General features: G+C 43.0%; 34 protein-coding genes, 9 rRNA genes and 1 riboswitch (2 of these 44 only partly in view). Of the genes, 32 read left to right on the forward strand and 11 right to left on the reverse strand.

The window, feature by feature from the left end; genetic code table 11:
* Positions 1-143 carry the 3' end of a DHA2 family efflux MFS transporter permease subunit gene (locus ACJ9PY_RS01240; RefSeq protein ID WP_098866094.1) on the forward strand. It extends 1,312 nt beyond the left edge of the window, so 143 of the gene's 1,455 nt are visible here — the last part of the coding sequence; its start codon lies beyond the left edge, outside the window; its stop codon occupies positions 141-143.
* Positions 144-296: 153 nt separating this feature from the next.
* On the opposite strand, the gene ACJ9PY_RS01245 is transcribed toward ACJ9PY_RS01240, so the two are convergent.
* A complete protein-coding gene (locus tag ACJ9PY_RS01245; RefSeq protein ID WP_411739361.1) occupies positions 297-2,030 on the reverse strand; it encodes an AAA family ATPase in 1,734 nt (577 codons plus the stop codon).
* A gap of 250 nt (positions 2,031-2,280) precedes the next feature.
* On the opposite strand from ACJ9PY_RS01245, the gene def reads away from it, so the two are divergent.
* Entirely contained in the window at positions 2,281-2,859 is a 579-nt protein-coding gene (def, locus tag ACJ9PY_RS01250; protein WP_048688779.1) for a peptide deformylase, read from the forward strand.
* Positions 2,860-2,893: 34 nt separating this feature from the next.
* On the opposite strand, the gene ACJ9PY_RS01255 is transcribed toward def, so the two are convergent.
* The gene (locus tag ACJ9PY_RS01255) at positions 2,894-3,604 is read right to left on the reverse strand and encodes an SGNH/GDSL hydrolase family protein (RefSeq protein WP_411739362.1); all 711 of its coding nucleotides are present in this window, start codon (positions 3,602-3,604) and stop codon (positions 2,894-2,896) included.
* Positions 3,605-3,730: 126 nt separating this feature from the next.
* Positions 3,731-5,245, reverse strand: coding sequence for an MDR family MFS transporter (locus ACJ9PY_RS01260; protein WP_411739363.1), 1,515 nt, complete (start codon positions 5,243-5,245; stop codon positions 3,731-3,733).
* Between the two features lie 129 nt (positions 5,246-5,374).
* On the opposite strand from ACJ9PY_RS01260, the gene ACJ9PY_RS01265 reads away from it, so the two are divergent.
* The 4 genes from ACJ9PY_RS01265 (at position 5,375) to ACJ9PY_RS01280 (ending at position 10,017) form a co-directional block, all read left to right on the forward strand.
* Positions 5,375-5,854 carry a MarR family winged helix-turn-helix transcriptional regulator gene (locus ACJ9PY_RS01265; RefSeq protein ID WP_411739364.1) on the forward strand — a complete coding sequence of 160 codons (480 nt, stop codon included), beginning with the start codon at positions 5,375-5,377 and terminating at the stop codon, positions 5,852-5,854.
* Between the two features lie 189 nt (positions 5,855-6,043).
* Positions 6,044-6,889 carry an iron uptake system protein EfeO gene (gene efeO, locus ACJ9PY_RS01270; RefSeq protein WP_411739365.1) on the forward strand — a complete coding sequence of 282 codons (846 nt, stop codon included), beginning with the start codon at positions 6,044-6,046 and terminating at the stop codon, positions 6,887-6,889.
* The gene (efeB, locus tag ACJ9PY_RS01275) at positions 6,890-8,176 is read left to right on the forward strand and encodes an iron uptake transporter deferrochelatase/peroxidase subunit (protein ID WP_258249946.1); all 1,287 of its coding nucleotides are present in this window, start codon (positions 6,890-6,892) and stop codon (positions 8,174-8,176) included. It abuts the gene before it with no gap.
* An 86-nt stretch (positions 8,177-8,262) separates the two neighbouring features.
* Positions 8,263-10,017 (forward strand): FTR1 family protein, encoded by a 1,755-nt coding sequence (locus ACJ9PY_RS01280; protein ID WP_411739366.1) that lies wholly within the window; start codon positions 8,263-8,265, stop codon positions 10,015-10,017.
* A 42-nt stretch (positions 10,018-10,059) separates the two neighbouring features.
* Here ACJ9PY_RS01280 and ACJ9PY_RS01285 read toward each other — a convergent pair whose 3' ends face one another.
* The gene (locus tag ACJ9PY_RS01285) at positions 10,060-10,485 is read right to left on the reverse strand and encodes a DUF4395 domain-containing protein (protein ID WP_095679765.1); all 426 of its coding nucleotides are present in this window, start codon (positions 10,483-10,485) and stop codon (positions 10,060-10,062) included.
* A 591-nt stretch (positions 10,486-11,076) separates the two neighbouring features.
* Here ACJ9PY_RS01285 and ACJ9PY_RS01290 point away from each other — a divergent pair.
* The 5 genes from ACJ9PY_RS01290 to ACJ9PY_RS01310 all read left to right on the forward strand — a co-directional run bounded on the left by ACJ9PY_RS01290 (position 11,077) and on the right by ACJ9PY_RS01310 (position 18,369).
* Positions 11,077-11,532, forward strand: coding sequence for a MerR family transcriptional regulator (locus tag ACJ9PY_RS01290; protein WP_223256011.1), 456 nt, complete (start codon positions 11,077-11,079; stop codon positions 11,530-11,532).
* A 196-nt stretch (positions 11,533-11,728) separates the two neighbouring features.
* Positions 11,729-13,027, forward strand: coding sequence for a hemolysin family protein (locus ACJ9PY_RS01295; RefSeq protein WP_053537444.1), 1,299 nt, complete (start codon positions 11,729-11,731; stop codon positions 13,025-13,027).
* Between the two features lie 267 nt (positions 13,028-13,294).
* Positions 13,295-16,093 (forward strand): response regulator, encoded by a 2,799-nt coding sequence (locus ACJ9PY_RS01300; protein WP_411739367.1) that lies wholly within the window; start codon positions 13,295-13,297, stop codon positions 16,091-16,093.
* 28 nt (positions 16,094-16,121) lie between these two features.
* A complete protein-coding gene (locus ACJ9PY_RS01305) occupies positions 16,122-16,955 on the forward strand; it encodes a CheR family methyltransferase (RefSeq protein WP_098866099.1) in 834 nt (277 codons plus the stop codon).
* Between the two features lie 271 nt (positions 16,956-17,226).
* The gene (locus ACJ9PY_RS01310) at positions 17,227-18,369 is read left to right on the forward strand and encodes a PP2C family protein-serine/threonine phosphatase (RefSeq protein WP_098866100.1); all 1,143 of its coding nucleotides are present in this window, start codon (positions 17,227-17,229) and stop codon (positions 18,367-18,369) included.
* Between the two features lie 112 nt (positions 18,370-18,481).
* On the opposite strand, the gene ACJ9PY_RS01315 is transcribed toward ACJ9PY_RS01310, so the two are convergent.
* Entirely contained in the window at positions 18,482-18,652 is a 171-nt protein-coding gene (locus ACJ9PY_RS01315; RefSeq protein WP_098866101.1) for a CsbD family protein, read from the reverse strand.
* An 80-nt stretch (positions 18,653-18,732) separates the two neighbouring features.
* A complete protein-coding gene (locus ACJ9PY_RS01320; RefSeq protein ID WP_098866102.1) occupies positions 18,733-19,491 on the reverse strand; it encodes an alpha/beta hydrolase in 759 nt (252 codons plus the stop codon).
* Between the two features lie 624 nt (positions 19,492-20,115).
* On the opposite strand from ACJ9PY_RS01320, the gene ACJ9PY_RS01325 reads away from it, so the two are divergent.
* From ACJ9PY_RS01325 to rrf (ACJ9PY_RS01335), 3 genes are all read left to right on the forward strand, one after another.
* A 16S ribosomal RNA gene (locus ACJ9PY_RS01325) occupies positions 20,116-21,666 on the forward strand.
* Positions 21,667-21,842: 176 nt separating this feature from the next.
* Positions 21,843-24,775 (forward strand): 23S ribosomal RNA (locus ACJ9PY_RS01330).
* A 64-nt stretch (positions 24,776-24,839) separates the two neighbouring features.
* A 5S ribosomal RNA gene (gene rrf, locus ACJ9PY_RS01335) occupies positions 24,840-24,955 on the forward strand.
* A gap of 184 nt (positions 24,956-25,139) precedes the next feature.
* Here the strand turns inward: rrf (ACJ9PY_RS01335) and ACJ9PY_RS01340 are convergent.
* The gene (locus ACJ9PY_RS01340) at positions 25,140-25,277 is read right to left on the reverse strand and encodes a DUF3951 domain-containing protein (protein WP_134402069.1); all 138 of its coding nucleotides are present in this window, start codon (positions 25,275-25,277) and stop codon (positions 25,140-25,142) included.
* A gap of 530 nt (positions 25,278-25,807) precedes the next feature.
* Here ACJ9PY_RS01340 and ACJ9PY_RS01345 point away from each other — a divergent pair.
* The 3 genes from ACJ9PY_RS01345 to rrf (ACJ9PY_RS01355) all read left to right on the forward strand — a co-directional run bounded on the left by ACJ9PY_RS01345 (position 25,808) and on the right by rrf (ACJ9PY_RS01355) (position 30,647).
* Positions 25,808-27,358: ribosomal RNA gene (locus ACJ9PY_RS01345) — 16S ribosomal RNA — on the forward strand.
* 176 nt (positions 27,359-27,534) lie between these two features.
* Positions 27,535-30,467 (forward strand): 23S ribosomal RNA (locus ACJ9PY_RS01350).
* 64 nt (positions 30,468-30,531) lie between these two features.
* A 5S ribosomal RNA gene (gene rrf / locus ACJ9PY_RS01355) occupies positions 30,532-30,647 on the forward strand.
* Positions 30,648-30,831: 184 nt separating this feature from the next.
* On the opposite strand, the gene ACJ9PY_RS01360 is transcribed toward rrf (ACJ9PY_RS01355), so the two are convergent.
* Entirely contained in the window at positions 30,832-30,969 is a 138-nt protein-coding gene (locus tag ACJ9PY_RS01360) for a DUF3951 domain-containing protein (protein WP_134402069.1), read from the reverse strand.
* A gap of 530 nt (positions 30,970-31,499) precedes the next feature.
* On the opposite strand from ACJ9PY_RS01360, the gene ACJ9PY_RS01365 reads away from it, so the two are divergent.
* The 4 genes from ACJ9PY_RS01365 (at position 31,500) to ACJ9PY_RS01380 (ending at position 37,435) form a co-directional block, all read left to right on the forward strand.
* Positions 31,500-33,050 (forward strand): 16S ribosomal RNA (locus tag ACJ9PY_RS01365).
* Positions 33,051-33,226: 176 nt separating this feature from the next.
* Positions 33,227-36,159 (forward strand): 23S ribosomal RNA (locus tag ACJ9PY_RS01370).
* 64 nt (positions 36,160-36,223) lie between these two features.
* Positions 36,224-36,339 (forward strand): 5S ribosomal RNA (gene rrf / locus ACJ9PY_RS01375).
* The 16S, 23S and 5S rRNA genes sit together here, the layout of an rRNA operon.
* Before the next feature lie 256 nt (positions 36,340-36,595).
* Positions 36,596-37,435, forward strand: coding sequence for a tyrosine-type recombinase/integrase (locus ACJ9PY_RS01380; RefSeq protein ID WP_411739368.1), 840 nt, complete (start codon positions 36,596-36,598; stop codon positions 37,433-37,435).
* 214 nt (positions 37,436-37,649) lie between these two features.
* Here ACJ9PY_RS01380 and ACJ9PY_RS01385 read toward each other — a convergent pair whose 3' ends face one another.
* Positions 37,650-40,781 carry an efflux RND transporter permease subunit gene (locus ACJ9PY_RS01385; protein ID WP_411739369.1) on the reverse strand — a complete coding sequence of 1,044 codons (3,132 nt, stop codon included), beginning with the start codon at positions 40,779-40,781 and terminating at the stop codon, positions 37,650-37,652.
* A gap of 189 nt (positions 40,782-40,970) precedes the next feature.
* On the opposite strand from ACJ9PY_RS01385, the gene ACJ9PY_RS01390 reads away from it, so the two are divergent.
* The 8 genes from ACJ9PY_RS01390 to ACJ9PY_RS01425 all read left to right on the forward strand — a co-directional run bounded on the left by ACJ9PY_RS01390 (position 40,971) and on the right by ACJ9PY_RS01425 (position 51,314).
* The gene (locus tag ACJ9PY_RS01390) at positions 40,971-41,849 is read left to right on the forward strand and encodes a TetR/AcrR family transcriptional regulator (RefSeq protein ID WP_063574494.1); all 879 of its coding nucleotides are present in this window, start codon (positions 40,971-40,973) and stop codon (positions 41,847-41,849) included.
* A 131-nt stretch (positions 41,850-41,980) separates the two neighbouring features.
* A complete protein-coding gene (locus tag ACJ9PY_RS01395) occupies positions 41,981-42,874 on the forward strand; it encodes a YegS/Rv2252/BmrU family lipid kinase (RefSeq protein WP_278089968.1) in 894 nt (297 codons plus the stop codon).
* A 128-nt stretch (positions 42,875-43,002) separates the two neighbouring features.
* The gene (locus ACJ9PY_RS01400; protein ID WP_191930802.1) at positions 43,003-43,665 is read left to right on the forward strand and encodes a hypothetical protein; all 663 of its coding nucleotides are present in this window, start codon (positions 43,003-43,005) and stop codon (positions 43,663-43,665) included.
* 14 nt (positions 43,666-43,679) lie between these two features.
* Positions 43,680-44,939, forward strand: a complete 1,260-nt coding sequence (locus ACJ9PY_RS01405) for an efflux RND transporter periplasmic adaptor subunit (protein ID WP_411739370.1) — start codon at positions 43,680-43,682, stop codon at positions 44,937-44,939.
* A 199-nt stretch (positions 44,940-45,138) separates the two neighbouring features.
* A riboswitch (cyclic di-AMP (ydaO/yuaA leader) is annotated at positions 45,139-45,286 on the forward strand.
* 171 nt (positions 45,287-45,457) lie between these two features.
* Positions 45,458-46,717, forward strand: coding sequence for a cation:dicarboxylate symporter family transporter (locus tag ACJ9PY_RS01410; protein ID WP_057277202.1), 1,260 nt, complete (start codon positions 45,458-45,460; stop codon positions 46,715-46,717).
* Between the two features lie 570 nt (positions 46,718-47,287).
* Entirely contained in the window at positions 47,288-48,070 is a 783-nt protein-coding gene (locus ACJ9PY_RS01415; RefSeq protein WP_411739371.1) for a hypothetical protein, read from the forward strand.
* Between the two features lie 626 nt (positions 48,071-48,696).
* The gene (locus ACJ9PY_RS01420) at positions 48,697-49,779 is read left to right on the forward strand and encodes a D-alanine--D-alanine ligase (protein WP_063574489.1); all 1,083 of its coding nucleotides are present in this window, start codon (positions 48,697-48,699) and stop codon (positions 49,777-49,779) included.
* 152 nt (positions 49,780-49,931) lie between these two features.
* On the forward strand, positions 49,932-51,314 hold the full coding sequence (locus tag ACJ9PY_RS01425) for a UDP-N-acetylmuramoyl-tripeptide--D-alanyl-D-alanine ligase (RefSeq protein WP_145504241.1): 1,383 nt from the start codon (positions 49,932-49,934) through the stop codon (positions 51,312-51,314).
* A gap of 50 nt (positions 51,315-51,364) precedes the next feature.
* Here ACJ9PY_RS01425 and ACJ9PY_RS01430 read toward each other — a convergent pair whose 3' ends face one another.
* Positions 51,365-52,516: a PP2C family protein-serine/threonine phosphatase gene (locus ACJ9PY_RS01430; RefSeq protein WP_411739372.1), complete on the reverse strand. Its 1,152-nt coding sequence runs from the start codon at positions 52,514-52,516 to the stop codon at positions 51,365-51,367.
* 1,321 nt (positions 52,517-53,837) lie between these two features.
* Here ACJ9PY_RS01430 and ACJ9PY_RS01435 point away from each other — a divergent pair.
* The 3 genes from ACJ9PY_RS01435 to ACJ9PY_RS01445 all read left to right on the forward strand — a co-directional run bounded on the left by ACJ9PY_RS01435 (position 53,838) and on the right by ACJ9PY_RS01445 (position 57,477).
* The gene (locus tag ACJ9PY_RS01435; RefSeq protein ID WP_034306393.1) at positions 53,838-55,337 is read left to right on the forward strand and encodes a DEAD/DEAH box helicase; all 1,500 of its coding nucleotides are present in this window, start codon (positions 53,838-53,840) and stop codon (positions 55,335-55,337) included.
* A 210-nt stretch (positions 55,338-55,547) separates the two neighbouring features.
* Complete coding sequence (locus tag ACJ9PY_RS01440) at positions 55,548-56,021, forward strand: PH domain-containing protein (RefSeq protein WP_034306614.1); 474 nt, start codon at positions 55,548-55,550, stop codon at positions 56,019-56,021.
* Positions 56,014-57,477 carry a PH domain-containing protein gene (locus tag ACJ9PY_RS01445; RefSeq protein WP_369316826.1) on the forward strand — a complete coding sequence of 488 codons (1,464 nt, stop codon included), beginning with the start codon at positions 56,014-56,016 and terminating at the stop codon, positions 57,475-57,477. The genes ACJ9PY_RS01440 and ACJ9PY_RS01445 overlap by 8 nt, the downstream gene beginning before the upstream one ends.
* Before the next feature lie 26 nt (positions 57,478-57,503).
* Here the strand turns inward: ACJ9PY_RS01445 and ACJ9PY_RS01450 are convergent, their stop codons facing one another.
* On the reverse strand, positions 57,504-57,671 hold the 3' portion of the coding sequence (locus ACJ9PY_RS01450; protein WP_063574485.1) for a rhomboid family intramembrane serine protease. It continues 423 nt past the right edge of the window; 168 of the gene's 591 nt are visible here — the last part of the coding sequence; its start codon lies off the right edge, out of view — the gene reads right to left on this strand; it ends in the stop codon at positions 57,504-57,506.

Here is a 57,671-nt window from a genome sequence, read left to right on the forward strand (position 1 = left end):
AATTTGCTCTCCTAGGTTCTGTGGCTTTGCTCGTCATAGCCCTATTATTTGCGATGCGTTTGAAAAAGGATGATTTTAAGGCCAAGATACCGAAACAACATATGTCTAAATCCCTTGATGTAAAACAGGTCAGAAGCGGATAAGTAACAGGAAGGCCACTGTGATTTTGCCAGTGACCTCCCTTTCATTTTGCTAGCTGCACAGGGACTGCCTACATTTTGCGGCTGAAAAAAAGAGCCTGTTTTATTGCAAACAGGCTCTGGAAATCAGTTCTTAAGACTTAGTGGAGAAGAGTATTATGCATTCGAGCATATACCGGTTATTTCCGAAGCGTCAACGATACGCTGAACTTCAGATCCCTCAAGTGTCTCTTTTTTCAATAACTCTTCAACGAGTTCTTCATACTGTAGGCGATTCGAGTCAATCAACATTTCCGTTTCCTGAATCGCTTTCGTGAATAATTCCTGCATCTTTTGCTCCTTCTCACCTTTATTGAAGGTGAGGGTGAATCCATCTTGAAGCATTCCGGTATCGACCATTTGTTCCAGCAGATGTTTCGCCTGCTGTACATCTCCGCCTACACCTATGCTATGTTCCCCTAGATACATTCTTTCCGCCACGCCGCCTGCCAAAATCATTTTGACTTGATCAAGCAATTCACTGGCTGTTGCCAGATGGAGCTCTTTTGGTATCGGCGCTACATATCCAAGGGCTTCCCCACGCGGAATGATGGTCGCCTTTCTAACGGAGCCAGGCTTTGTCAAAGCAGCAATCAGGGCATGTCCACTTTCATGAATGGCCACACGCCGCTTCGTATCCGCATCATTCAAAGTACGTGATGTCGCTCCAAGTATCGTACGGTCAATCGCGTAATCAAGATCCTGTTTACGAATCATATCCTGTTCATTCCTCAGGGCATGACGTGAGGCAGTATCGAACAGGGAGCTTAAGTCAGCGCCGGAGAAACCGGATGTACTTTCAGCCAACTCATCCAGGGAAGCCAGGACATCTGTCGCTAGACGCTTTCCCTTCGTATGGATATCGATGATTTCCTTTCTTCCTTGTGTATCCGGAAGTGGGACTTGGAAAGAGAAATCGATCCTGCCCGGACGTAGAAATGCCTCATCGAGCATATCTTTCCGGTTGGTCGCTGCAATGAATAAAATGCCTTCATTTGGATGGCCCCCATCCAATTGGACAAGCAGTTCGGTCAACGTTTTTTCGCCTTCTTCCCCGCCGTGGGGTTTCCTTTTACCAGCCAATGCGTCCACTTCATCGATGAAAATGACAGCTGGCGATTGTTTACGTGCATTTTGGAAAAGGCTGCGGACACGGGCTGCACCGACTCCAACAAACATTTCGTTGAAGGCTGAACCGCTCGTTGTGAAGAAGTTTGCACCAAGCTCTTTTGCAATTGCCTGTGCAAGCAGCGTTTTCCCCGTTCCAGGAGGGCCGTATAATAAAATGCCTTGAGGCGGCTTAATTCCAATTTTAGCTGAACGTTCAGGTTCCTTTAGTGTAGTAAGTGTCTGAAGGATCTCCTGTTTGATTTCGGATTGCAAACCGCCTACATCATCCAAAGTTATCTCTGGCAGGGGTTTTGGGGTGGAAAGGCTTTGTTTTTTGCTGCCAATCCGCAATCCGCCCTTTGATTTTTTCTGTATAATGACACCGGTTGTGACGAGAGCCGCCATTAAACCGCCTAAAATCCATAATGCTGATTTATTAGTTGATGAAAAAGAATATTGAACGTTATAAGTTTCGACAAGTTTATTGATCATTTGACTGTTGGGAGGAATACTTGAAACGTATTCTCCATCTGGTGTGGAGATGTGAAGAGTGCCATTTCTTTTTTCTTCAATGGTGACAGGAGCTCCATTTTGGGCTTTAATCGTTTTTTCCACCGATGAAAAAGGAATGACCATATCCTTTGACTGAGTAACAGCATACCAACTGATTCCAGCAATTATCACAATGAGAGCCGTAAGGAACGGCAGCAATTTCGAAACTAATTTAGAGTTCGAGTTCAATTTTTCATCTCCTTTAAGAATATATATTCAGTATAAAATTTTTAAACATGTAATCTATAGGTCTTTATACCTTAAATTAAAGGTAAATAATGTTAAATGCAAGAAATAACACTTATGTATGAGAGTTTAAAGAGTCCGGAATTCAGAAATATTTAATCTATCCGGGATATTAGACTTTTTAAATGCGAAATGCTAAAGTGAAATGGTCTAAGTCATGAAAAAATAAAATGGTAGAAGAGTGTGAAGTTCTATGAGTAAATTTATAAAAGACTATATGATTACGATGAAGGATATCGTTAGAGAAGGGGATCCCATTCTGCGTCAGGTAACGGATGAAGTTAGCCTGCCGATTTCGGATGAAGATCGTGAAACGCTCGAATGCATGATGCAATACCTGAAAAACAGTCAGGATCCAAAACTCCAAAAGAAGTTCAACTTGCGTGAAGGAGTTGGGTTGTCTGCCAATCAGATAGGCTTGAATAAACGCATGTTCGTCATGTATTTTCCCGACGAAAAGGGGAAGCTGTTTGAATATGCCCTTGTGAATCCGAAAATCATCAGCCATTCCGCCACAATGATCTATTTACCGCAAAGTGAAGGCTGCCTTTCTGTCGACCGTGATATTAAAGGATATGTACCGCGTTATGAACGGGTTAAAATCAAAGCTTTAGACGGTAATGGTGAGGAAATAGAGATGCGGCTGAAGGGCTTTGCTGCAATCGTGTTTCAACATGAGCTAGATCATTTGAACGGGATGATGTTTTATGACCGGATCAATACCGAAAACCCTTTCAAGCTTCCGGAAAACGTGGAAGTGAAAAGTCTGTAAAACCCAAAAAGGCAAAGCGCCATGCTTTGCCTTTTTACCGTTTTATGGCTTTAGGAATCATATCTTCTTCCATATGCTTCAGCAAATCACTGAAAATGGCCAGGCTCATTTGCTGGTATCCTTCTGAAGTGAGGTGGATGCCATCATCGCTAATCAAGGGACCCAAGTCACCGGAGGATTTAATATGGGAACGGACGTCGATCAAAGGCACCTTTAGTTCCTCTGCAAGGCTTTTCAATTGGCGATTATACATCCCATGCCAATGTTCAATACCGCCGACATGGGAAACGAAATGCCCGATTGAATGACCGAACTTATCGGCGATGGATCTGTAATATCTGGCAGGATCCAGTGGCGGAAGAGTTAAAAGGAAAGGGGTTATATGCTTGTCCTGAACCTGCTTGACAAGTTGTGTGACATTTTCCAGGTAGCGTTCGATTGGAACGATGGGCTCATGGTCACCTTCTGGATTCTTGGCTACTTCGTCCCAATGGAAGTTACAGTCATTTCCACCGACCTCTATTAATACGATATCGGGATTTTCCGACATGACGTCTTTCTCGATCCGGCTAACCAACAGGTCGGAGTTATCATTGAAAACCCCTTTATTCAAAACTTCGACGAATGGCAAAGATTCTGTTAGCTTAGCTAAAGAGTTTGGATAATTTTCTTTAATGATGCGAAGGCGCCCCCTAACATAAGAGATGCCTCTGGTTAAACTGTCTCCAAAACATACGATCTTCAAACTTCTCACCTCGGTATGTGAATGTGTTACTTATATTTTAGTAGTGGAATGATATTTCGGCAATCTTCACCTCCTTTATAGAGGAGATGAAAATACAAAAAGCGCTGGGAGTGCAGCGCTTTTTGTTTATTGTAAGGATTCCTTTTTTGAAGGTGTTTCCACCCTTGTTTTTCCCATGAAGAACACAGTAATGGCTGCAAGACCGATCGGAATGAGGGCCAAGGTGAAGATGAATGAAATCGAATCGGACATCGCATGAACGATTTTATCCAGGATAAAATCCGGAATCTCCGCACGTGCTTCCGATTGGAAGAGCTGACGTGGGTCCTCCATCAATCTTGCTGTATCCGGACTTCCTTGCATTCCTTTAAACGCATCCGTCATTTTACTTGTGAATACATTGTTCTGAATCGCTCCATAAATCGTTACACCGAGTGTCATCCCAAAAGAACGAAGGAAGGAGTTTGTTGAGTTGGCCGACCCCCGGAATCTAGGTTCCAAGTTGTGGATGGATGCTATAGGCAAAAGGGAGAAGGAAAAGCCCATGCCAAATCCAGTCAAAATCATGTACAAAGTTAATAAAGTCCTGCTGGTATCAGGGGTGATGGTTCCTAATAAAAGCATTCCTGCAAAATAACAGATGACGGAAACCGTCATTAAGTTACGAAAGCTTGTCTTTGTATTGAATATCCCGCCAATTGCACTGCCGAATACAGAACCAAGCATCATGGGAGTTAGGATCAGTCCGGCATTTGTTGCGGAACCACCGTAAACTGCCTGCACGAAAATCGGGATATAGACGGTTAAGATAATGAATGTACCGCCATAAAGAATGGCTAAAATTTGAGAAGTGGCAAATAATCGCCTTTTAAACAGCCATAATGAAATGATTGGATCACTTGCTCTTTTTTCGAAAAAGAAAAATGAAACGAAGAAAACCACAAAACTGGCAAACAGGCCTATGATGGGAGAGGAACTCCAACCATACTCCCCGCCTAGTTCAAGAGCGAACATTAAGCTGATAACTGCTATGACGAGAGTTGCTGCGCCACCCCAATCAATTTTTTGCTCCTGGGGGTTGGGTGACTCCTTGTAATAATTCCAGATGAAAAATAAAGAAATGATTCCAATCGGAACATTGACGTAGAAAATCCAGTGCCAGCTGGAGTATTCAGTAATATAAGCACCTAAAAGTGGTCCCAATACGCTTGATGCCCCAAATACAGCACCGAAAAGGCCAGTTAATTTTCCCCGTTTTTCAGGTGGGAAAATATCAAAAATGATTGTAAAGGCAATAGGCATCAAGGCGCCTCCGCCGATCCCTTGGATTGCACGGAAGATACTTAACTGTACTATGCTCTGGGCCATGCCACATAATGCGGAGCCGATTAAAAAGACTATAAGTCCAAAAATAAAAAACCTCTTTCTTCCGTACATATCGGAAAGCTTACCGAATATCGGCATACTTGCCATCGTGGCGACCATATAGGCAGATGTCACCCATACAAACTTATCAAATCCGCCTAAATCAGAAACGATCGTTCCCATCGCAGTCGCAACAATCGTATTATCCATTGCTGACATCAGGATACCCAGTAGTAAACCGGCAACAATGAATTTTTGTTTTTTTTGAGCGTTCATTTATTTTCCTCCTTCGTATCAACCAGCTCATGAATTTGCTTTACATGGTTGAAGGGTAAACGTTAAGATGAAACAAAACATTTATCTTGATAATCAAGATAAATTTAAGTGTAAAAGGGGTGGCATTTTATGTCAAGCGATAATAGGGTGAATGCAGCTCTGTTAGAGAGTTTAACGCACAGGTTGCAGCGGTATGGAATGAGGTCCGTTTTATTTCAACAAAACATGGCCCAGAAAATAGGGGTGTCCCATACGGACTTAAAGAGTGCTGAAATATTGAATGAAACAGGGCCGATAACCGCAGGTGAATTATCCAAAATTACAGGATTGAGCACGGGTTCGGTCACGGCACTGATCAATCGCCTTGAGAAATCGGGTTATGTTAAAAGGGAACGAGATCAATTGGACGGAAGAAAGGTCATGATTATGCCGATACCGGAAAGGCAGGAACAGATTAAATCGCACTATCAATCGCTCTCCATGGCCACAAAAGAATTATGCTCAGCTTATAATGAGCAAGAGCTAATATTGATCAATCAATTTGTTGAGGAAATCACAAAAATCATGGATAAAGAAAATGACAAGTTAATGAGTGAGCGTGAAAGGTAGCTGATATGTAGGCTGCCTTTTTTATTTTTAGCCAGCTGGGAGCTACTTATCCTGCGTAAGGAAAAGGGATAGAGTTGAATATTTTGGAAGAGAATGAATAATGTCTATTTCCATTAAAATATATATTGATAATGAATTTCATTATCTGCTAATATGAATCTACAAATCATTTCAAAGGGAGAATACAATATGAAGAAAGCAAAGGCGTCATTAGCGGTCTTACTATCAACCAGTCTATTATTTGGCTGTGCGCAGGAAAAGGAAGAAACTAAACCGGCAGATGATAAGGCCAAAGAAGTGAGTGAGAGTAAGCTTGATGGTGTATCTAGCGAGTACCGGGAATATGCCATTGGTGAAATAGAAGAGTTCGTAAACGCAACGGAAGAATTCACCACGGCCGTATCTGCCGGTGATATTGAAAAAGCGAAGGAATTATACGCACCAGCACGGATGCATTATGAGAGAGCAGAACCCATCGCTGAAGTTTTTGGCGATCTTGATCCCAAAATCGATGCGCGTAAAGGGGATGTCAAAGATGAAGAATGGGGCGGTTACCATAGGATTGAAATGGGGTTATGGCAAGAAAATACAACGAAAGGATACGAAAAGTATGCAGATCAATTAATGAGTGATGTCAATTTGCTTCGTGCCAAAGTTGAAACGGTTGAGGTAACACCCGATTTGTTGATCACGGGTGCGGTGGATTTATTGAATGAAGTTTCAACAAGTAAAGTGACAGGAGAAGAGGACCGATACTCCCATACCGATTTATATGATTTCGTGGCTAATGTTGAAGGTGCAGAGAAGATCTATGAACTGCTTACTCCAGCGCTGAAAGAAAAGGATGCGAAGCTTGCTGCGGAAATCCAACAACGTTTTGACGATGTATATGACTTGCTTGAAAAGCATAAAGAAGGGGATGGATACATCTCATATACGGATTTAAAGGAATCTGAAGTCAAAGAGTTAAGTCAAGCAATTGATGCATTGGCTGAACCACTTTCGCAAATAGGGATTGTAACGGAGGAATCTTAATTGAAAGAACATACGCCGAAAAATGAAACCGGATTTTTTACAAAAAAGGTGAGTCGTCGTAACATGCTTAAAACGGCAGGAGTGGGTGGAATCGGAGTCGTGATGGGAGCATCCGGATTTGGCGGGCTGCTGACACTTTCTGAACAAAAGGCGAAGGGACAAACTAAGGATATTGTACCTTTTTATGGAGCGCATCAAGCTGGTATCACCACTGAAGCGCAAGATAACCTTTACTTCGCGTCATTGGAAGTAACCACGGATAAAAGATCAGACTTAATCCAGTTATTTAAGGATTGGACAGAGGCTGCGGCTCAGATGACAGCGGGGAATTTGATTGGTGATACATCACTTAATACGAATATGCCCCCAAAGGATACGGGGGAAGCGAAAGAATTATCACCTTCCAATTTAACGATCACTTTTGGAGTGGGTCCGACCCTGTTTTCGAAGGATGGCAAAGATCGATTTGGTTTGAAATCAAAAAGGCCTGCTGAATTAAAGGACCTGCCCCAATTCCCTTTAGATGCTTTAGAAGAAGAATGGAGCGGTGGGGATATTTGTATTCAAGCATGTGCAGATGATCTTCAAGTGGCTTTCCATGCCGTCCGGAACTTAGTGAGGATCGGCAGAGGGAAAGCGATCATTCATTGGGCACAAACAGGTTTTCAACGGACTAAGCAAGCCGATTCACAAAAAACGACACCGCGGAACTTATTCGGGTTTAAGGATGGGACCGTCAATCCGGATACGAATGATAATAATGAAATGAATGAGCATGTTTGGGTGAAGGGCGAGGACGGTCCTGACTGGCTTGTTGGAGGCAGTTATATGGTGGTGCGGCGAATCCAGATGTACATTGAAGTTTGGGACCGGACTATATTGAAAGAACAGGAAAATACGTTTGGCCGTCATCGCGACAGTGGAGCTCCACTAGGAATGAAAAATGAGTTCGATACCGTGGATCTCGAAGCTAAAGACCCAAATGGAAATCGGATCATTCCAGAAGATTCACATGTAAGTCTCTCCAGAGGGGACGGAAAAGCAAAGATATTGCGGCGTCCATATTCATATGCAGATGGAATGGATCCCAAAACAGGGAGCTTCAATGCAGGCTTGCTATTCATTTGTTTTCAGCGAAACCCAAGTAAACAATTCATACCGATACAAGAGCGACTGGCAAAAAATGATAAGCTCAACGAATATATCGTTCACAGGGGCAGTGCCATGTTCGCTTGTTTACCAGGTGTGAAAAAGGGTGGCTATATCGGGGATTCCCTTTTTGGATAAATATCATTTCAAATGAGGATGTGAAAATCGCCAGCATGGATATTATCCAGTTGGCGATTTTAGTTCATGAATAAGGAGGGACCACTATGACCGTTTCTAGATGGAAGAGTGGAATATTTGTTTTAGTCGTCAGTCTTTTATTTCTTTCGACTGATATTAAGATGGTTTCGGCGGGTGAAAACCATGATCAGCTCTTTGTTTATATTGGCGATAGTTTAATGAAGGTGAAATCAGGCGACCTTGAGGAAGTATCGAAAAATATCGAGCGATTCGAGCAAGATTGGAAAACGATAAAAACGGACAGCGAAAGTGCGAGGAAAGTCGACGAGAAGCTATCCGCAGTAAAACGTGCTGTGAGCGACCAAGCCTCCACAGATGAAATCAAAAAACGATTATCGGCATTATCAAGTACGCTTGTTATTTATGATACAAACGAAAACCCTGTTGACAAGACTGACTATAAAGAACGGTTACAAGCGATACTTCCATTAATAGATAAGTTGGAGGCTTTGATAACTGAAGGTGACTTTGATCAAGCTAAAGTTCAATATACCAATCTCCTGAATCAATGGACCGATGCAGAGGTCATTGTCAGGGAGAAAAGTGTTGCTACATATGGTGAGTTTGAAACGAAAATGGCCTTTGTGCGGATAGCGATTACCCAAGACCCTCCTGATCCGAAAAAAGCCCAAAAAAATCTAACTGAATTGAAGGGTTTAATCGAGGATTTCCTTGCTGGTAAAGTTGAAGTAGGAAGCCAGAAGAACACCTATTCACTTGGGGATGTAACACAACTTTTACAAGGAAGTGCAACGGATATTGAAAAGGATGAAATCGATTCTGCCGTTGATAAGCTAAATGAAATCTTAACAATTTGGCCTAATGTAGAAGGGGAGGTTTCCACAAGGGACAGCAAACTTTACAGCGATATGGAAACGAAGGTCCCGACCGCAATCAGCCTATTGCAATCGAAAAAGGTAAAGGCGGATGAAGCAAAGGGAATCGTAACCGATTTAAACACAAGGTTACTCCCTTTAATTGAGGATACGGGCTATACAACATGGGATGCAGCTCTGATCCTTTTACGGGAAGGATTGGAAGCACTCTTGATTGTAGCTACATTGCTGTCTTTTCTAAAGAAAATCGGGCAAGCGGACAAACAAAAATGGATTTGGACAGGAGTTGGTGCGGGGTTAGTTGCCAGTTCCATATTGGCGGTCATAATCAATATCGTTTTCTCTCAGATCACGGCTGCTTCAAGCCGGGAATATATTGAGGGAATCACTGGGATAATAGCCGTATTGATGATGTTGACAATTGGTCTTTGGCTTCATAGTAAATCGAACGTCCATGCATGGAACCGATATATCAGCAAGCAAATGAACCAAGCCATTGCGACGGGGAGCATCATCTCTTTCGCTTTAATCAGTTTTCTATCCATCTTCCGTGAAGGTGCCGAGACGATTATCTTTTATGCTGGAATGGCTCCTTATATGGAATTAAAGCAGCTGCTGAGCGGGATTTTCCTTGCCTTCCTCATTTTAGTGGTAATTGGTTTCATCATGCTGCGGTACAGTGTGAAATTACCGATGACCCTATTCTTTAAAGTGGCAACGATACTCATATATGCCTTGGCTTTCAAGATTCTTGGAGTCTCCATCCACTCACTTCAGGTTTCTCAAGTGATACAGACAAATACGCTCAGCTCCTTCCCATTTGCAGAAACGATAGGTCTTTATCCAACAATGGAAACGCTGGTGCCGCAAGCTGTATTATTATTGCTGATTGCATTGGCCGCCATTTGGGTCAAAAAGAGTAATTCCTTACGTGCAACCGAATAATAAAATGGGACTGACGAATGTCAGTCCCATTTATGTGTGCTATTAGCGTAGTGATCGGCGATAGGAATATTGCTTCCATTGATAAAGGATGAAGCAGCCGATGCAGAATCCAAGAATGGCTATGAGTGAAGCCACTCCGACCATCAAGGTAAATATATAACCGGTAACATTCCAACCAAGCAAAAAAGAAGTGAATCCAAGTCCTAAGCAAACGACTGCTATTGCCTGGTTGAATTGTTGCTGTGAATGATCTTCAGGAATATAATCGGACGGTTTCTTTTTAAGAAAGAGCTTTGCCAGACGCATCACTGGATTGAAATTAAAGAGAAGACCCAAAAGCCCCGCTGTTAAAGGAATGGCTAATATCCATATTTGTCCCGTCAATAAGGCGGTAGCTACGCTTAACAAAATGACCCATTGATTCGTACGTACTAAGGGACGGGGAATGGAACGAATTTCACTCGTCATATAATACCAACCTTCCTTATGTGTTTTATTATATTTTATCCTTATTTTAATCACTTGTGAAGAGAAAGGTTAACAAAAGGTGTCCTTATTTATAATTATTTTAATTTAGTATTGATTATCATTATAAAAGTAGTATAATATATTTATCATAAACAAAAGTTAGGAGGACAGTATAAATGGTAGCAAAAGTTTGTGAAACATGTGGAACACCAATAAAAAAGCTAAAGCATTCTTCCCTATGCCAGTGCGGTCCTAAGATACTGAGCAATCAACTCTCAGATAAAACAAAAAAATAAACTCCACTGGAATAGATCATAAACTAAACCATTAATCGGTTTGAGTTTGTAGATAAAAAGGGTTCCATCTTAATTTTTAAACAAAGTTGATTGGAGCGGTTGTTCGAGGCTCCCGGACCGACCGCGGAAAACGAGTGCCTTATTCCAATCAGCGTTCATATTTTATACACACTCAAAAAATGAACCGATTATTCAATTAATCGGTTTTTATTTTTCCAATAAGGGGTAAAGTGCATAATAAATATTTTTCATTTCAATTAAAATAATGTACGATTATAGAATAGAATAAAACGTCATGAAGATTTGTCTAAACCATAACGTGACGGTTAGGAGGGGCTATGTTGGGAACGAGACTTTAAAAATTGGCGAGTTGGCGGAAATGGCGAATGTTACGAAACGAACCGTAGATTATTATACGAATCTTGGCTTGCTTAAAGCAGAACGTTCCGCCTCTAATTACCGTTATTATTCAGTCGGTGAACTTGAAAGGCTCCGCCGTATCGAAGGATACAAAAGAGAAAACCTTTCATTGGAAGATATTAAAGAAATACTTAAAAAGGATAAGGAAGCCGCATCAGCAATTGAGGCAAAAGGTCTTCAGCTCAAGAATAAAATGGATGGCCTGAACGAAGAACTTCAGGAATTCATCAGCTTGATTGAAAAGGACGGAAAAAGTGAGCTTCTTCTAAAAAAACAGATATCCCGTGAAAGCATGGCCTTGATCCAATCATTACTAGTGTTGCTCGTATGATTAAAATTTATCTCTATAGTTTTATGCACAAAGGTGCATAGTAACGATATAGGCTAAATGGTTTTGGTTCATGTTATAAGGCAAAAATGCTTATTAAACGAAAATAACCATTTATACAGGAGGTGCTTGGGATTAAGCCATATATGTCTATTCCGAAGAACAGTAGGATTGGAACCTTATGGCGAACCCGCACATATTGGAGATTTTTATAAAATTATTGGCAGTAGCTGCATTAATAGCATTAACCGCATTTTTCGTTGCATCGGAATTTGCAATCGTGAAAGTCAGAAGTTCCCGTATCAATCAATTAATTGAAGAAGGGCATAGAAATGCCCTCGCAGCCAAGAAAGTGACATCGCATATCGATGAGTACTTATCTGCCTGTCAATTGGGGATTACAGTAACCGCCTTAGGTTTAGGGGTGTTGGGTGAACCGACGGTCGAGGCGATCTTAAAACCATTGTTCACTAAATGGGGATTAGAGGAATCTGTAAGTCACATCATCTCGTTCCTGATCGCGTTCGGTTCCGTGACATTCCTTCATGTTGTAGTCGGCGAACTCGCACCGAAAACAGTTGCGATTCAAAAGGCAGAAGAGGTAACCTTGCTATTTGCAAAGCCATTAATTCTCTTTTACCGCATTTTGTACCCATTCATTTGGTTACTGAATGGTTCTGCACGTCTCCTGACGGGCATGTTCGGATTAAAGCCTGCTTCCGAGTCTGAAATGGCCCATTCCGAAGAAGAGCTGCGCATCATTTTATCGGAAAGCTATAAAAGCGGTGAGATCAACCAATCGGAATACAAATATGTCAATCAGATATTTGAATTTGATGAGCGTATTGCCAATGAAATCATGGTTCCGCGGACGGAAATGACCGTTATCGAAAAAGGCATGCCATTATTGGAAGTTGTTGAACTGATTCAGGAAGAACAGTACACAAGGTATCCGGTCATAGACGGTGATAAAGACAATGTCGTGGGAATGGTCAATATCAAACGCCTTTATACAGCGACGATTACAGAAGATAATGTAACGGCTTTAACGGTGGATTCCTTTGTAACACCCATCATCCGTGTTCTTGAAACGATCGCTATTCATGATCTGCTGCTAAAAATGCAGAAGGAAAGGATCCATATGGCAGTTTTGACCGATGAATATGGCGGAACAGCTGGTCTTGTAACGGTTGAAGACATCCTTGAAGAAATCGTCGGGGAAATCCGTGATGAATTTGATCAGGATGAACGTCCGCTCATTCAAAAAATTGATGAAGGGCATTATGTATTCGATGCTAAAACATTGGTTGAAGATGTCAATGATACCCTTGCGATCGATTTGCCGGAGGAAGATATCGATACATTGGGTGGATGGTTCCTGACAGGCAGATTTGAAATTGCTGTCGGAGATAGAATTGAATACGCCGGATATGAATTTACTGTAAAGGAAATGGACGGCCACCATGTTTTATATGTTGAAGTGAAGAAGATTAAGTAAACAGGATCACACCAAAAGCCGAAAGTGAAAACTTTCGGCTTTTATTTTGTACGAACCATTCATTTGGGTGTTTATGACAATGGTAAGGCAGACTGTTACTTAATTGGAAAAGGAATTCATGTAAAATGATAGTGTAGGTAACCATTTTAGCTTGGAAAATGTTAAAATTGATTTTGAACAATGAAACTATCTATATATCATTTGATTTATTTTGCAATGCCGTTTATTTATGGCTGGTATAAATAAGTATTGAAGGTGGGCGGGAGAATGGGTTTTAGGAAGAAGCAAATGTTGGGATTCGGTTTGATCTTGCTTTTCTTGGCTATATTACTTTCTTTCATGATATTTACGCTTAACAATTTAAAGAGCAGCATGACTGAAATAGTTGAAAACCGCTATGAAAAAGTATCAGCTTCGATGGAAATCCGTCAGCTGTTTTCAAGGTCGGACCGTGAGATTTTATTTGCAGCAAATGATGCAAACAAGGAAGAAAGAGCAGAGAGCCTTAAAATCTTAAATGAGAATCATAGTTTGATCGAATCAAAAATTGCTGGGTTATCAGGTACGTTAAATAAGCCGAAAGCAAAGCAATTATTGAAAGAGTTCGAGACTCAATTTGCCTCTTATTCCATAACAGAAGCTGAAATCATCCAAAAGATAAAATCGGGAAATTCTTCGGATATTTCTAACTTAATGGACGATCAAAGGGAAAAGCGAACGAAAGTCATCAGTACGATGGATGAGTTTAAAGATTACCAAGAAGGTGTCATGAATGATACCTTAAATAATTCGAAACAAACCTATGAAGATATGATTAGTTTTATAACGTTTGCTGTCATTCTTCTCATATTAGTGATTTCCGTAACGGTTGTTTGGATGATTCGCAGTACATCAAAAGATCTCCAATCGATTACGAAGGTCATCAAAAATATCGATTATAAAAATTTATCGGTCATACCAAGAGTTCCGGTTCGGACTAGTGATGAAATTGGTGATATAGCGAGATCATTCAATGATATGGCGGAATCGCTTGAAGTTTATAATCAAAAAGAGAAGGATTTCACTGAAAAGATCAGTGAACAGAACTGGATCCAGACTCGTGTCGCAGATATAGCTACCATGTATCAGCGCATTGTTGATGTGGAAGTTCTGGCTGACCGGTTCATTACAAGACTTGCACCGATGATGGGAGCCTCAATTGGAGCTTTTTACGTCAAACGGGGCGAGGGCGTGGATATGCGTTTTGTGAAGCTTGCAAGCTTTGCGGGAGATGGCGAAGATTCAGGCAGACGTGAATTCCGTCTTGGCGAAGGTTTGATCGGACAATGCGCCCTTGAAAAGGAATCGAAAGTCATTGAAGATATCCCTGAAGATTTTCAATTGGTTACGACAGGATTAGGGGAAGTCAACCCGAAAAGCATTGTCATTGCTCCGGTCGTTTTTGAGGATGAAGTGGTGGCGATGGTTGAACTGGCAAGTTTGGAGACCTTTACGAAGCTGCAAAAAACTTTCCTGAACCAGGTTCTTGATACTCTGGGCATCACGATTAATAATGTTGAGGGCCGGATGGAAATAGAGCGTTTATTGAAAGAATCACAAGCACAGACCGAAGAGTTACAGGCTCAATCGGAAGAATTGCAATCACAGTCAGAGGAAATGCAAGCCCAATCGGAGGAACTGCAAACACAGGCTGAAGAATTGCGAATGATCAATGAACAATTAGAAGAGAGAAACCGTGAGACTGAAGAAAAATCGAAAGAGCTTCAAGTCGCAAAACTGAATCTTGAAAAACAAGCGGAAGAATTAAAGTTAAGTTCCAAATATAAATCCGAGTTCATGGCAAATATGTCCCATGAATTGCGGACACCGCTCAATAGTATTCTGATTTTATCAGAAATGCTTTCAGATCCGAATGATAGTAAATTAAATGAAGAGCAACAGGAATTCGCTCGTGTCATTAATTCATCAGGCCAAGACTTATTAACGTTGATCAATGACATTTTGGATTTATCAAAAGTTGAAGTCGGAAAGCTTGAAGTGGTTTTTGACGAAATGAATTTAAGTGAACTTCCTGAGTTATTGCACCGTAATTTCGATCATGTAGCGAAGAAAAAGAACATTGACTTTATAATAGAAAAGAGTAAAAATGTCCCGGACATTTTCTTTACGGATGAACAGCGCTTCCAGCAAATTTTGAAAAACCTATTGTCCAATGCATTCAAATTCACGGAAAAAGGTTCTGTGTCTGTCCAAATCCAAAAAGCTGATGAAGAAAATGTAGCACAATGGATACAGACAAGAGGGGCTAGCAATTGGGTTGAAATCAAGGTGACGGATACTGGCATCGGAATTTCAAAAGAGAAGCAAAAACTTATCTTTGAAGCGTTCCAGCAAGGTGACGGAGCTACAATGAGAAAATATGGCGGTACAGGACTAGGGCTATCGATTTGCCGGGAGTTTGCCAAACTTCTGGGAGGCTGGGTCATTGTAGATAGTGAAGAAGGGCAAGGCAGTACCTTTACTTTCTTTATTCCAAGCATGCCAGAGGGCTTCAAAAATGTCGGCGAAGCAATAGCTGCTTCTCCAGAAGTGGCAGCAGCCAACCACGATGATTCTGCTGCGCCTTTTGGCGGTCAGGAAGAACCGGATGTAGTTATATTGGATGAAGAAGATCGGGATAAGGCCAAACCATTCTGCAATAAAACTGTATTGGTCGTCGATGATGATCACCGTAATATATTTGCGCTGAAAAATGCGCTGAAGCATGAGGGGATGGAAATCCTTACAGCTGAAAACGGCTACGAATGTTTGGAACTCCTTGAAAAAGGGAACGATATAGATGTTATTTTGATGGATATCATGATGCCGGGCATGGACGGTTACGAAACGATGACTAGAATTCGCGAGCAAAGTAAGTTCGAGGAACTTCCAATCATCGCGCTAACTGCGAAAGCGATGAAAGGCGATAGGGAAAAATGCCTGAAGGCCGGCGCTTCCGATTATGTCAGCAAGCCGTTAAAATTGGATCAGCTGCTATCCGTCCTAAGAGTATGGTTGACTAATTGATTGATAGTACGGGTAAGGAAGGTTTTGCATGAAGGATACTTTAACGATTGAAGAAAGAGAAGATCTAGAAATCGAATTATTGTTAGAGGCCATTTATTCCGTATCTGGCTTTGACTTTCGCAAATATATGCGCTCTTCAATAAAAAGAAGGGTTGAAAATAGAATGAGGCTGGACCATGTTCGCAGGATTAGCGGGATGATAGAAATGGTTTTATATGAAAAAGGGTATGTCGAGAAGCTTTTGAAAGATTTTTCAATAAATGTCACTGAAATGTTTCGTGATCCGGAGTTCTTTAAAGCCTTTCGTTTAAATATTGTTCCGCTCCTGAAAAAGCTTCCTGAAATAAGAATTTGGCATGCGGGTTGCTCGACCGGTGAAGAAGCCTTCTCCATGGCGATCATCCTCAAGGAAGAAGGGCTTTATGATAAGGCGAGGATTTATGCCACTGATATGAATGATGAAGTCCTCCGTCATGCGGAAAAAGGGATATTACCTTTAAATAGAATGCAGTCTTATACGAAAAACTATTTGCAAGCTGGAGGCAACCAGGAATTTTCTGAGTATTATACAACCGATTATCAAAATGCTTATCTTGATTCGGGTCTTCTTAAAAACATTGTGTTTTTCCAGCATAATTTAGTTACTGATAGTTCGTTCAATGAGTTTCATATCATCATGTGCCGGAATGTGATGATTTACTTTACCGGTGAATTACAGACCTATGTTAATCAGTTGTTTTATGACAGTCTTTGTAAAGACGGCTTCCTTGCGGTTGGCAGCAAGGAAACACTTCGTACATCATCCTTTTCGGAAGATTATGAGGACTTTGACTCAAAGGAACGAATTTATCGGAAATTGTAAAAAGAAGGAGTCCGCATATAAGCGGACTCTTTCTTTTTAATTTATTTTTCGCTTTTTTTCTTTTCTATGTTTAAGGTATCGGAAGAAGGGGTATAAATGATGAGTTGGTCTCCATGTAGAATAACTACCGTGGTTTATTATTATTAAAAGGGACTGAACTTCGTTATAATATAATAGGAAAATCCCTATTAAGGGAGCTTTATGAAAGTACTGATCCATATAAAAAAGATAAATGTTGCCGCTCGATATAAGCCAAAAGGGGAATGAAAGAATGACGATTTTAATCGTAGATGATAACCAGGTTAACCTTTTCGTTATAGAGAAAATTCTAAAACGAGCTGGCTATACGGATTTTCTATCATTAACTTCAGCTGTTGAGATGTTTGAATATTTACAGGTGGATAGTCCGCAACCTAAAGAGACTTCAGTTGATATCATTCTGCTTGATATCATGATGCCGGAGATCGATGGGATAGAGGCGTGCAGGAGACTTCAAAGCATTCCTCACCTTAGAGATATACCCGTAATTTTTGTGACCGCCCTTGAAGATTCAAACAAGGTTGCCGAGGCACTTGATGTTGGCGGAATTGATTATATAATGAAGCCTATCAATAAAATAGATTTACTTGCGAGGATTCGCGTCGGGTTAAGACTTAAATATGAAAAAGATTGGCATAAAATGCAGGATGAAAAAATCCGCAATGAATTGGATCTTTCCATGCAGGTTCAAAGCGGTTTATTAAGTGAACCCATTATAAATGACCACTTAACTATAAAGGCATCATACTTACCTGCGAATAAATTGGCAGGGGATATGTATTATTGGCACCGCATTGATGAAAGTCGGTATGGGATTATCCTGCTGGATATGATGGGGCATGGCATATCCGCCTCACTTGTGTGCATGTTCATTTCCTCCGTATTGAGGGATGCCATCAGGATACATACGGATCCAGTGGCAGTAATAAATGAAATGAATCGCTGGATGAGTACCCTTAATAAAGAAGATAATCCAGTGCATTATTATTTTACCGCGATTTATATGGTCATTGATACAGAGCAAAAGACTGTGGAATATGTGAATGCCGGACATCCTCCGGGCTTTGCTTTAATGGACGATGGGAAAGTGGCCTCACTTTCAAAAGGGACATGTCCTGTTGGGTTCTTCACCGAAATGAAAATAGAGAAGTCCGTCATTCATTATGAAGAGAAGATTCAGCTTATGCTATTTACGGATGGAGTCATGGAAGCGATAGATCGAGAAGGGATGGAAGGGCTTGATCAAATAAAAGAAGCGGTCTCGACGAGATGGTTCGATTGTAAGGAATCTCCCCCTATCGATTTTTTGATGTCCCCGGAAATGCAGCAAGATCAACCTGATGATATGTGTGTTGTTGTTATTCAAGCAAATTGAACGAGGAAGAGGCGGCAGATTATCTGCCGCCTCTTCTCTATAAAAGGGGGGTCACTTTTATATGAAATGAGAATGTGTTAAGAGATTGAATCATGTATTCGGCTATTTGCAATTAACGGTCATTTTTCAATTTACCAATGCCATCCTGGAGATTGCCTTTTAATTTATCGACTTTACCTTCTGCTTGTAAGTGAGGATCATTTTTTGCGTTTCCGACTTGGTCTTTCGTTTCACCTTTAACTTTATTTACAGCACCTTTTACTTTGTCTGATAAACCGCTCATTATGTTACCTCCTTTTTCTTTATATACTGTATATACCCATGAAGTGTATGGGTAAACCTGATTTATGTTGAGAAAGGAGTTTAAGAAGCAATTATTGCCCTTTTACTTAACCTTTGAATGAACTGATAAGACCGTTCAATGATATGATCTTTGTCATGATCCAACGAGGCCACATGATAAGAATTTTCAAGGGATGCCATCTCCTTATCACCGGAGATGACCGTATCGTAAATCTGGTAGGAACAAGAGTCTGGTACTACGTGATCTTCTGGAGAATGAAAGATAAGTATCGGGCACGAAACGTCTATTAGTTTTTGACTGGCATGTTCCATTATATCAAGCAATTGATTAATCGCTTTTGACGGAACTTGGTCATATGTGATTTCTTTAGGTATATCGTCTTTTATGTCAGGCTTGCCTTCGGGAATGAAGCGTGGAACCGATTGGTTACGATACCTTTCATATTCAGGAACTTGGAGAGCGGCGTTGATAGTAAGAATTCCATCACAAGCCAATTTTGTCGCTAAATCGAGAACAAGGGCGCCTCCCATTGATTGTCCGATGGCGAAAACATGGGTGCAGGTTCGCTTTAATTTTGCATAAGCCATTTCAACATCTTGTATCCATTCCTGATAATGACTTGTTTCCATTTCATATTCATCCGTTCCGTGGCCTGCCAGTCGAGGAGCGAAGACAGTAAAGCCTTTGGCGGCAAATTTTTCACCTAAATACCTTACGCTTTGTGGCGTTCCGTTAAAACCATGGCAAATAAGGATGCCGATAGAATTGCCGGGTAAGAAAAAAGATTCCGCACCTGGTATTACCATTGCTGCTGTCATATTCCCATCTCCTTTGATTTAGCTAAGTTTTGTTAATAGAAGGTTTTAATAAATTTAACTATTCCGATTATTTTACTTGGTTATATAATAGCATAATGAAAATTATGAAGTCAACTTGGTTATGTTCCAAAACTTCACTATTATTAAGAAGCATCAAAAGGATATAAAGATAATTATCAGGTCATTTTCGTCTTTCTATTATATAAGTGCTGTCTTGGAATTGTTGATAAACTGAAGATGCTAATCACCGGTAATATATAAATGTAAGAAATGGAGAAAAAGCATTGACTTTAAAGTGAAATGGGATTAATATAAATAAGCACCAACTAAGACATGCAAAAAACTTCATCGCTTTTGGCAGGTTGCTGAAAGAAATAATAACTATTGACTTCTTACTATGAAAATGATAAGATGAAATGGCCGCTGAAAAACACAGCGATTTAAAATAAGTTAAAAACTTCGTAGAAGTTGACAACTAATCAATAAGATGTTATGATGAATAAACAGCCGTTCGAAAGAACGATTGTGGAAATTGCTCTTTGAAAACTGAACAAAACAAAGCGCCAACGTTAAATTTTAAGTGAGCACACACTATCAAAAAAGCAAATGAGCAAGTCAAACATTTCTTCGGAGAGTTTGATCCTGGCTCAGGACGAACGCTGGCGGCGTGCCTAATACATGCAAGTCGAGCGAATCGACGGGAGCTTGCTCCCTGAGATTAGCGGCGGACGGGTGAGTAACACGTGGGCAACCTGCCTATAAGACTGGGATAACTTCGGGAAACCGGAGCTAATACCGGATACGTTCTTTTCTCGCATGAGAGAAGATGGAAAGACGGTTTACGCTGTCACTTATAGATGGGCCCGCGGCGCATTAGCTAGTTGGTGAGGTAATGGCTCACCAAGGCGACGATGCGTAGCCGACCTGAGAGGGTGATCGGCCACACTGGGACTGAGACACGGCCCAGACTCCTACGGGAGGCAGCAGTAGGGAATCTTCCGCAATGGACGAAAGTCTGACGGAGCAACGCCGCGTGAACGAAGAAGGCCTTCGGGTCGTAAAGTTCTGTTGTTAGGGAAGAACAAGTACCAGAGTAACTGCTGGTACCTTGACGGTACCTAACCAGAAAGCCACGGCTAACTACGTGCCAGCAGCCGCGGTAATACGTAGGTGGCAAGCGTTGTCCGGAATTATTGGGCGTAAAGCGCGCGCAGGTGGTTCCTTAAGTCTGATGTGAAAGCCCACGGCTCAACCGTGGAGGGTCATTGGAAACTGGGGAACTTGAGTGCAGAAGAGGAAAGTGGAATTCCAAGTGTAGCGGTGAAATGCGTAGAGATTTGGAGGAACACCAGTGGCGAAGGCGACTTTCTGGTCTGTAACTGACACTGAGGCGCGAAAGCGTGGGGAGCAAACAGGATTAGATACCCTGGTAGTCCACGCCGTAAACGATGAGTGCTAAGTGTTAGAGGGTTTCCGCCCTTTAGTGCTGCAGCTAACGCATTAAGCACTCCGCCTGGGGAGTACGGCCGCAAGGCTGAAACTCAAAGGAATTGACGGGGGCCCGCACAAGCGGTGGAGCATGTGGTTTAATTCGAAGCAACGCGAAGAACCTTACCAGGTCTTGACATCCTCTGACAACCCTAGAGATAGGGCTTTCCCCTTCGGGGGACAGAGTGACAGGTGGTGCATGGTTGTCGTCAGCTCGTGTCGTGAGATGTTGGGTTAAGTCCCGCAACGAGCGCAACCCTTGATCTTAGTTGCCAGCATTCAGTTGGGCACTCTAAGGTGACTGCCGGTGACAAACCGGAGGAAGGTGGGGATGACGTCAAATCATCATGCCCCTTATGACCTGGGCTACACACGTGCTACAATGGATGGTACAAAGGGCTGCAAACCTGCGAAGGTAAGCGAATCCCATAAAGCCATTCTCAGTTCGGATTGCAGGCTGCAACTCGCCTGCATGAAGCCGGAATCGCTAGTAATCGCGGATCAGCATGCCGCGGTGAATACGTTCCCGGGCCTTGTACACACCGCCCGTCACACCACGAGAGTTTGTAACACCCGAAGTCGGTGAGGTAACCTTCATGGAGCCAGCCGCCTAAGGTGGGACAGATGATTGGGGTGAAGTCGTAACAAGGTAGCCGTATCGGAAGGTGCGGCTGGATCACCTCCTTTCTAAGGATAATTACGAGAGCGCTTTTGTTTTGTTCAGTTTTGAATGAGTAATTCATTCAAATAGGAAAGACAAACATCACGATGTGATGGATTCTTTCTGCTTTGTTCCTTGAAAACTAGATAATAGATAGAAGGCAATTAATTTTTTTCAAAGCATCTGTAAGATCTTTTTTAACGGTTAAGTTAGAAAGGGCGCACGGTGGATGCCTTGGCACTAGGAGCCGATGAAGGACGGGACTAACACCGATATGCTTCGGGGAGCTGTAAGTAAGCTTTGATCCGGAGATTTCCGAATGGGGAAACCCACTGTTCGTAATGGAACAGTATCTTTACCTGAATACATAGGGTACTGAAGGCAGACCCGGGGAACTGAAACATCTAAGTACCCGGAGGAAGAGAAAGCAAACGCGATTTCCTGAGTAGCGGCGAGCGAAACGGAATTAGCCCAAACCAAGAGGCTTGCCTCTTGGGGTTGTAGGACACTCAACATGGAGTTACAAAGGAACGGGGTAAATGAAGCGACCTGGAAAGGTCCGTCGAAGAAGGTAAAAACCCTGTAGTTGAAACTTCGTTCCCTCCTGAGTGGATCCTGAGTACGGCGGGACACGAGAAATCCCGTCGGAAGCAGGGAGGACCATCTCCCAAGGCTAAATACTCCCTAGTGACCGATAGTGAACCAGTACCGTGAGGGAAAGGTGAAAAGCACCCCGGAAGGGGAGTGAAATAGATCCTGAAACCGTGTGCCTACAAGTAGTCAAAGCCCGTTAATGGGTAATGGCGTGCCTTTTGTAGAATGAACCGGCGAGTTACGATTTCATGCGAGGTTAAGTTGATGAGACGGAGCCGCAGCGAAAGCGAGTCTGAATAGGGCGAATGAGTATGAGGTCGTAGACCCGAAACCAGGTGATCTACCCATGTCCAGGGTGAAGTTCAGGTAACACTGAATGGAGGCCCGAACCCACGCACGTTGAAAAGTGCGGGGATGAGGTGTGGGTAGCGGAGAAATTCCAATCGAACCTGGAGATAGCTGGTTCTCTCCGAAATAGCTTTAGGGCTAGCCTCAAGATGAGAGTATTGGAGGTAGAGCACTGATTGGACTAGGGGCCCCCAACGGGTTACCGAATTCAGTCAAACTCCGAATGCCAAATACTTATTCTTGGGAGTCAGACTGCGAGTGATAAGATCCGTAGTCGAAAGGGAAACAGCCCAGACCACCAGCTAAGGTCCCAAAGTATACGTTAAGTGGAAAAGGATGTGGAGTTGCTTAGACAACCAGGATGTTGGCTTAGAAGCAGCCACCATTTAAAGAGTGCGTAATAGCTCACTGGTCGAGTGACTCCGCGCCGAAAATGTACCGGGGCTAAACGTATCACCGAAGCTGTGGATTGACACCGTATGGTGTCGATGGTAGGAGAGCGTTCTAAGGGCGTTGAAGTCAGACCGGAAGGACTGGTGGAGCGCTTAGAAGTGAGAATGCCGGTATGAGTAGCGAAAGAAGGGTGAGAATCCCTTCCACCGAATGCCTAAGGTTTCCTGAGGAAGGCTCGTCCGCTCAGGGTTAGTCGGGACCTAAGCCGAGGCCGAAAGGCGTAGGCGATGGACAACAGGTTGATATTCCTGTACCACCTATACATCGTTTGAACGATGGGGGGACGCAGAAGGATAGGGTAAGCGCGCTGTTGGATATGCGCGTCCAAGCAGTTAGGCCGGAAACGAGGCAAATCCCGTTTCCATTAAGGCGGAGCTGTGATGGCGAGGGAAATATAGTACCGAAGTTCCTGATTCCACGCTGCCAAGAAAAGCCTCTAGTGAGATGTAAGGTGCCCGTACCGCAAACCGACACAGGTAGGCGAGGAGAGAATCCTAAGGTGTGCGAGAGAACTCTCGTTAAGGAACTCGGCAAAATGACCCCGTAACTTCGGGAGAAGGGGTGCTTTTTAGGGTGAATAGCCCAGAAAAGCCGCAGTGAATAGGCCCAGGCGACTGTTTAGCAAAAACACAGGTCTCTGCGAAGCCGCAAGGCGAAGTATAGGGGCTGACACCTGCCCGGTGCTGGAAGGTTAAGGGGAGAGGTTAGCGCAAGCGAAGCTTTGAACCGAAGCCCCAGTAAACGGCGGCCGTAACTATAACGGTCCTAAGGTAGCGAAATTCCTTGTCGGGTAAGTTCCGACCCGCACGAAAGGTGTAACGATCTGGGCACTGTCTCAACGAGAGACTCGGTGAAATTATAGTACCTGTGAAGATGCAGGTTACCCGCGACAGGACGGAAAGACCCCGTGGAGCTTTACTGCAGCCTGATATTGAATTTTGGTACAGCTTGTACAGGATAGGTAGGAGCCTGAGAAGCCGGAGCGCCAGCTTCGGTGGAGGCGTTGGTGGGATACTACCCTGGCTGTATTGAAATTCTAACCCGCGCCCCTTATCGGGGTGGGAGACAGTGTCAGGTGGGCAGTTTGACTGGGGCGGTCGCCTCCTAAAGAGTAACGGAGGCGCCCAAAGGTTCCCTCAGAATGGTTGGAAATCATTCGTAGAGTGTAAAGGCACAAGGGAGCTTGACTGCGAGACCTACAAGTCGAGCAGGGACGAAAGTCGGGCTTAGTGATCCGGTGGTTCCGCATGGAAGGGCCATCGCTCAACGGATAAAAGCTACCCCGGGGATAACAGGCTTATCTCCCCCAAGAGTCCACATCGACGGGGAGGTTTGGCACCTCGATGTCGGCTCATCGCATCCTGGGGCTGTAGTCGGTCCCAAGGGTTGGGCTGTTCGCCCATTAAAGCGGTACGCGAGCTGGGTTCAGAACGTCGTGAGACAGTTCGGTCCCTATCCGTCGCGGGCGCAGGAAATTTGAGAGGAGCTGTCCTTAGTACGAGAGGACCGGGATGGACGCACCGCTGGTGTACCAGTTGTCTTGCCAAAGGCATAGCTGGGTAGCTACGTGCGGACGGGATAAGTGCTGAAAGCATCTAAGCATGAAGCCCCCCTCAAGATGAGATTTCCCATGGCGCAAGCTAGTAAGATCCCTGAAAGATGATCAGGTTGATAGGTCAGAGGTGGAAGCATGGTGACATGTGGAGCTGACTGATACTAATAGATCGAGGACTTAACCAACGCTTTTTAAAAAATGAAATACCTTCTTATTATCTAGTTTTGAAGGAACAACGTTCCTTTTATGTTTGGTGGCGATAGCGAAGAGGTCACACCCGTTCCCATTCCGAACACGGCAGTTAAGCTCTTCAGCGCCAATGGTAGTTGGGGGTTTCCCCCTGTGAGAGTAGGACGCCGCCAAGCCATTTAAAAAGATCAGCCATCGGCTGGTCTTTTTTTGTGTTCATAAGGTCATGGAAACAGCCATCTTTTTTCGCATACAGTGTCGCTTTCTTGCACACATAATTAAAGGCTGTTTAAATGGTCTTGTCGTTATTTGATTTCTCTTCATATTGTATATGATGATTTGTAGTATCCTGTAACGGTTTTATATGTCATCTTTATTTTCCTTTGTGATGTCATCATAAGGTGTGTATCTATTTGAAGGTGCTGATTTCTTTTTAATCAGCCGATAACAAACAAAGCATATTACAGTAATAACAAATGGACTATAAGCATATGCCATTTAATCACTCCTTAAAAAGATTGCTTACTATTTCATCTCACTATATCCCTACTATCCCTTTGTTCAAAACAACGCGAAAACAGCGCAAAAAAATACAGGGGTAGCTTCAGATCTGTCCAACTAGTAAAAAGGATCTTGAAGCATTCTTCACCTAACTTTAAGAAAAAGAATTATTTATTGTGAAATGTGTTGACTTAATGGTGGGAAAGGATTAATATAAATAAGCACCAACTAAGACAAACGCAAAAACATCATCGCTTTTGGCTGATTGCTGAAAGAAATAATAACTATTGACTTCTTACTGTGAAAATGATAAGATGAAATGGTCGCTGAAAAACACAGCGATTTAAAATAAGTTAAAAACTTCGTAGAAGTTGACAACTAATCAATAAGATGTTATGATGAATAAACAGCCATTCGAAAGAACGATTGTGGAAATTGCTCTTTGAAAACTGAACAAAACAAAGCGCCAACGTTAAATTTTAAGTGAGCACACACTATCAAAAAAGCAAATGAGCAAGTCAAACATTTCTTCGGAGAGTTTGATCCTGGCTCAGGACGAACGCTGGCGGCGTGCCTAATACATGCAAGTCGAGCGAATCGACGGGAGCTTGCTCCCTGAGATTAGCGGCGGACGGGTGAGTAACACGTGGGCAACCTGCCTATAAGACTGGGATAACTTCGGGAAACCGGAGCTAATACCGGATACGTTCTTTTCTCGCATGAGAGAAGATGGAAAGACGGTTTACGCTGTCACTTATAGATGGGCCCGCGGCGCATTAGCTAGTTGGTGAGGTAATGGCTCACCAAGGCGACGATGCGTAGCCGACCTGAGAGGGTGATCGGCCACACTGGGACTGAGACACGGCCCAGACTCCTACGGGAGGCAGCAGTAGGGAATCTTCCGCAATGGACGAAAGTCTGACGGAGCAACGCCGCGTGAACGAAGAAGGCCTTCGGGTCGTAAAGTTCTGTTGTTAGGGAAGAACAAGTACCAGAGTAACTGCTGGTACCTTGACGGTACCTAACCAGAAAGCCACGGCTAACTACGTGCCAGCAGCCGCGGTAATACGTAGGTGGCAAGCGTTGTCCGGAATTATTGGGCGTAAAGCGCGCGCAGGTGGTTCCTTAAGTCTGATGTGAAAGCCCACGGCTCAACCGTGGAGGGTCATTGGAAACTGGGGAACTTGAGTGCAGAAGAGGAAAGTGGAATTCCAAGTGTAGCGGTGAAATGCGTAGAGATTTGGAGGAACACCAGTGGCGAAGGCGACTTTCTGGTCTGTAACTGACACTGAGGCGCGAAAGCGTGGGGAGCAAACAGGATTAGATACCCTGGTAGTCCACGCCGTAAACGATGAGTGCTAAGTGTTAGAGGGTTTCCGCCCTTTAGTGCTGCAGCTAACGCATTAAGCACTCCGCCTGGGGAGTACGGCCGCAAGGCTGAAACTCAAAGGAATTGACGGGGGCCCGCACAAGCGGTGGAGCATGTGGTTTAATTCGAAGCAACGCGAAGAACCTTACCAGGTCTTGACATCCTCTGACAACCCTAGAGATAGGGCTTTCCCCTTCGGGGGACAGAGTGACAGGTGGTGCATGGTTGTCGTCAGCTCGTGTCGTGAGATGTTGGGTTAAGTCCCGCAACGAGCGCAACCCTTGATCTTAGTTGCCAGCATTCAGTTGGGCACTCTAAGGTGACTGCCGGTGACAAACCGGAGGAAGGTGGGGATGACGTCAAATCATCATGCCCCTTATGACCTGGGCTACACACGTGCTACAATGGATGGTACAAAGGGCTGCAAACCTGCGAAGGTAAGCGAATCCCATAAAGCCATTCTCAGTTCGGATTGCAGGCTGCAACTCGCCTGCATGAAGCCGGAATCGCTAGTAATCGCGGATCAGCATGCCGCGGTGAATACGTTCCCGGGCCTTGTACACACCGCCCGTCACACCACGAGAGTTTGTAACACCCGAAGTCGGTGAGGTAACCTTCATGGAGCCAGCCGCCTAAGGTGGGACAGATGATTGGGGTGAAGTCGTAACAAGGTAGCCGTATCGGAAGGTGCGGCTGGATCACCTCCTTTCTAAGGATAATTACGAGAGCGCTTTTGTTTTGTTCAGTTTTGAATGAGTAATTCATTCAAATAGGAAAGACAAACATCACGATGTGGTGGATTCTTTCTGCTTTGTTCCTTGAAAACTAGATAATAGATAGAAGGCAATTAATTTTTTTCAAAGCATCTGTAAGATCTTTTTTAACGGTTAAGTTAGAAAGGGCGCACGGTGGATGCCTTGGCACTAGGAGCCGATGAAGGACGGGACTAACACCGATATGCTTCGGGGAGCTGTAAGTAAGCTTTGATCCGGAGATTTCCGAATGGGGAAACCCACTGTTCGTAATGGAACAGTATCTTTACCTGAATACATAGGGTACTGAAGGCAGACCCGGGGAACTGAAACATCTAAGTACCCGGAGGAAGAGAAAGCAAACGCGATTTCCTGAGTAGCGGCGAGCGAAACGGAATTAGCCCAAACCAAGAGGCTTGCCTCTTGGGGTTGTAGGACACTCAACATGGAGTTACAAAGGAACGGGGTAAATGAAGCGACCTGGAAAGGTCCGTCGAAGAAGGTAAAAACCCTGTAGTTGAAACTTCGTTCCCTCCTGAGTGGATCCTGAGTACGGCGGGACACGAGAAATCCCGTCGGAAGCAGGGAGGACCATCTCCCAAGGCTAAATACTCCCTAGTGACCGATAGTGAACCAGTACCGTGAGGGAAAGGTGAAAAGCACCCCGGAAGGGGAGTGAAATAGATCCTGAAACCGTGTGCCTACAAGTAGTCAAAGCCCGTTAATGGGTAATGGCGTGCCTTTTGTAGAATGAACCGGCGAGTTACGATTTCATGCGAGGTTAAGTTGATGAGACGGAGCCGCAGCGAAAGCGAGTCTGAATAGGGCGAATGAGTATGAGGTCGTAGACCCGAAACCAGGTGATCTACCCATGTCCAGGGTGAAGTTCAGGTAACACTGAATGGAGGCCCGAACCCACGCACGTTGAAAAGTGCGGGGATGAGGTGTGGGTAGCGGAGAAATTCCAATCGAACCTGGAGATAGCTGGTTCTCTCCGAAATAGCTTTAGGGCTAGCCTCAAGATGAGAGTATTGGAGGTAGAGCACTGATTGGACTAGGGGCCCCCAACGGGTTACCGAATTCAGTCAAACTCCGAATGCCAAATACTTATTCTTGGGAGTCAGACTGCGAGTGATAAGATCCGTAGTCGAAAGGGAAACAGCCCAGACCACCAGCTAAGGTCCCAAAGTATACGTTAAGTGGAAAAGGATGTGGAGTTGCTTAGACAACCAGGATGTTGGCTTAGAAGCAGCCACCATTTAAAGAGTGCGTAATAGCTCACTGGTCGAGTGACTCCGCGCCGAAAATGTACCGGGGCTAAACGTATCACCGAAGCTGTGGATTGACACCGTATGGTGTCGATGGTAGGAGAGCGTTCTAAGGGCGTTGAAGTCAGACCGGAAGGACTGGTGGAGCGCTTAGAAGTGAGAATGCCGGTATGAGTAGCGAAAGAAGGGTGAGAATCCCTTCCACCGAATGCCTAAGGTTTCCTGAGGAAGGCTCGTCCGCTCAGGGTTAGTCGGGACCTAAGCCGAGGCCGAAAGGCGTAGGCGATGGACAACAGGTTGATATTCCTGTACCACCTATACATCGTTTGAACGATGGGGGGACGCAGAAGGATAGGGTAAGCGCGCTGTTGGATATGCGCGTCCAAGCAGTTAGGCCGGAAACGAGGCAAATCCCGTTTCCATTAAGGCGGAGCTGTGATGGCGAGGGAAATATAGTACCGAAGTTCCTGATTCCACGCTGCCAAGAAAAGCCTCTAGTGAGATGTAAGGTGCCCGTACCGCAAACCGACACAGGTAGGCGAGGAGAGAATCCTAAGGTGTGCGAGAGAACTCTCGTTAAGGAACTCGGCAAAATGACCCCGTAACTTCGGGAGAAGGGGTGCTTTTTAGGGTGAATAGCCCAGAAAAGCCGCAGTGAATAGGCCCAGGCGACTGTTTAGCAAAAACACAGGTCTCTGCGAAGCCGCAAGGCGAAGTATAGGGGCTGACACCTGCCCGGTGCTGGAAGGTTAAGGGGAGAGGTTAGCGCAAGCGAAGCTTTGAACCGAAGCCCCAGTAAACGGCGGCCGTAACTATAACGGTCCTAAGGTAGCGAAATTCCTTGTCGGGTAAGTTCCGACCCGCACGAAAGGTGTAACGATCTGGGCACTGTCTCAACGAGAGACTCGGTGAAATTATAGTACCTGTGAAGATGCAGGTTACCCGCGACAGGACGGAAAGACCCCGTGGAGCTTTACTGCAGCCTGATATTGAATTTTGGTACAGCTTGTACAGGATAGGTAGGAGCCTGAGAAGCCGGAGCGCCAGCTTCGGTGGAGGCGTTGGTGGGATACTACCCTGGCTGTATTGAAATTCTAACCCGCGCCCCTTATCGGGGTGGGAGACAGTGTCAGGTGGGCAGTTTGACTGGGGCGGTCGCCTCCTAAAGAGTAACGGAGGCGCCCAAAGGTTCCCTCAGAATGGTTGGAAATCATTCGTAGAGTGTAAAGGCACAAGGGAGCTTGACTGCGAGACCTACAAGTCGAGCAGGGACGAAAGTCGGGCTTAGTGATCCGGTGGTTCCGCATGGAAGGGCCATCGCTCAACGGATAAAAGCTACCCCGGGGATAACAGGCTTATCTCCCCCAAGAGTCCACATCGACGGGGAGGTTTGGCACCTCGATGTCGGCTCATCGCATCCTGGGGCTGTAGTCGGTCCCAAGGGTTGGGCTGTTCGCCCATTAAAGCGGTACGCGAGCTGGGTTCAGAACGTCGTGAGACAGTTCGGTCCCTATCCGTCGCGGGCGCAGGAAATTTGAGAGGAGCTGTCCTTAGTACGAGAGGACCGGGATGGACGCACCGCTGGTGTACCAGTTGTCTTGCCAAAGGCATAGCTGGGTAGCTACGTGCGGACGGGATAAGTGCTGAAAGCATCTAAGCATGAAGCCCCCCTCAAGATGAGATTTCCCATGGCGCAAGCTAGTAAGATCCCTGAAAGATGATCAGGTTGATAGGTCAGAGGTGGAAGCATGGTGACATGTGGAGCTGACTGATACTAATAGATCGAGGACTTAACCAACGCTTTTTAAAAAATGAAATACCTTCTTATTATCTAGTTTTGAAGGAACAACGTTCCTTTTATGTTTGGTGGCGATAGCGAAGAGGTCACACCCGTTCCCATTCCGAACACGGCAGTTAAGCTCTTCAGCGCCAATGGTAGTTGGGGGTTTCCCCCTGTGAGAGTAGGACGCCGCCAAGCCATTTAAAAAGATCAGCCATCGGCTGGTCTTTTTTTGTGTTCATAAGGTCATGGAAACAGCCATCTTTTTTCGCATACAGTGTCGCTTTCTTGCACACATAATTAAAGGCTGTTTAAATGGTCTTGTCGTTATTTGATTTCTCTTCATATTGTATATGATGATTTGTAGTATCCTGTAACGGTTTTATATGTCATCTTTATTTTCCTTTGTGATGTCATCATAAGGTGTGTATCTATTTGAAGGTGCTGATTTCTTTTTAATCAGCCGATAACAAACAAAGCATATTACAGTAATAACAAATGGACTATAAGCATATGCCATTTAATCACTCCTTAAAAAGATTGCTTACTATTTCATCTCACTATATCCCTACTATCCCTTTGTTCAAAACAACGCGAAAACAGCGCAAAAAAATACAGGGGTAGCTTCAGATCTGTCCAACTAGTAAAAAGGATCTTGAAGCATTCTTCACCTAACTTTAAGAAAAAGAATTATTTATTGTGAAATGTGTTGACTTAATGGTGGGAAAGGATTAATATAAATAAGCACCAACTAAGACAAACGCAAAAACATCATCGCTTTTGGCTGATTGCTGAAAGAAATAATAACTATTGACTTCTTACTGTGAAAATGATAAGATGAAATGGTCGCTGAAAAACACAGCGATTTAAAATAAGTTAAAAACTTCGTAGAAGTTGACAACTAATCAATAAGATGTTATGATGAATAAACAGCCATTCGAAAGAACGATTGTGGAAATTGCTCTTTGAAAACTGAACAAAACAAAGCGCCAACGTTAAATTTTAAGTGAGCACACACTATCAAAAAAGCAAATGAGCAAGTCAAACATTTCTTCGGAGAGTTTGATCCTGGCTCAGGACGAACGCTGGCGGCGTGCCTAATACATGCAAGTCGAGCGAATCGACGGGAGCTTGCTCCCTGAGATTAGCGGCGGACGGGTGAGTAACACGTGGGCAACCTGCCTATAAGACTGGGATAACTTCGGGAAACCGGAGCTAATACCGGATACGTTCTTTTCTCGCATGAGAGAAGATGGAAAGACGGTTTACGCTGTCACTTATAGATGGGCCCGCGGCGCATTAGCTAGTTGGTGAGGTAATGGCTCACCAAGGCGACGATGCGTAGCCGACCTGAGAGGGTGATCGGCCACACTGGGACTGAGACACGGCCCAGACTCCTACGGGAGGCAGCAGTAGGGAATCTTCCGCAATGGACGAAAGTCTGACGGAGCAACGCCGCGTGAACGAAGAAGGCCTTCGGGTCGTAAAGTTCTGTTGTTAGGGAAGAACAAGTACCAGAGTAACTGCTGGTACCTTGACGGTACCTAACCAGAAAGCCACGGCTAACTACGTGCCAGCAGCCGCGGTAATACGTAGGTGGCAAGCGTTGTCCGGAATTATTGGGCGTAAAGCGCGCGCAGGTGGTTCCTTAAGTCTGATGTGAAAGCCCACGGCTCAACCGTGGAGGGTCATTGGAAACTGGGGAACTTGAGTGCAGAAGAGGAAAGTGGAATTCCAAGTGTAGCGGTGAAATGCGTAGAGATTTGGAGGAACACCAGTGGCGAAGGCGACTTTCTGGTCTGTAACTGACACTGAGGCGCGAAAGCGTGGGGAGCAAACAGGATTAGATACCCTGGTAGTCCACGCCGTAAACGATGAGTGCTAAGTGTTAGAGGGTTTCCGCCCTTTAGTGCTGCAGCTAACGCATTAAGCACTCCGCCTGGGGAGTACGGCCGCAAGGCTGAAACTCAAAGGAATTGACGGGGGCCCGCACAAGCGGTGGAGCATGTGGTTTAATTCGAAGCAACGCGAAGAACCTTACCAGGTCTTGACATCCTCTGACAACCCTAGAGATAGGGCTTTCCCCTTCGGGGGACAGAGTGACAGGTGGTGCATGGTTGTCGTCAGCTCGTGTCGTGAGATGTTGGGTTAAGTCCCGCAACGAGCGCAACCCTTGATCTTAGTTGCCAGCATTCAGTTGGGCACTCTAAGGTGACTGCCGGTGACAAACCGGAGGAAGGTGGGGATGACGTCAAATCATCATGCCCCTTATGACCTGGGCTACACACGTGCTACAATGGATGGTACAAAGGGCTGCAAACCTGCGAAGGTAAGCGAATCCCATAAAGCCATTCTCAGTTCGGATTGCAGGCTGCAACTCGCCTGCATGAAGCCGGAATCGCTAGTAATCGCGGATCAGCATGCCGCGGTGAATACGTTCCCGGGCCTTGTACACACCGCCCGTCACACCACGAGAGTTTGTAACACCCGAAGTCGGTGAGGTAACCTTCATGGAGCCAGCCGCCTAAGGTGGGACAGATGATTGGGGTGAAGTCGTAACAAGGTAGCCGTATCGGAAGGTGCGGCTGGATCACCTCCTTTCTAAGGATAATTACGAGAGCGCTTTTGTTTTGTTCAGTTTTGAATGAGTAATTCATTCAAATAGGAAAGACAAACATCACGATGTGGTGGATTCTTTCTGCTTTGTTCCTTGAAAACTAGATAATAGATAGAAGGCAATTAATTTTTTTCAAAGCATCTGTAAGATCTTTTTTAACGGTTAAGTTAGAAAGGGCGCACGGTGGATGCCTTGGCACTAGGAGCCGATGAAGGACGGGACTAACACCGATATGCTTCGGGGAGCTGTAAGTAAGCTTTGATCCGGAGATTTCCGAATGGGGAAACCCACTGTTCGTAATGGAACAGTATCTTTACCTGAATACATAGGGTACTGAAGGCAGACCCGGGGAACTGAAACATCTAAGTACCCGGAGGAAGAGAAAGCAAACGCGATTTCCTGAGTAGCGGCGAGCGAAACGGAATTAGCCCAAACCAAGAGGCTTGCCTCTTGGGGTTGTAGGACACTCAACATGGAGTTACAAAGGAACGGGGTAAATGAAGCGACCTGGAAAGGTCCGTCGAAGAAGGTAAAAACCCTGTAGTTGAAACTTCGTTCCCTCCTGAGTGGATCCTGAGTACGGCGGGACACGAGAAATCCCGTCGGAAGCAGGGAGGACCATCTCCCAAGGCTAAATACTCCCTAGTGACCGATAGTGAACCAGTACCGTGAGGGAAAGGTGAAAAGCACCCCGGAAGGGGAGTGAAATAGATCCTGAAACCGTGTGCCTACAAGTAGTCAAAGCCCGTTAATGGGTAATGGCGTGCCTTTTGTAGAATGAACCGGCGAGTTACGATTTCATGCGAGGTTAAGTTGATGAGACGGAGCCGCAGCGAAAGCGAGTCTGAATAGGGCGAATGAGTATGAGGTCGTAGACCCGAAACCAGGTGATCTACCCATGTCCAGGGTGAAGTTCAGGTAACACTGAATGGAGGCCCGAACCCACGCACGTTGAAAAGTGCGGGGATGAGGTGTGGGTAGCGGAGAAATTCCAATCGAACCTGGAGATAGCTGGTTCTCTCCGAAATAGCTTTAGGGCTAGCCTCAAGATGAGAGTATTGGAGGTAGAGCACTGATTGGACTAGGGGCCCCCAACGGGTTACCGAATTCAGTCAAACTCCGAATGCCAAATACTTATTCTTGGGAGTCAGACTGCGAGTGATAAGATCCGTAGTCGAAAGGGAAACAGCCCAGACCACCAGCTAAGGTCCCAAAGTATACGTTAAGTGGAAAAGGATGTGGAGTTGCTTAGACAACCAGGATGTTGGCTTAGAAGCAGCCACCATTTAAAGAGTGCGTAATAGCTCACTGGTCGAGTGACTCCGCGCCGAAAATGTACCGGGGCTAAACGTATCACCGAAGCTGTGGATTGACACCGTATGGTGTCGATGGTAGGAGAGCGTTCTAAGGGCGTTGAAGTCAGACCGGAAGGACTGGTGGAGCGCTTAGAAGTGAGAATGCCGGTATGAGTAGCGAAAGAAGGGTGAGAATCCCTTCCACCGAATGCCTAAGGTTTCCTGAGGAAGGCTCGTCCGCTCAGGGTTAGTCGGGACCTAAGCCGAGGCCGAAAGGCGTAGGCGATGGACAACAGGTTGATATTCCTGTACCACCTATACATCGTTTGAACGATGGGGGGACGCAGAAGGATAGGGTAAGCGCGCTGTTGGATATGCGCGTCCAAGCAGTTAGGCCGGAAACGAGGCAAATCCCGTTTCCATTAAGGCGGAGCTGTGATGGCGAGGGAAATATAGTACCGAAGTTCCTGATTCCACGCTGCCAAGAAAAGCCTCTAGTGAGATGTAAGGTGCCCGTACCGCAAACCGACACAGGTAGGCGAGGAGAGAATCCTAAGGTGTGCGAGAGAACTCTCGTTAAGGAACTCGGCAAAATGACCCCGTAACTTCGGGAGAAGGGGTGCTTTTTAGGGTGAATAGCCCAGAAAAGCCGCAGTGAATAGGCCCAGGCGACTGTTTAGCAAAAACACAGGTCTCTGCGAAGCCGCAAGGCGAAGTATAGGGGCTGACACCTGCCCGGTGCTGGAAGGTTAAGGGGAGAGGTTAGCGCAAGCGAAGCTTTGAACCGAAGCCCCAGTAAACGGCGGCCGTAACTATAACGGTCCTAAGGTAGCGAAATTCCTTGTCGGGTAAGTTCCGACCCGCACGAAAGGTGTAACGATCTGGGCACTGTCTCAACGAGAGACTCGGTGAAATTATAGTACCTGTGAAGATGCAGGTTACCCGCGACAGGACGGAAAGACCCCGTGGAGCTTTACTGCAGCCTGATATTGAATTTTGGTACAGCTTGTACAGGATAGGTAGGAGCCTGAGAAGCCGGAGCGCCAGCTTCGGTGGAGGCGTTGGTGGGATACTACCCTGGCTGTATTGAAATTCTAACCCGCGCCCCTTATCGGGGTGGGAGACAGTGTCAGGTGGGCAGTTTGACTGGGGCGGTCGCCTCCTAAAGAGTAACGGAGGCGCCCAAAGGTTCCCTCAGAATGGTTGGAAATCATTCGTAGAGTGTAAAGGCACAAGGGAGCTTGACTGCGAGACCTACAAGTCGAGCAGGGACGAAAGTCGGGCTTAGTGATCCGGTGGTTCCGCATGGAAGGGCCATCGCTCAACGGATAAAAGCTACCCCGGGGATAACAGGCTTATCTCCCCCAAGAGTCCACATCGACGGGGAGGTTTGGCACCTCGATGTCGGCTCATCGCATCCTGGGGCTGTAGTCGGTCCCAAGGGTTGGGCTGTTCGCCCATTAAAGCGGTACGCGAGCTGGGTTCAGAACGTCGTGAGACAGTTCGGTCCCTATCCGTCGCGGGCGCAGGAAATTTGAGAGGAGCTGTCCTTAGTACGAGAGGACCGGGATGGACGCACCGCTGGTGTACCAGTTGTCTTGCCAAAGGCATAGCTGGGTAGCTACGTGCGGACGGGATAAGTGCTGAAAGCATCTAAGCATGAAGCCCCCCTCAAGATGAGATTTCCCATGGCGCAAGCTAGTAAGATCCCTGAAAGATGATCAGGTTGATAGGTCAGAGGTGGAAGCATGGTGACATGTGGAGCTGACTGATACTAATAGATCGAGGACTTAACCAACGCTTTTTAAAAAATGAAATACCTTCTTATTATCTAGTTTTGAAGGAACAACGTTCCTTTTATGTTTGGTGGCGATAGCGAAGAGGTCACACCCGTTCCCATTCCGAACACGGCAGTTAAGCTCTTCAGCGCCGATGGTAGTTGGGGGTTTCCCCCTGTGAGAGTAGGACGCCGCCAAGCCATTTGAAAAGACCAGCCATCCGGCTGGTCTTTTTTGAGGTCGTTATCTTCAGTACTTATTATTTAAACCTATTATAGACCATAAAGAAAGTTATATGCAGGATAAATGGTAGGACATACTATTAATGCATCTGAATTTCTATAGCTATCTGTCTTATCCATATCAGTTTAAGACAAAGGGACAGAATTCTTCGTTTCTGTAGGGATATATGTTAAACTTAACATAGTTCTGAAACTGTCATTGGGGGAATAGCCGATGGATACCTCTGCTAAAGATGAAATGATTTTTTCGTTTGCTGAATGGTTGAGAGACCAAGGCAAATCAGCTAATACGATCAAAACGTATACTGGTGTCCTTTCACAGTTTTGTGACCAGACACAAAAGATATTGATGGAGATCCATTCTGAAGATGTTCAGGCTTATCTTGATAATTTAGAAAATTGCAAGAAAAGCCCAGGGACAATCGAAAAACACTATATTGCATTAAATGTCTTCTTTAAATTTTTAGGTAAACCGCAAGTGATGCTTTCAGTGGAACGTAAAGTTAAGGAGCACAAGCTTGAGGTACCTGAAACTTTAAGCCTCAATGAGCAGCAGATACTGTTAAAAGATATAGAAGCAGAAGGGAATCTAAGGAACATTGCCATCGTCTACCTTTTGTTACATACTGGAATTCGTGTCTCCGAATTATGTGACTTAAATGGCCGTGACGTCATCATGGAAACAGAGCGGAATTATATACTTGTCCGGAACGCAAAAGGTGAAATCGACAGATCCGTACCCCTTACGATATCGGCCATTCAACATGTACAAAATTATCTTTTTTCTTTAAAAGAAAAAGCAGATCCGTTATTCATCTCAAGCTATAATCAAAGGATCACTCCGAGGTCAGTTCAATATATATTGAAAAAATACAATGTGCATCCGCATAAACTGCGACATACTTTTTGTCAAAGGTTAGTGGATAATGGAATAGATATACAAACGATATCAAAGCTTGCCGGTCATAAAGATTTAAACGTAACGAAGCGTTATCTAAAAGAAAAATCGCTGGATCTGGCAAATGCGATAGATCAAACTTTCACGAAACACTAATATAAAGAAATGAAAAAGGGAAGAGAGATCTTTCCTTTTTTTGTTTAAACAAACAGATTCCTTGGAAATGACGAATAGGACGTTTTGTCTTAAGAGATGGGACGGGTTGAAAGAAGAGGAATATAGTTCAGTCAAAAGGACCGAACATTGATGCATTGTTGAATCAAAAAAGAGGGGGTTCCTGAAATAAGGAATCCCCTCTTCTTTTTCTTCGTTACTTAACTGTTTTTTTCTTCTTTTTACCTATTTTCATTATAAATTCATATACTACTGGCACTATTACAAGTGTTAGCAATGTAGAACTCACCAGTCCGCCGATAACGGTAATGCCCAAACCTTGTGATATTAATCCACTGCCTTCCGCACCGATTGCCAGAGGTATTAAAGCGCCGATTGTGGCAAGGGCAGTCATCAGGATAGGGCGTAGACGGGTGGATCCTGCCTCGAGTAAAGATTCCCTGGTAGATAGCCCGGATTCTTCATTCTTGATAACACGGTCGACTAATACGATGGCATTGGTCACGACGATACCTATAAGCATCAGGACACCCATCATTGCCGAAACGCTGATGGTCTCACCTGCAATGAATAGCCCTGCCAATGCCCCGATTACCGTAAATGGTAAGGAGAAGAGAATGGCTATTGGTGCTAAACCACCATGGAAAGTAACCACTAGGACAAAGTATACGATAGCAACTGCCGCTAACATAGCGATACCAAGTTGAGTGAATGATTCTTGGATATCTTCCGTCACTCCGCCGTAGTCTATAGAGACGCTTGCAGGAAGGTCTAATTTATCAACTTCCTTCTGTACATCAGCTGTCACTGCGGCCACATCATCCGATTTGATTGTTGCAGACACGTCGGCATAAATTTTTCCATCGCGGCGGCTGATTGTATCGGAAGCTTTGCCTTCTTCGATTTTTACAAGCTCTTTCAATGGGATTTCCATTCCCATTGGAGAAGAAATTTTCGTATTCTCTAGATCTTTTTTGTCTTCGAATGTTGTTTCTTTTGTCTCGACATATACTTTGACTTCTTCTCCATCTTTCTTAATGGTAGTTAAAGCATCATCCTTATTCGTATTGGCGATGGACATTCCAATTTGTGCAGCTGTCAGTCCAAGGTCGCTTAGCTTTTCTTGGTCTGCAACTAAAGTGTATTGCTCATAAGCATCTAAAAGACTTGTATCAACATCTTTTAAATCTTTATTTTTCTTCATGATATTTTGAATATCATCAATTACCGGTTCAATATCTTTTTGTGTATTTCCGTAAACAAACAGAGTGGTCTCGTTGCTTGATGTTGATGTGAAATCTTGTTGTTTCCATGTTCCAGGTGAATCAAGTTCAGTTAATTCTTTTATGACGGTTTCTTTTTTGTCCCCGAAATTTTCGGTGTCTTCGTCATAGAGTACATAGAAGAGAGCCGAGTTACTCGAGCCGCCCATCATGCCTCCGCCCATCATGCTTTCGCCAAGTGTGTATTGAACGGTCTTCACATCGTCTTTATCCATGAAGTATTTTTCCACTTTTTCTGTTTGCTTTTCAATATCCTCTTTTAACTCTCCAGGTGCGGGAGTGTAAGTGACGATGATCGTTTTTTCTTCATCTGCAGGCATGAAGCTTACACCGATGCTTGGGATTAGGAATAAACTGCCAACTAATAATACAATGGCTGTGCCGAAAGTGATTAGTTTATGGTTTAATGACCAATCCAGTGATTTTCGATAGAGTGCTGATAGTTTGCTTGGTTTTTCTTCATGTGATTTTAATTCTTTTGTAGATAGTCCCTTTTTAAATAAAGAGTCTGCCATTGCCGGAACAAGTGTGATGGCGATTATTAATGAAGCGACTAATGCAAACACCATTGTTAAGGCGAATGGCGTGAATAGTTCCCCGACAGGTCCTGTAACGCTTGCTAAAGGCAGGTATACGGCTACAGTAACGATTGTCGATGAAAGGATGGGGATGAACATTTCCTTAGTGGCAGATCGTATTAATTCGCCGCCTTTTAATTGTTCGCCTTTTAAAGCCATTCTTCTATAAATATTTTCTATGACGACAATGGAGTCATCGACGACTCGGCCAATCGCAACGGTCATGGCCCCAAGTGTCATGACATTCAATGAAATATCCATTTGTTTGAGCACCAAAAGGGCTGCTAACAGGGATAATGGAATCGAAATGACGGAAATGAGAGTCGTTTTAAAGTTCCTAAGGAACAGCATGATAACAATAACGGCAAACAGACAGCCGAAGAGTGCCTTGCTGATCATGGTTTCAACGGAATCTTTAATCGGTTTAGCTTGATCGAGAGTAGTGTGTACACTTACTCCATTAAACTCTTCTTTGAAATTCGATGCTTCTTCATTTACTTCGTCGACGATTGCAACTGTATCGGCATCAGGTGATCTTGTAACCTGGATTCCAATCGATTCGCTACCGTTTGTTCTTGAAATCGATTCAGCCTTACCGGTAATTTTAACATCGGCAATATCTGATAATTTCACATTTTGCAGTTGGGCAGGACCTGTTTCCATTTCAGGAGATAATTGATTGGTTTCCTGTCCAGTTTGTGCTGGCGCTCCTGTTTTCGGGCCGCCGGTTAAAGGTATCTTTATATTTTTCAGGTCCTTTAATGTGGAAATGTTTCCATCCACAACGATTGTTTTCTCTTTATCATCAAAGTTATATATGCCAAGCGGCATACTGACGTTTGCAGCCTGGATAACCTTCTTTACGGTTTCTTCATCGAGCCCGTATTGAGCCATCTTGTCCTGGTCGAATACAAGGCTTCCTTCATTTACTTGCTGTCCGGAAATGGATACGGATGTCACGCCGTCAATTCCTTCAAGTTTAGGTACTAACACCTCTTCGACATTTTTTGTAAGGGCTGGTAAATCAGAAGCCTTATCTGTTACACTGAGTGCGACGACAGGAAAAGCGTTTAATTCTAATTTAGATACGCTCGGGTCATCTACTCCCTCTGGCAGTTCCAATTTCTCTAAAGCATCTTTCACTTCTTTTACTGCATCATCCATATCCGTATCATAATCATATTGTAATTGGATGGAAGAGGCATTGGCCATGGACGAAGAACTGACTAATTCGACTCCTGGCAAATTTGTTACTTTTAGCTCAATCTGGTCTGTGAGCTTATCTGCTACTTCTTCAGGTGCAGCTCCAGGATAAACAGTGGAGATGCTTATTAAAGGAGTGGAGATGCTTGGTATGGTTTCTTGTTTCATGTTTAAACCGGAGTATAAACCAGCTGCAACGATGATGATGGTAAGCAACCAGATTGCCAATTTATTCTTTAATGAAAATTTAATTATTGAATTCAAGCTTGTACCCTCCATACATAAAATTGTGACCAGTCGGTCACAAACTCAAATATATAGTATATGGATTATGATTGCAATAGATAATATCCGTTAGTGCTAACGTTGTGATTTCAAGGGTTTTGGGATACAATTTGGAAGATATGACCCATTGGTCACCGGTGGACAATTTTAAAAGATAGGATGAATTTGATGAAAGAAAAAAATAAGATGATCATAGATAAGTCTGTGGAGCTTTTCGCGGAGAAAGGCTATCATGCAACTTCGGTTCAGGAAATTGTTGAAAAATGCGGGATAGCAAAAGGGTCCTTTTATAATTATTTTAAATCGAAGGAGGAATTACTAGTCTCCATTTTTAAATTTTATTATGAAGCGTTGACAGACTCATTACTTGATCTTGAACTGGATGCTTCATTGTCCAGTAAAGACAAATTCATGAGGCAGATCACTGTTCACATTGAGCATATGACGGGAAATACCAACTTGATTCAAATGATGATGCAGGAACAAATGGTTCATATCAGCAAGGAACTAGATGGATTTTTACATTATATCCATGAAGAGGGCTTGATTTGGTTCAAGCGTAAAATCATTGAGTTATACCCGGGACTTTCATCTGATCTTCTGCCCGATTGCACCATTATTTTAGATTCGCTTTTCAAAGGCTATATCGGAATATTGATCAGGAAACAAAATGCTTTCGATGTAGAATTGTTACCTAGCTTCATATTGAACCGGATGGATTCCATTGTCGCAAGTCTGGAGAACATGGAAGATCCATTATTGAAACAATTTCCCCTACCAGGTTGCTCGATGCGGGATATGAGCCCAAAAGAAGAAATCCATTCGATTATCGCCAGGATGCTGGAAGTGGAAACACGTAAAGAAGAGGGAAGGGAGACACGTAAAATTACGGAAGCTTTAAAGGCACTCCAGGAAGAATTTTCAAAGGTTAGGCCAAGCTCAATCATCTTGGAAAGCCTTTTGTTATTTTTGGAAAAAAATGAAAAAAGGAGCCCCTTGTGTTCAAAGCTTATCTTATTGATGAAGGATTATTTGCTGAATATATGAAGGCTTTACTGAAAGGGGCGAAAGCCTCTTTTTCATTTAAATTTTTAATGAGATTTAAAAACGGAGATTTAGGAAAAAGTAAAAAGTGATGGGAAGAAGACAATTCTTTCAATAATATGGGGGCTAGAATCATGCGATGGAAAAAGGGAATGCTGATTTATAATAAAAATGCAGGGAATGATAAACTCGAAAGGAATCTAGGAGGGTGTCTTCCGGTATTAGCTCCACATATTGATGAGTTTCTCATTCTACAAACAAAGCAAAAAGGCGATGCATGCCGTTATTGTTTGGAATATGGTGAAGAAATGGATGTAGTTTTCGTATTGGGAGGAGATGGAACGGTACATGAGTGTGTAAATGGCCTTTCACCCCTTCAGAGGCGGCCGTTGTTTGGGATTTTACCTGGAGGGACTTGCAATGACTTCTCCAGGACATTAAAGATTCCTCAAAATGTTCGTCAAGCTGCGGAAGCATTAGTAAACGGTAAGGTTCGTCCAATTGATATTGGTAAATCCAATAACGATTATTTTTCCAATTTCTGGGGAGTTGGGCTTATTTCAGATGCTTCAAATAATATTGATGAGCAGGAAAAAAGCAGGTTCGGAAAGATAGGATATTTATTAAGCGCTGTAAGGACGATTGGTGAGAGTGCTCCCTTTCCCTATAAAGTGGAATATGATGGGAATTTCATTGAAGGGGAAGCAGTTATGATTTTGGTCTTGAATGGTTGTTTTATCGGCACTAATTTATTGCCCTTTCCCATGATTAGACCAGACGATGGGCTCTTTGGCGTTGCCATCTTGGAAAATGCAAGCCTTGGTGCATTTTTAGAAATAATAGCGATGAAACGTTCATGGACTCAAAATATGAGTTCTGACTCTGGGGTGACTTATTTACAAGCAGGTACCTTGACTATTGAATCCAAGAGGCCGCTTGATGTGGATATGGATGGAGAGAACTATAGGCAAACTCCTTCACGCATTAAAGTCCTTGCCCACCATTTGTCAGTATTAACACCAAATTAGTGTGGGGATTCTATTTAAAGGGAAAGGCTTATGTGTTTTTTTTGTATATTCATTCCTTATTTCTGCAATTGTTTCCAAAATAGGATAAAATGTATGATGATATATCATTTTTTGCAGGAGGACCAATTATGGTGTACCAGGTCAGATTGTTAAAGGGCATTTTACAGCCTTATCGGAGTCGTTATCAGCTGCAAAATGCAGAGGCAGTCACAAAGCTTGGATTGAAATTAATATTTATATATTTTCTTAGTCTTATAGTATTCGCCGTTGGGGGATATTTTGGCATTGGTTCAGAATCATTCTCCAAAGAAATCACGAAGATGAGCGCCAATGAATTCGAAGCAGCAAAGTTGCTGATTTTGAGCGGCAATATAATAACAGGAATAATCCACCCTTCCATATACATATTTTTAGCAGCTCTATTCTTTTGGATCGTTACTGATATCCCCTATATAAAATTAGTTATCGTTCAAATGATTCTTTTTGGCCTGCAATTAGTGGAAAAAACATTATTGATTCCCTTATTCGTTTTAATGGATATAGGCAGCGATGCCAATCCTTTTTCATTGGGGATCATCAGTCAGTATTTTCTCAGAAGTGATTATTTCATTCACTTTTTCAGTGAAATTACCATTTTTCAATTTCTCATTATTGCTCTGCAATATTTTTATTTGAAGGAATTTACAGAACGTAATAATTATTTGGTCCTTTTAATGATTGTTCTATTCTATTTGGCCACATGGTTTGTTAAAGCCTTTTTAGGATACATCCAAGTAGGCGTATTTGTATAAAGCGGGTGAAATGAATGAGCGGTAACTGGAAAATAGCGGCGGTCTCCATTGCGTCGATAGTGTTAATAACCGTTAACTTATACCTTATTGAAAAAAAAGAAAGCAAAGTGGAACGGACGGTTTTCGTTGAAAACTGGACTAAGGTAAAAAAAGATACAATTACGGATACTATTCAAACAAATGGGGTAATTAAACCAGTAGAAGAGTATGATATCTATTTTGATGCCAAGAAAAATGATTTTAAGAAATTCCTTGTAAAAGAAGGCGATTCGGTTACGGCTGGCTCCTCGTTGTTTGAGTATACGGCGACCGAACTTGATGCGCTTAAAGCGAGTTTGGAAGCGGAGAAAACGGCAGCTGAGGGGGAAAGGGCAGGGATTGAGGAATACATAGGGAAGTTGAGGTCTTATCAGGGGAACTTGACCAGTGAACCTGAAGCGGCAATTGATGAATCGGTGGAGAAAAACTTGAATATTGATATAACGACAAGCTCTTCAGATCTTATTAAAAGTAACATTGAGCAAGAAATGTACAAGCAGGAACTAGAAAAAAACAGGTTGGATGAAAAAGTGAAAATGCTTGACGCTAAATTAAGTTCGATTGAGGAGCAGTCCAGTGCAATTGTGACGACGAGCGAGGCTGATGGTGTCGTTAAAAATATCAATAAAAACCTTGATAATCCCATTATATCCATCGTTTCTACAAATATGGCAATTGAAGGGTATTTCTCCGGAGAGGAAATGAAAAAGGCTGAAGTGGGCATGACTATAAAAGCAAGTTCCTCTGATTCAAAAAAGGCATTGAAAGGGACGATAGGCCGTATCCATTCCTATCCCGCAGAAGAGCCATCATTAAAAAAAGATAACAGATTTCCATTTCAGGCTTTAATCGAACCGGAAGGCGAAGAAACGGAACCTTTGTTGGTGGGATCGAAAGTGAATCTTACTGTAATAACCAATGAGAAAGCCGGTGTACCCTCTATACCGATAGAGGCGGTACAATACCAAAAGCATCCATATATTTACAAGTTGACGAATAAAGGCCATGTGGATAAACATTACATTACAAAAGGTCTTAAGGCTGAAGGGAAGCAGGAAATCATAAAGGGACCATCTGTAGGTGACGTCATCCTCCTGAAGCCGAATGTGGCAGTGAAGAACCATTCTTATTTTATTACCCCGATTCAATTTGAAAAAGTGAAAGCTAGAACTTATAAAAAATTCACCTCTAGGGAAAAAGTAAGATACCTGTTACTTGGCATTCTGGAAAAATAACCGCTTTTTTCACAAGAGAGGTGATGACAAATTATTTATTAATTATATCAATATAACTTAAGTGATTAAAAATCGGGAAGCGTAATTATAGATAGAGTAGCTATTAATACAGAATATTCAGACATATTTAAAGACCTTTTTCTAGAACGGATGCGAATAAATATTTACAGATTATCATTTTTAGTATAATATTTTATTATAAGTTAACTCGCTTAATCTTATTCCAAGAACGGGGGACCCATTTATGTGGATTTTATCCGCTAGGGGTGAATTCAGAAATGAAAGGGCTTTTTGTGTTTCCAATCCTAACCCGACAGCTAACCTCGTCAGCGTCTTCAAGGGAACATGTGTGAATATTCACGCCTATAAGAAATCGACACATGAAGTGTCTTTTTTTTCGGCGTAAAGACAGAGTTTTTCAAAAAAGAAAAATTACTTTCTTTTATTAGTATCTTGTTTCCCTTACCGAGACAAAAATGTTTTTGCATCAAAGACTTTATGGAAGGTGAGGAAAGTAAATGAAGAAATTCAAACTAAGTTTAGCTAGCCAAATTTTCATTGGTTTAATTCTAGGGATTATCGTTGGTGCCATTTTTTATGGTAATGAGACGGCCCAAAACTTTTTACAGCCATTCGGAGACATTTTCCTACGAATGATTAAAATGATTGTAGTGCCGATCATCGTTTCAAGCCTTATCGTTGCAGTTGCTGGTGTAGGTGATTTGAAAGCGGTAGGTAAACTAGGTGCTAAATCATTATCATACTTTGTTGTCGTAACTATGATAGCGATTGCTGTTGGTTTAATTTCAGCGAATATCATCCAGCCTGGTGCTGGTGTGAATATGGATAAGCTGGAACAAACTGATATTTCTACGTATGTTGATACAGCAGAAACTAAGCAGCATGAATCGTTCGTGGATACACTCGTTCACATTGTACCATCCAATCCAGTCCAAGCTATGGTACAAGGCGATATGCTAGCGATCATTTTCTTCTCCGTGTTGTTTGGGCTTAGTATTGCAGCCATCGGTGAAAAGGGTAAACCAGTATTCCGCTTCTTCCAAGGTACAGCTGAAGGAATGTTCTACCTAACTAACATGGTCATGAAATTCGCTCCTATCGGTGTATTTGCACTAATCGGTGTGACGATCTCCAAGTTCGGTTTGGAATCTTTAATTCCGCTAGGAAAGTTAGCGCTTTCTGTATACGGAACAATGATTTTCTTTGTAATAGTCATTCTTGGTCTTATTGCGAAATTTGTCGGATTCAATATCTTTACGCTGATTAAACTTCTAAAAGAAGAATTGATTCTTGCTTTCTCTACTGCAAGTTCAGAAGCGGTTCTTCCGAAACTCATGGAAAAAATGGAGAAAGCGGGATGTCCAAAACATATTGCTACATTTGTTATTCCGACTGGATACTCCTTTAACCTTGATGGTTCTACATTATACCAAGCGTTAGCAGCTATCTTCATCGCTCAAATGTACGGAATCGATTTAAGCGCGTATGAGCAAATTACGCTGATGCTAGTGTTAATGATCACGTCCAAGGGGATTGCGGGTGTACCAGGTGTATCTTTCGTAGTGCTTTTAGCGACATTGGGAACTGTCGGTATTCCTATTGAAGGTCTAGCATTTATTGCCGGTATCGACCGTATTCTTGATATGGGACGTACAGTGGTAAACGTTATCGGTAATTCACTTGCGGCAATCGTCATCTCTAAATGGGAAGGTCAATTCAACCCTCCTTCCAAAAAAGAGTTAGAGCAAGTTTCTTAATATAAAAAATCCAGAGTGAAATGTCACTCTGGATTTTTTTATTTATTTTTTGAATGAGATAGCGCTTTCTTATTTCTCGATGACTGTAAACTCCGCTTCCTTAGAGATACTCAAGCACTTCAAGTTGAATTGTTTTATGGAGGAAACTACCTTCTTGACGCGTCTTCCCGGATGTCAAAATGCCCCCAAATTCATAAAGCCTTTCATCTTGTTTACCCTAAAACCAAATCATTTCCTCTCGGCCCAGAAGGTCATGTGTTGTGAAATGAAACTACCTTCCGGCTTTAAAATACGTTAATTTGTTTCAAAGCTAATGTCGGTCATTTTGAGTTGGGGAAGCATCAGCAAAAAGGGAAGCGGCCCTATGAAATGAGTGAATGAGTGATAAAACCATATATGATCCATTCTTCGAATCCTATATTTTTTCCTATTGGTTAATATGGATTTTGATTCATGTTATTTACCTGATGCAGATGATGATGATTAATATTGGGGTTATATAACTTACGTGAAACTCCAAAAGTTTGATAAAATAACATTATTGATTGAGAGCTCGGAGGGGGTCAGGTTATGAAGAATGAAAGTAATGATATCTTATACATGTATATGCAGGCTTCCGAACGCTTTGTCCTTTTTAATGGACTCAATTTTCGTGAATTCGTCAATTCGCTTCCGTATACCTTGGATTCGATCTTATTATTGAAACATCAATTCGATGGAGGGGAATACAATTTGAATGTCCTGCTTGAGAGCGCTTCATCTGAAGCTATTGCGAAGCTCGTTAAAGAAAATGTCCGGGCATATGGAGATTTCTGTTGGATTGATTTTGAAGAAGCGGAAGTGCTGGATGAATTGGATGGAAGGGAAATAGCGGAACTTTTATATTTAGGACACGCTAAAACCCATCTGGATCCCCCGTTTTTCCGTAAATTGAATAACCAATTTGTGTACCTTGCCCAGGATGATGGCTGGTTCAATAAAATTTATTTTCGTTCTCTTTCGACATATTATATGATGTTAGGAAGTCTGATTCCGCTAAAGCTGGAGCCGTTAAAAGTAGAGAGGACGTGGCTTGGAATCAGAAAGAAAAAAGAGCTGACGGCGATTCCTGCAGAAATCATCGTTTCCTTGGCTCATATTCTGGCAGAGGGGCTCGTTTTTTCCTTTCGGGATGTTAAGTATACTAGAACGAAAATTGAGATACCGGCATGGGTCGTAGGGGATTATTTAAACATGGATGAAATGCATGATTCCTTTTCGGATAGAGATAGTAAGGAGCCCGATGCATTTATTATCTTCAATCGAAAAGAGAAGATTTGGGAAAGCGTTATTAAAAATACACCATCCTCCTGATTTTATTTGAAGTCTTTGAACTTTTTAGGTGTAAGACTTACCGTCTCATGCATAAAAGATAAGAGAGGGAAACGTAGAGGTGTTCACAGGATGTGGCGGCTTTATTCTGTGTTCTGCAAAATAGTAATCATTGGAAAAGCCTCAATGATGGAAGTTTCGCTTTATCCCGCATTAACAGGCTGTAAGGAAGCCTGATGATAAATGTAATGAAAAAGAAATGTGGTGAGCCAACAGCCTGTAAATGCCCGATTGCGCCGCACAGGATGTGCTAGCACAGGAGTTGCCACAGGATGTGGCGGTTTTATCCTGTGTTCTGCAGAATAGTAATCATTGGAAAAGCCACAATGATGGAAGTTTCGCTTTACCCCGCATTAACAGGCTGTAAGGAAGCCTGATGATAAATGTAATGAAAAAGAAATGTGGTGAGCCAACAGCCTGTAAATGCCCGATTGCGCCGCACAGGATGTGCTAGCACAGGAGTTGCCACAGGATGTGGCGGTTTTATCCTGTGTTCTGCAGAATAGTAATCATTGGAAAAGCCACAATGATGGAAGTTTCGCTTTATCCGTTTTAGTGTAAAGTGATACAATGAACATGGTTAAAAGAATATTGGAGGGTAATAACTCATGAAAACTAAACTTGGTTTGCTTTATGGTGGAAAATCTGCGGAGCATGAGGTTTCTATGCAGACGGCTTTAGCGGTCATTAAAGCTCTCGATTTAGCAAAGTTTGATATATATCCGATTTACATAACAAAAGATGGTTCATGGATTAATGGACCAAAGTTAACAGGTCCTGCCGAGAATGTGGAGGCTTTGACATTTTCACCGGAAAAATCGAGCTCGCCTCTTGCCTTGCAAGCACATTCAACTGATGAAGATAGTGAATCAACAGGGTATGATGTAATTTTCCCATTGCTTCACGGACCGAATGGAGAAGATGGAACCGTACAAGGGATGCTGGAACTGTTGAACCTTCCTTATGTAGGGAATGGCGTTTTAGCTTCTTCAGCAGGAATGGATAAGGTCATCATGAAAAACATTTTTGCCCAGGCAGGACTTCCTCAAGTGAAATACACTTGGTTCATTCGTTCCGAATGGGAGAAGAATACTGAAAGTGCCATCAAAAAGGTAGCGGATGAATTGGGGTACCCTTGTTTTGTCAAACCTGCCAATTTAGGTTCAAGTGTCGGTATCAGCAAATGTAATGATGCTGATGAACTGGAAAAAGCGGTAGCGGAAGCTTTTCAATTCGATCGGAAGATCATCATTGAAGAAGGGGTCATTGCTCGTGAACTCGAGTTTGGTATTCTTGGTAATGATGAACCGTCTTGTTCAGTGGCAGGCGAGATCATCCCTAAGAAAGATTTTGCCTTCTATGATTATTCAGCAAAATATGTAGACGGTAATTCAGCGATGGTCATTCCGGCGGAGATAACGGAAAGCGAGTATGCAGCTTTATCCGAAATGGCCATTACTGCCTTTAAGTCATTGGATTGCTCTGGATTGGTCCGCGCAGATTTCTTCTTGACGCATGAGGGGCAAATCTATATTAATGAAGTGAATACAATGCCTGGGTTTACTCCTTTCAGCATGTTTCCGTTATTGTGGAAGCACACAGGTGTCGACTATCCAGCGTTAATTGAAACACTCGTGAAACTTGCCTTGGAACGTCATCAGGAAAAACAACAAATCAAATATACAGTTTGATCATGCAGGTAAAGTATCAGTAAACTCCACAATCCATCATGCCTTGATTTGATGGATTCCAATCAGCAGGAACCGGTGCGATTTAAACTGGTTTCTGCTTCGTTTGGTTAACGGAGAGCGATTAACGGTTCGATGAATGTAGGAGGAACAAAATGATAAAGAGAACGTTAAAACAAGTACATGAAATGGCAGAGGGATTGAATGATATCAGTCCATTCCAGTCCAAAGGAATTAATGGGGTTACCATCGATTCAAGAACGATCAAGGAAGGATGTTTGTTCATTCCGCTTAAGGGAGAGAAGGTTGACGGCCATGAGTATGTCAAGCAGGCTTTAGCGCAAGGGGCTGCAGCTTCCTTTTGGCAAAGGGATGTTCCGAATCCTCCTGATGATTTACCGATAATCATTGTCGAAAACACTGAGAAAGCACTTCAACAATTGGCGCGTTCTTACCGCCAGGAGTTGAATATAAAGGTCATTGGGATAACAGGGAGCAATGGTAAGACCACTACGAAAGATATGACCGCTGCGCTGCTGGCAACTGCCTATAAGGTTCATAAAACCAATGGAAACTTCAATAATCATTTAGGTTTGCCGCTAACGATACTTTCTATGGCACAGGATACGGAAGCGGCTGTTTTGGAAATGGGGATGAGCAGCCGCGGTGAAATCGAGTTCTTATCCAAAATGGCAAAGCCTGATGTAGCGATCATTACCAATATCGGTGAATCACACTTATTGGATTTAGGATCACGCGAGGAAATCGCGAATGCGAAGTTGGAAATTGTCGAAGGTTTGGCGAAAGATGGAACGCTGATATATCATGGTGATGAACCATTGCTTCGCAATCGGATCAAAAAGGATTTTCCTGATTTAAACGTAATATCTTTTGGACGTACGGAAGAAAATGATTTATATCCACAGGCCATCAGCCAAGGGGCGGACAGTACCACGTTTACCATCGCAAGCGGTGATAAGGAGATCGGTTATGAGATACCTGTGTTAGGTCATCATAATGTTCTTAATGCGTTGGCGGCCATCTTGGTTGCTAAAGAATTCAATGTGGATGATTCTTCGATCCGTAAAGGCCTATCGACCATTCAGTTAACTAATATGAGGATGGAATTGGTTGAAGGCGCAAAAGGGCAGAAAATCATCAATGATGCATATAATGCCAGTCCAACCTCAGTCAAGGCGGCAGTGGAGTTGGTTGAGGGCTTATCTGGATTCGAGAATAAGATCCTTGTATTGGGAGATATGTTGGAGTTAGGGCCGCAGGAAAAAGACTTTCATACAAAAATTGGTGAATTGATTTCCAATGAGCGGATTGATAAGATTTTCACATATGGTCCTTTAGCCGAGTTTATTGCCAAGGGAGCGAGCAAGTCCTTTTCATCGGAGCAGGTTCGCCCTTTTCAAGATAAGCAGGAGCTTATAGAGGAACTTAAGTCGTCCACACAGGAAAATGACATCATACTTGTTAAAGCTTCCAGGGGCATGAAGCTGGAGGAAGTCGTTCAAGCTCTACAAAAATAAAAAATAATGAAAAGGCCGTTTCTTTTTTGAAACGGCCTTTTTTATTGTCTTTAAAAAAGTGTCCCGGCTATAATGCAGATGTCATCGTTAATCACTGAATGCCTCATCCTTGAGACCAATAGCTCCTGAAGAAGGTCATTTGTATCGAGATGGACATTTTCAATGAATTCCCTCTCGATATTGTCAGATCGGTCAATGGCGGAAGGTGTGGGCGTTTTAGACAGTCCGTCTGTATAGATGATGAAACGGCTTCCTGGTTCATAATGAAAGACTATTTTTTTTATGGGCAATTCGGGGATCAGTCCGCTTGGTGTGGCCCCTTCGTTTAAGTTGAGAATTTGATTGGTGCATGGGGAATACAAAAAGGCCGAAGGAAGTCCGTAGTTCACATATTCGATGAGTCGATCCTTTGTATTCACGTATGCGATGAAGGCTGTAATACGAGCATGTTTTTTGTTTTCCCGATTAACTCCTTGAAATAGGTCCCGAATATGTTTGCCCAGTTCCTCTGTTATGTAAATGGGGTCTTTTACCCGTTTGATAAGGTCGGGCATCAAAGTCCTTATGGACATGTTTATAAGTGCTGTGTGGATGCCTTTTCCAAATACATCGATCATGATGAAGCCGTATATCCTGTCGCCGACCTCCGCCCAGTAAAATAAATCCCCAGAAAGCTCACTCGAAGGCTGAAAAAGGCCTTTGACCTCTATATCTTCATTATTGATCGACAAAGGTAAACTTGAAAGTTGAATCCCCTTTGCAATTCGCAGGCTCCTTGCTGATTTTTGGTGTATCTTTTCAAGCTCTTGCCCCTTCTTTTTTGCCGAAAACAATTGCATGCTGATGTTTTTGAGTGACTTTAATTTAATCCGGACTTCTACTGAATCGGCAGGGACTGCCATGGTTTCATAAAAGGTCTTTTCCGGTAAGGCATGAGGGGGCTCCATTCCTAAAGCGCGTTTGTAAATGAATAAGATAGGGATTTCGTGAGATTCAGCTAAGGCAAATAAAGAAGTTTGCTGCCAAGAATCTGTTGATATGTGCAAAGGCAAAATAAATAATGATTTCATTAAGTCCGATGAATCTTCGAATAGATGACTTTGATTGAGTGGATCCTCCAAAAAAGTGACTTTCTTGTTCATTTTCTTTAAGATTCGACCAAAATCCTTACATAAAGGAACATCTATTGTGAATATGTTCATATAACCCCCCGTTGATTTGTTGATAGGTCAATCATACTGCATTTAGACTAATTTACTATAATTTTTACACAAAAAGATGAAATTTTCGAAAAATTAATGATTCCATATACCTGGAAATTCATTCATGATAAGCCCTTTCCTCCAACGGGGGTAATCGTGGAAGGGGGGTATCGTTAGATTTTAATCCTTCCTAAAAAGGTTTGTTGAAACTATTTGATTTAAACTCATATCATATATAAATGGATGTTCGTTTTGGCCGGGATGTTCTCATCCCGAACCATGATTTTAACAGGACTAGGTTCCGGTTTTGTGAAATCCTCCTAATTGGATTTCTGAAGCCACTGGAACGGTTTTTAAATAAAAAACTGTAGAAAAACTCGCTTTCTTCGAATTTGTCTAAGTTTGAATCCACTTACGCATAAATGGATATAGTAAAACGGTGATCCTATTGATGAAATAATCAGTCCATGTGTTTTTTTTAACCCATTATTGAATGAACAAGCGATATTCTTACTCAAAAGTGTAACGGCTGCATATTTAACAGGAAGAAATGACTAATTTTTTCATTTTTGAAACTGTCTAAAGTTTTTAGTAACTCTGAATGGGCGATATCCTTTATTGCATTAACAGTTTGAAAATGGTAATATGAGTATGAGTTTAAATGTCTTATCATTGATGATTATTTAAAATTAATCAGGTTGAGGCAACAAAATTGTATGTTCTTACATGTTTCATGAGTTCATTCTTGAGATTATTTTAGATTAAATAGGCCTCGCGTCTGGTCATATATAAAAGCTGCATCTCTTGGCGGCTTTAGTAGCTATTAGGGAATCAAGCCGCATTTAAGCGCTTTTCCACTTCTGCAAATCCTCAACGCACCGGGCCTGTTTTGTATAAGAATCTTGGCTCTCGTCAAGTTTTGTTCATACAGTCTTTTTAAGTCTGATGAATAATAGGTGCAGCAGCCCTCACCTGAATAAAACGGTGAAACACCCGTTTATGCTACTTTTAATTTTCCATATTGAATTTAATTTTGGTTACATGTACTTTTAAAAAGATGAGCGTAGGTTAATGATAAGTCTACACGTGCGCGAAGTTAAAAATGCCAGTGAATGTCCGTACTGGTATATTTCCTTTTTAAAAAATCATATTGAGTTCATTTGAACTAAAAGGCAGACATACTTTTAGGTGATAATGATAAACTTTTTATAAGAGATAAAGAAGAACATCCGTCATGATGATGAGGATTTGAACTAAAACATCTGTGCATGATCCATGAATGCACGTGTAAATTTACGATATAAAAAGGAGTACGAAAACATTGACATTGTTTAGCGAATTAGGATTAGATAGAACGTCCATGAAATCAATAGAAAAAATGGGATTTGAAGAAGCGAGCCCGATTCAATCCCAAACGATACCTCTAGCACTTGAAGGTAAAGATATCATTGGTCAAGCGCAAACGGGAACAGGTAAAACAGCAGCATTCGGTATTCCATTGATGGAAAACATCGATATTAATAACGAAAACGTGCAAGGGATTGTCATTGCACCTACACGTGAGCTTGCCATTCAAGTTTCCGAGGAACTTTTCAAGCTTGGTTACGGAAAACGCGCTCGTGTACTTGCTGTTTATGGTGGACAAGACATCGACCGCCAAATCCGTGCTTTAAAGAAAAAACCACATATTATCGTTGGTACGCCAGGTCGTCTTTTAGACCACATCAAACGTAAAAATATTAAATTAGGCGGAGTTCACACTGTAGTTCTTGATGAAGCGGATGAAATGCTTAACATGGGATTCATTGAGGATATCGAATTGATCCTTTCAACGGTTCCTGACGAAAGGCAAACATTGCTTTTCTCAGCTACAATGCCTGATCCGATCCGTAAAATTGCTGAAAGATTCATGCGGGAACCAGTTCTTGTACGTGTAAAAGCAAAAGAAATGACAGTGGATCGTATCGAACAATATTACTTGGAGTTAAAAGAAAGTGAAAAATTCGATACACTTGCACGCCTTTTCGATATTCAAACACCGGATCTTGCCATCGTCTTCGGACGTACGAAACGCCGTGTCGATGAATTGGCATCTGCATTGAATATCCGCGGTTATATGGCTGAGGGCATTCATGGTGACCTTAGTCAGGCAAAACGCCTTTCTGTTTTGAAAAAGTTTAAAGACGGCAGCATCGATGTACTCGTTGCTACTGATGTTGCTGCACGTGGACTTGATATTTCCGGCGTTACTCACGTATACAACTTTGATATCCCTCAAGATCCGGAAAGCTACGTTCACCGTATTGGACGTACAGGACGTGCGGGTAAACATGGTATAGCCATTACGTTTGTAACACCAAGAGAAAGAGGCCAACTGCATGCAGTTGAACATACAACGAAAAAACGTATGGAGAAACTTAAGACTCCTACGTTAACTGAAGCGTTGGAAGGTCAACAAAAAGCAGTAACGGAAAAAATCCTTAATACAATCGAGAATGAGGATTTAACTTTATACCTTGGTCAAGCGGAAGAATTATTACAAAAACATAGCGCAGCGGATTTAGTTGCAGCCATGCTTAAATCAATGACAAAAGAACCGGATCAAACGCCTATCAAGTTAACGGAAGAATCTCCGTCTCCAATGCGTCGCAATCGCGGAGGAAGCAGTTCTTCTGGCAACAGACAGCGCAATGGCCGCAGTTCTTCAGGCAGAAAAGATTACGGCAGCGGATCAGGGAAACGCCCAAGCACGAACCGTAAATCGAATGGTTACGGAAACCGCAGCACGAGCCAAAAAAGAGAAAAAACTAATAAGATTTAATTGAATTGGGAATGCCGCTCATTTGAGCGGCATTTTTTTGTGCATCACCAACTTCTTCATGTAAGGTATCCGCGGTTTTTGGATGGAATGCCCACAGCCTTTGTTTGAAAAGGGGTTAATTTCCAGTATTTAAATATAGTATAATGGATGAAAGCAAGGGTGGATGATGATGATTCAATTAGCATTACCTGTCCGGAAGAGGAGAAGCACATGGAACCTGAAAATCGTATATCGAATAAGGCCTTAACCGTATGGAAAATCAGTGGTCTTATAAGCTGTTCAATAACCTGGATTATAAGCATCGCCGTACTCGTGCTTACAATCATTTTTGATTGGACATATTGGGTGATTGGCGCGTTGGTCCTAATTTCGACAATCCAATCCTATCTGGCCATCTTTCTGATTCCGTCCGTTAAATGGAAGAGGTGGCGTTACGAAGTAAGAAATACTGAAATTGATATCCAAAGTGGTATTTTCATCATTAAAAGAACACTCATACCCATGATAAGGGTTCAGCATGTTGAAACGAAGCAAGGGCCATTATTAAGAAAATACGATTTAGCCTCCGTTGAAATTTCCACTGCAGCGACTCTTCATGTTATCCCTGCCTTGGACCTTGCAGAGGCGGATGAATTGCGGCATTATATTTCGAGAATGGCAAGTGTGGAGGAAGAAGATGTCTGATCCTAAAAGGCTTCACCCCATAGCTGTAATGCTTAACATCATTAAATCGATTAAGGAGTTAGTCATCCCTTTTTTATTAGTGGTCGTCATTCCTGGGAAGAATGAAGGAATTCCCGGATGGATACAACCGCTGGTCATTGCCATTATTATACTTTTGATTATAGGGAATGCTTTCTTGCAATGGTTACGCTTTACATATCGGATCGAAGAGGGAGAATTCAGAATTGAGTCCGGGGTTTTCGTAAGGAAGAAACGGTATATAAAGTTTGATCGGATTCATAGCATAGATATATCAGAGGGCATCATCCAGAGGGTATTCAGCCTGGTGAAGCTGAATATTGAAACGGCAGGCGGGTCTCAGGCGGATGCCGTATTATCAGCCATAAGGAAAAGTGATGCGGATCGAATCAATGCTTATATAAGTGAGGGAAAAAATGCGTATAACCCATTTGATAGGGATAAAGATGAAGTCGCGGATAATGAAATTGTTGCAAAATCATCTTCCGTTTTTAAGCAGACACTGCCGCAGTTATTCGCTATGGCTGCCACTTCGGGAGCGGTAGGTGTCTTCCTATCCGGGGCAGTCGCTTTTATTTCACAGTTCGATGAAATGATACCTTTTCAGAGAATATTTAAGGATTATGAAGATTTTATTGAAATGGGGACCTTCATTCTGACCTTGTTTGCCCTTGTGGCTTTATTGGCGGTTTATGTGCTGGCCACATTAAGTATGGTAATTAAATACGCTTCCTTTACCGTGATAAAAACGGATGAGGAGATCGTTATTTCCAGGGGGCTTCTCGAGAAAAGACGGCTGACAATCCCTATCCATAAAATTCAAGGTATCCGGATCATGGAGAATTTAATTCGAAAGCCATTGGGATTGGCGACGGTTTATATTGAATATGCGGGAGGGAGCATGGAAGATAAAGAAAGTCTTTCCATCATGCTGTTCCCTTTAATCAGAAAGAAGCATTTACAGGGAAAAATCCTGGAAATTTTACCGGTTTATGAAACGGATACGAAGATGAAACCAATACCCAAGCGTGCACTTTCCAGGTATGTGTTTCGAAAGTTTCTATACCTTATCCCGATCGTCGGTGCCTTGGTATGGTTTTTCAGACCTTGGGGTTATCTTTCCTTCTTGCTTGTACCGTTGGCGATTTTTTGGGCATACATGCAATATAGAGATGCAGGTTGGAGCATAGAAGGGAATTTATTACTATTGAGCAGCCGTTTTTTCACGAAGCAAACATTGATCATGCAGAGAAGCAGAATTCAATCAATCACATATAAAAAAAGCTGGTTTCAGAATCGAAAAGAATTAGCCACCATTACAGCATCGATTAAATCAGGAATTACCTCCCGGGTCGGTATGGTTGCTGATATGGAAGAAAAGGATTGCCTAATAATTAAATCATGGTATTTACCTGAAAAAGCAGTCGACTCCCAATGATTGAAAGGAAGAGTCGGCTGTTTGGCCTACCATTTTTTTCTTAGAAATAATGGAGCGGTTAAAAAGCCGGTTGCCATTCCAGCCAAATGACCGACAACGTTTATCTGCGGTTGGATGAAAGTCATGATAAGGGCAATTCCGGTCAATGTATATACTGTATTTCTTTCGTTGTTCGTAAAATTGGTTTTATTGAA

Origin of the sequence: Peribacillus sp. S4, from assembly GCF_046715815.1 — a bacterium.
GTDB lineage: Bacteria > Bacillota > Bacilli > Bacillales > DSM-1321 > Peribacillus > Peribacillus frigoritolerans.

Excerpts from the sequence above, each read along its gene's own strand:
- def (WP_048688779.1), top strand. The coding sequence starts at position 2,281 with ATGAGTAAATTTATAAAAGACTATATGATTACGATGAAGGATATCGTT.
- ACJ9PY_RS01260 (WP_411739363.1), bottom strand. The coding sequence starts at position 5,245 with ATGAACGCTCAAAAAAAACAAAAATTCATTGTTGCCGGTTTACTACTG.
- ACJ9PY_RS01265 (WP_411739364.1), top strand. The coding sequence starts at position 5,375 with ATGTCAAGCGATAATAGGGTGAATGCAGCTCTGTTAGAGAGTTTAACG.
- efeO (WP_411739365.1), top strand. The coding sequence starts at position 6,044 with ATGAAGAAAGCAAAGGCGTCATTAGCGGTCTTACTATCAACCAGTCTA.
- ACJ9PY_RS01280 (WP_411739366.1), top strand. The coding sequence starts at position 8,263 with ATGACCGTTTCTAGATGGAAGAGTGGAATATTTGTTTTAGTCGTCAGT.
- ACJ9PY_RS01285 (WP_095679765.1), bottom strand. The coding sequence starts at position 10,485 with ATGACGAGTGAAATTCGTTCCATTCCCCGTCCCTTAGTACGTACGAAT.
- ACJ9PY_RS01290 (WP_223256011.1), top strand. The coding sequence starts at position 11,077 with ATGAAGATTTGTCTAAACCATAACGTGACGGTTAGGAGGGGCTATGTT.
- ACJ9PY_RS01300 (WP_411739367.1), top strand. The coding sequence starts at position 13,295 with ATGGGTTTTAGGAAGAAGCAAATGTTGGGATTCGGTTTGATCTTGCTT.
- ACJ9PY_RS01305 (WP_098866099.1), top strand. The coding sequence starts at position 16,122 with ATGAAGGATACTTTAACGATTGAAGAAAGAGAAGATCTAGAAATCGAA.
- ACJ9PY_RS01310 (WP_098866100.1), top strand. The coding sequence starts at position 17,227 with ATGACGATTTTAATCGTAGATGATAACCAGGTTAACCTTTTCGTTATA.
- ACJ9PY_RS01315 (WP_098866101.1), bottom strand. The coding sequence starts at position 18,652 with ATGAGCGGTTTATCAGACAAAGTAAAAGGTGCTGTAAATAAAGTTAAA.
- ACJ9PY_RS01320 (WP_098866102.1), bottom strand. The coding sequence starts at position 19,491 with ATGACAGCAGCAATGGTAATACCAGGTGCGGAATCTTTTTTCTTACCC.
- ACJ9PY_RS01340 (WP_134402069.1), bottom strand. The coding sequence starts at position 25,277 with ATGGCATATGCTTATAGTCCATTTGTTATTACTGTAATATGCTTTGTT.
- ACJ9PY_RS01360 (WP_134402069.1), bottom strand. The coding sequence starts at position 30,969 with ATGGCATATGCTTATAGTCCATTTGTTATTACTGTAATATGCTTTGTT.
- ACJ9PY_RS01380 (WP_411739368.1), top strand. The coding sequence starts at position 36,596 with ATGGATACCTCTGCTAAAGATGAAATGATTTTTTCGTTTGCTGAATGG.
- ACJ9PY_RS01390 (WP_063574494.1), top strand. The coding sequence starts at position 40,971 with ATGAAAGAAAAAAATAAGATGATCATAGATAAGTCTGTGGAGCTTTTC.
- ACJ9PY_RS01395 (WP_278089968.1), top strand. The coding sequence starts at position 41,981 with ATGCGATGGAAAAAGGGAATGCTGATTTATAATAAAAATGCAGGGAAT.
- ACJ9PY_RS01400 (WP_191930802.1), top strand. The coding sequence starts at position 43,003 with ATGGTGTACCAGGTCAGATTGTTAAAGGGCATTTTACAGCCTTATCGG.
- ACJ9PY_RS01405 (WP_411739370.1), top strand. The coding sequence starts at position 43,680 with ATGAGCGGTAACTGGAAAATAGCGGCGGTCTCCATTGCGTCGATAGTG.
- ACJ9PY_RS01410 (WP_057277202.1), top strand. The coding sequence starts at position 45,458 with ATGAAGAAATTCAAACTAAGTTTAGCTAGCCAAATTTTCATTGGTTTA.
- ACJ9PY_RS01415 (WP_411739371.1), top strand. The coding sequence starts at position 47,288 with ATGAAGAATGAAAGTAATGATATCTTATACATGTATATGCAGGCTTCC.
- ACJ9PY_RS01420 (WP_063574489.1), top strand. The coding sequence starts at position 48,697 with ATGAAAACTAAACTTGGTTTGCTTTATGGTGGAAAATCTGCGGAGCAT.
- ACJ9PY_RS01425 (WP_145504241.1), top strand. The coding sequence starts at position 49,932 with ATGATAAAGAGAACGTTAAAACAAGTACATGAAATGGCAGAGGGATTG.
- ACJ9PY_RS01430 (WP_411739372.1), bottom strand. The coding sequence starts at position 52,516 with ATGAACATATTCACAATAGATGTTCCTTTATGTAAGGATTTTGGTCGA.
- ACJ9PY_RS01440 (WP_034306614.1), top strand. The coding sequence starts at position 55,548 with ATGGAACCTGAAAATCGTATATCGAATAAGGCCTTAACCGTATGGAAA.
- ACJ9PY_RS01445 (WP_369316826.1), top strand. The coding sequence starts at position 56,014 with ATGTCTGATCCTAAAAGGCTTCACCCCATAGCTGTAATGCTTAACATC.